A 57,671-nucleotide genomic window follows, 5' to 3' on the forward strand; every position below is an offset into this window, starting at 1 on the left:
CTCGCCTGCCGCTGTCGCCTCGTCGAGTAGCGAGCAGTTTGTCAAAGGTAATCCTGTCAATTCACTGATAACAGTCTGGAAGTTCAGCAACGCCTCCAAGCGTCCTTGGGATACTTCCGCCTGATACGGAGTATAGGAGGTGTACCAAACTGGGTTCTCGAATACGTTACGTTGGATCGGGGCCGGGCAAACCGTGTCGTACCAACCCATACCGATATAAGAGGTGAATACCTCGTTCTTGGAAGCCAGCTCGGCGATATGCTCGGCGAACTCACGTTCCGTCATGGCCTCCGGGAGGTTCAACGGCTCTTTCAAACGGATGTTGGCCGGAATGGTCTGATCGATCAACTCGTCCAAAGACTTCACGCCAATCGTCTCCAACATAGCGGGAATATCTTCCGCTGAGATGCCCACGTGGCGGTTTACAAACTTATTTGTGTCCATAATTCTAGTATTTTATAAATAAGGATTATTTAATTTCTCATCAATGATTCGTGTCTCGGGGCCATGGCCGGGGTATACCACGGTCTCGTCCGGCAACGACAGTAATTTGTCCTTGATAGCGGCAAGCAGTATATCTTGGTTGCCTCCCCATAAATCGGTACGGCCGATGCTTCCGGCGAACAAGGAATCCCCGACGATCACGAAACCGTTCTTCTTGTTATAGAAAGCCACGCCTCCGGGCGAATGACCGGGAACGCTCAATACCGCCAGCTCGGATTTCCCGAACTTTATGATTTCCCCGTTTACCAGATATTTCCCTACCGGGACGCTTTTCGCCTTCATCGGCAGGCCGAACGCCTTGGCTTGCTCCTCGGGGGAGGGAAGGCCCTCCACGTCCGCTTTATGGGCTTCCGGGCTCAACCCGTAGGTGTTATGGACGAATTCGTTGCCGAATATGTGATCCAGATGGAGGTGCGTACAAAGGTAACGTTTCAGCGTCAGCCCGTTCTGGGCGATAAAGTCGCTTACTTCTTTTTGTTCCTCTTTGCGCAGGCAGCCGCAATCGATAAGGACTGCCTCCTTGGTATCATCGTATAGCAAGTAAGTATTCTCGGAGAAATAGTTTACTTCGAAAGATTTTATCGTAATCATAAGGGTACGTACACTACTTTTTTAGTTTCAAAAAACTCTTCTTTAAAATGGTCTTTCAGATCCATGCTTATCGCTTGGTTCCGGAAAGGCAATATCTCGTGCGCCAGCTCTCCACCTTTCAGGCAAATCAATCCGTTGGGCAATGCGTTGATCTGTTCTTTCTTTATATTCTTGCGGACGATCTTTACCAGATCCGCCAGAGGCATCACGGCACGGCTTACCACGAAATCGAAAAGCTGCTTTTCCTCCTCGCCCCGGCAATGGCGGAAGGATACGTTCTCCAGCCCGATCGCCTCGGCCACGGCTTGTCCCACCTTGATTTTTTTCCCGATACTGTCTACCAGATGGAAATGGGTCTCCGGGAATAAGATCGCCAAGGGGATGCCGGGAAAACCGCCTCCCGTACCCAGATCCATCACCGAGGAACCCGGCTTGAAACGCAGCATATCGGTGATACCCAGCGAGTGAAGCACGTGATGCGGATATAGGTTCTCGATATCCTTCCGTGAGATCACGTTGATCTTGGCGTTCCAATCCGTATATAGGTCATATAGGGCGGCGTATTGCTCTTTTTGCCGGTCGGTGAGATCGGGGAAATAAGATGTGAGAATTGAAAATTGAGAATTGGGAATTGAGAATTTCTCTGTATTTTGTTCCATAGGACATCTGTTTATAGGTTTATCTATCATTAATTTTCAATTCTCAATTTTCAATTTTCAATTAACTGACTTATCGGGCTGTCATCCCGCAGCAAATAGCGGATTTCCTTGTAAGGGAGATGGACGTTCGTGACGCCTACCACGTATGCCGCTATCTCATATTCGTTGAAAGAATAGGTGATGCCCGTCTCGTCTACGAGGAAGTTGCCGTTCGGGAAGATCTCGTCCACGCTAAAGAAACCGATATTTTCCAGTTCCTTGGCGTCGGATACGTTGTTTTGCTTGGCGATCTGATCTACCAATATTCGCGCCAGATTGTCTTGATAGTTGTCCACGAATATCTCCTCCTCGGTGATCGGCTTACCGGTCTTGAGGTTCACTACATGGTTATTGTAGGAATGTGCGCCATGCGCTCCGCCCGTATAGTTCTCGAAGCTTACCGTATAGCTGATGATATCGTCTTGGTTGAAGGCGATATCATCCGACGACATCTCATAGTAAGAGAACCAAGAGCCCACCGGTGTCTCGTCGGATTTCGCCACCTCAGCCTTGTAATCCTCTTCCAGATCCTTATAAGCGGCCAGATAGTCGTCGGTATATTTCCGTACCGCCTCCTCGGGGGATAATTGCTCATAATTCTCGCCGAAATAAGAGGAGACGAACTGTCTCTGTAGATTCTTAAGAACCTCTTTATCCGAATATTTCCGGGGATAAACGAACTTGATCTCTAGATTGCAATTGGGATTATCCGGATTATCTAACAAATGGTAAGTCTTTTCCACGCTGATAGAATCAAACGTGATACTGTTTTCAGAAGCCTTCTTCGTTCCGGTATCGCAACCCGTGGCTAAGATACCTATCAAAAGAAGCGCCAGCATGCTTTCGCGTAAATGCGTTCTCATCGGACTACAGATTTAATTTATTTGTACGCGAATGTACGTTATTAAATTGTATAATCAAATTGCACGATGAAGTTTAATAAGAGGACAACCATACCTTAAATTCCGCCGCCTTATTTTTAGCCACGAAAATGGGTTCGTCGGTCGGGAGGCTCAGATTTATACGTAATCGGCTATCGAACCAGATGGTGAAGCTATCTATTACTTCCTTGGAAAGGATAAACTGTCGGTTTACCCGGAAGAAGCAAGTCGGGTTTAATTTTATCATTAAGGAGTCTAGAGATTTACCGATGGAATATGATTGTCTCTCGCGGGTCACCACGCTACTTTCGCCGTTCGTGTTATAGAAATAAGCGATCGCCTCGGTTTTGATCGGTATAATCCGATCCTTGAATGGGACGAGAATCCGCTTTAGATATTCCGAGCTACAAACCAATTGGTCGATCCGGCTGATATGCTGCCGTACGGTCACCGGATTAAGTCGGTTGTATTTATCTAGTGCCTTTCGCATGCTCTCTAACGTGATAGGCTTCAATAGATAATCGACGCTGTTTACCTCGAATGCCTTGATCGCATATTGGTCGTATGCGGTAGTGAATATGATGGGAACCTCTATGGTGACGCATTCGAAAATATTGAAAGAGTTTCCGTCCGCCAATTGGATATCCATGAAGATGAGGTCGGGCATGGGATGACTACGGAGCCATGTCACGCTATCTACTACCGTATCGAAATGATCCAAGATCTCGATATGCGGATCTATCTGTAGTAATAAGTTCTTGATGTTCTTGTAGGCTGCGGCCTCGTCTTCGATAATGATGATTTTCATGATTGTTTGGATTTAGATTAACTCTTTAAAGGTAGGGAAACACGGAAAAACTCATCCGTATCCTCTATCCTTATTCTTTTTTTTACGAGTAGGGCAAAGCGGTTATCTAGGTTTTTCAGCCCGATACCCACTTTCTCCACCTCGTCCAGCTTGGGCTGTTTCCGGTTTAGGATCACCAAAGAAGGTTCGTGGGTGCTGTAAATGGATAATCGCATTGGGTTGCGGGCGCTGATCTCATTATGCTTGATCACGTTTTCTATCAATGGTAGCAAGGAAAGAACCGGTAGCTGGCAGGACATATAGGCTGGGTTGATCTGTATGTCGAACGTCAGTTTCTCCTCATATTTGACGGATAGCATGAAGCGGTAGGTTTCCAAAAAAGATAGTTCGTCCTTTAACGCCACTAATTCTTTCTTCTCGCTTTGAAGTATATATCGGAATACATTGGATAGGTTGGAGAGATAAGCCAGTGATTTCTGATTCTGTCCTTCGACTATCAAGGCATGCAAAGAGTTCAACGCATTGAAGAAAAAATGAGGGTTGATCTGGTTGTACAAGGCATCTATCTGGCTTTGCAGGGATTCGTTTTTCAGTTTCTCGTAGTTTCGCTCCACTTCCTCTTTACGTGCGGCGAGGATATAAATCCGGCTGAACGTGTATATTCCAACGAATAGCGTGAAAAGGTTGTTGTACCATGCCTCCTCTGGCTCGTGGAACAAGTAGAAAAGCTTCTTCCCATGGAAACGGTGGTTTTCTTTCGGTTCGTTTCGCTCGTATTTCTCCCGGATATTTTGGTTTGTGCTTCGTATGACGGGTGAGACCCCGAGCCATACGATTAAGGAAAATAATACGGATACCAGCGACGAATAGGCGAATTGCTTGAGATGCCCTTTTTTCTCAGGCTGCCAACATACGTTAATTTGTAGTAGTATCCGAGTGAACAGGATGAAAAACAGGCATTGGAAGATCAACAATAATATACTGTCGATCTCGGGGTCAATCCCTCTGATCCGGGATAGCTCGATACAATCCATGATCTCTTCGGAGGTCACGAAGAAACCCGATAATACGGATACCCATATCAGTATGGATGGTTTCTGAAGGAGATAATGTCTTATTTTCATGGCTTCTCTTTTTATAGGCAAAAGTAAAGTTAAAGCTTGATATACCCTTTCTTTTCCTCCTGTTTTCGGATCATTTAATTTTCGCCCTCAATCCTTTTTCTTTCGCTTTGGACGGAAAAACAAAACTTTTGGCCTCTCCGGGAGTCATATTTGCGTAATAATAAATCACGATTGAATATGAAAACTGCATTGTTTTTTAAGCTTTTGTTCGTTTGTCTAGCGTGCGTTGCGATTCGTCCCGTATCGGCGCAAGTACTGGGAGCTGGTGTCTTTGAGTTGAAAGGACAGGTTGTGGACTCATTGACAAATGAGCCGGTCTCGTTCGCGACCTTGCGTGTGACGAGGGGTGAGGAGATTACGGAGCCTCTTGCTTTATTGGCTTGCGATATTGATGGGTATTTCTCTGTCTCCTTGCCCGAGGCCGGATCTTATTATTTCCATATGAGTTCTATCGGGAAAATACCTGCTCGGAGGAAAGTGAGCGTTTCGGCTCAATCGCCCGTATGGAACGTAGGTAAATTATGTATGAAAGATGATGCCCGGACGCTGGGAGAGGTGAGGGTCTCGGCGCAAAGACCTTTGGTCAAGGTGGATATTGATAAATTGGTCTATAACTTAGAGGAGGATCCCGAGGCGAAAGTCAGCAATACATTGGATATGTTGCGGAAGGTACCGATGGTAACCGTGGATGGCGATGATAATATCCAACTGAAAGGAAATAGTAATTTTAAGATCTACATGAATGGACGGCCCTCGGGATTGCTTAGCAGTAATCCTTCGACAGTATTGAAAAGTCTTCCGGCCTCCAACATCAAGGATATAGAGGTGATAACAGATCCCGGTGCCCGCTACGACGCTGAGGGAGTGAGTGGAATTATCAATATTATTATGGTGAGACGTGTCTTGGATGGATATACGGGGACGGTGAGTGCGGAGGTTACTACGAACGAGGCATACGGCGGCGGGACATTCGTCTCGCTGAAAGCAGGGAAACTGGGACTTACGGCGAATTACAATCTGGAGTATGAACGTGAGCCTATAGCGGATATCACTTCCTTTCGCAAGAACTTATCGGATGACGCTAACCGTTACCTCTCCCAGATCGGGGAGCATTGGGAAAGGGAGAAAATGCACCGGGGATATTTGGAGGGAACTTTCGAGATCGACTCGATGAACCTGATTAGCGTGGACGCCAATTTGTTCCGCAAGCGTCAGAAAGAGTTCTCGGATCTGAGCGTGGAGATGCGTGACATGAACCGAGACTTGATTTATGCTTACGATCGTTTTAGCCAGAATCAACCTGTCTTCGGCTCCGTGGAGGTGAATGCCAACTACCAGCATGAGACAAGGCGTAAGGGGGAGTTGCTGACTTTGTCTTATCGTTTCACCAATGATCCGAATGATGATGAGAACCGGATGCGGATAACGGGTACCTCGAATTACTCTGATTTCCTGCAATGGGACACGAACCGGGCGAAGACCAATGAGCATACGGGACAATTGGATTATATAAGACCCATTGCCGGGGGGCATGATCTGGAGACCGGAGTAAAATATATCTTGCGCCAGACCGACAGTGAGATCACGCAACGGCTTTATGATGAGACTTCCGGCAATTGGCATGAACCGTCGGGCAGCTTTGTGGATTTCAGCCATACGCAACATATTTACTCGGTGTATCTGGGTGGCACCTTTCGTTGGAATAAGCTGGGAATAAAGGCTGGAGTACGTGCGGAAGGAACGAGCTTGGACGTGAGCTATTCGAATGATCTGACGAAAGACTTTCATTCGAATTTTGTGGATATCGTACCGAACGTTACGTTGTCTTACTCGATCGGACAGTCGCAACAGATCCGTCTGGGATATAATATGCGTATCCAGCGTGCGGGTATTGATTATTTGAATCCTTATGTCGACGAGCGGGATCCGCTAAATGTTTCTTATGGCAATCCAGACTTGGATTCCGAGAAAAGCAATAGTGTGAACCTTAATTATACCTTATTCACCCAGAAGTTTAACATAAATGCCAGCGTAAGCCATGCATTTGTGAACAATTCTATCGAGCAATATACTTTTATGGATACGGAGCGTCCGAACGTATCGGTCTCTACCTATGGTAATATCGGCAAACGGCACCAGACAGGCTTTTCCCTTTATATGAATTGGAGCCCTCTCCCATTGTTCCGTTTTTTCATGAATGGTGGCGTGGATTATATCAGTATGGAAAACGAGGAAAGAAACTTGTCGAACAGCGGTTGGAGCGGACGTGCTTTCGCCGGTGTCCAATTTTCGTTTCCGAAAGATTTCTGGCTGAACATGAACGCCGGTTATATGTTACCCAAGATTCAATTGCAAGGGGAACGATCCGATTTCCTGTTTCACGGCATTACCTTGAATAAGGATTTTTTCCATAAGAAGCTCACGTTATCTGTCTATTGCAAGAGCCCTTTGACGAAGACTTGGAAGATGGAGAACAAGACTTATAACAATGCGTTCACCCTTTATGAGACGGAGAATAAGGTGATGCGTGAGTTCGGTATATCCGTATCTTATCGTTTCGGGAGCCTTACGGATACTTTCAGGAAAATCAAGCGGGGCATCGTGAACGATGACGTGAAGGATAGTGGGGGAAAGGACGTCGATTAGTAACGATAGTATTATGATTACGAATAGGTATTCGAGGACGATGTGGATTTTGATGCTGTTTCTCTCACGGCTTTTTCATTTAAGTTTTGAATTGGGCGTACAATGCCTCTACGCATGCCAGTGCGGCATGGGCGAGAATACTATTCTTATAGACATCAGTCGGGGTGGCGGTCTTTATGGAGTCTTCAAGCCCATAGCGCAAAGATCTTTGATTCTTGCCGAAGCGGATATTTCCCTACGGAAAACCTCTGCAAAAGCAGACATTCGATCAGCCATCTTTTCATTGTCTATGCTTTGAAACACACGGCAAAGCGTAGTTTCCAAGGGTAACCCATACGGAAATAACTCTTTCGCCTGCAGGCGTTTCAAGTGACGTTTGCCAAATTGAAGCATTTTAATTCTACCTACAAAGATAGGTGCGGAGGAAGGCAAGCTCACGCTCTTCCTTCTTGGCTTTCAGCCAGTGGGTGAAGGTGTGCGTATTGATCCCCCTTCTTTTCCGGGTATCCCTGAATAAGAAGAATTTTACAATAAGCAGAAAATCAGGTCGTGTTTTCAAGGGGTTGAAAATCAGAGTCGTAAAAACATCGTAATGTTTGCGTCGAAACACGTACATGTTTTTCCGAAAAGTCGTACATGTTTTTGGATATTCACGTACGTGTTTTTCCGGAAATGATATTGATGTAAAATAGGAACATTAAAAAAAGACAATAACCTTACCTTGTGAGATTCTGTCACAAGAGATATTCCGGGTATTTGATGGTTAGATCGATTTGGGTACGGTTCTCCTATTGGTATCCGAGGACGATGTGGATTTTGGATATTTTCTATTATCTTTGTCACTTGAAAGTGTATTATCAATTCAAAATGTAAATAATATCATGAGAAAATTATTGTTAGCCTTTTGTGCGTTCGCAACGATTTGTAGCGCCGGGGCGCAGTGGAAGCCCGCCGGAGACAAGATCAAGACGGACTGGGCTGAGAAAGTAGATCCCCGGAATGTATTGCCAGAATATCCACGCCCCGGGATGGAACGTGCGGATTGGCAGAATTTGAACGGCGAGTGGGAATACGCTATCCTTCCAAAAGGACAGGCAGAGCCGACGAGTTTCGATGGGAATATCTTGGTGCCGTTCGCCGTGGAATCCTCCTTGTCCGGCGTGCAAAAAGAAGTGGGGGAGAAGAATGAGTTGTGGTATAAACGAACCTTTACGGTGCCCTCCTCATGGAAAGGAAAAGATATCTTGTTGAACTTCGGCGCCGTGGATTGGAAAGCGGACGTATTCGTGAATGATATCTTGATCGGCTCCCACACGGGAGGCTTTACCCCGTTTTCCTTGAATATCACTCCCTATCTGAATGGCAAAAGTACGCATAAGCTGGTGGTGCGTGTATGGGACCCGAGCGATAAAGGCTACCAGCCCCGTGGAAAGCAAGTGGCCAACCCGGAGGGAATCTGGTATACGCCGGTCACCGGAATCTGGCAGACCGTATGGTTGGAGCCGGTCGCTTCCTCGCATATCACCTCTATCAAGGCGATCCCGAATATCGATAACGGCGTGATGAGCGTGACGGTCGGGACTTGCTCCGACTCCCCGGTGTCGGACATCGTGGAGGTAAGCTTGCTAGATAAGGGGCAGGTGGTTGCTACCGCCAAGGGCCTACGAGGGAAAGAATTACGCTTGGCCGTGAAAAATCCTACGTTGTGGGAACCTTCCAATCCTTATTTATATGATATGAAGGTGAGCTTGTCAAAGAATGGCAAGAAGGTGGACGAGGTGAAATCGTACACCGCCTTCCGTAAGATATCCGCCGAGCGTGACGCCAACGGCATCATGCGTATGCGCTTGAACAACAAGAACCTGTTCCAATACGGCCCGCTGGATCAAGGCTGGTGGCCCGACGGACTTTACACGGCTCCCACGGACGAGGCGTTGCTGTATGATATCGTGAAGACGAAAGCGTGGGGCTTCAACATGATCCGCAAGCACGTGAAGGTAGAGCCGGCCCGCTGGTATTATCATTGCGATAAGGAAGGTATGTTGGTTTGGCAGGATATGCCTAGCGGCGACATGGGTAACCAATGGGCGCCTCATACGTATAACGGTGGAACCGACAAGGAGCGTACCGAGGAGTCTATCCGTAATTATTACAAGGAGTGGAAGGAGATCATGGACCTGTGCGTCTCGAATCCTAGCGTAGTAGTATGGGTGCCCTTCAACGAGGCTTGGGGCCAGTTCGATACCGAGAAGGCTGCCGAGTGGACAAAAACATACGATCCTTCCCGTCTGGTGAATCCGGCCAGTGGCGGTAATTTCCGTGCGTGCGGCGATATCTTGGATTTGCATAATTACCCGGGTCCGGCGATGTACCTGTTCGATCCGGTGCGTGTGAACGTATTGGGCGAGTATGGTGGTATCGGCTTGGCCGTGGAGAACCATTTGTGGTGGAATAAACGCAACTGGGGCTATGTACAGTTTAAGAATAGCGATGAGGTGACCGCCGAGTACGTGAAGTACGCCAAGGAGTTGAAGGCGATGGTTCCGAAGGGCTTCTCCGCCGCTGTCTATACGCAAACCACGGACGTAGAAGGTGAGGTGAACGGCCTTATGACCTACGACCGCAAGGTGATCAAGATCAATGAGGCCGAGGTGCGCAAGGCGAACCAAGAGGTGATCAAGGCGTTGTCTGAGTAGAAAGCCGAAAAATTAGTAATTTGATTCGATGATAGATCCGGTCCGGGCAGAGAGAGATTCTTTCCCGGATCGGATTGTTTTAACGGAATGAATATGATTCGAAATGTGAGTTCGCGAGACGCCAAGGCGATCGTGGATATATACAATGAATATGTCGTGAATAGCGTGGCTACGTTCGAGACGGAACCTTTGCGGGTGGAGGAGATGGAGGGTCGCATAGCCGGGATCTCGGCGAGTTATCCTTATCTGGTATACGTAGATCATGATGAGGTCGTGGGATATTGCTATGCCCATGCGTGGAAAGAAAAGGCAGCTTATAAATATACGCTTGAGACCACCGTTTATTTATCCCCGAGATACAAGGGCAAGGGGATCGGCCGGCAGCTTATGGAAAGGCTGATCGAGGAATGTCGGGCAGGCGGCTACCACGCCTTGATTGCCTGCATTACCGAGGGGAATGAGGCTAGCTGCTCGCTGCATGAGAAGCTGGGGTTCAGAAAAGTATCCCACTTCGAGAAAGTAGGGCTGAAATTCGGGCAGTGGCTGGACGTGGTAGATTATGAATTGATAATTAAGCCTAACGAGAGGTAACTTTCGAATCTCAATTTTCAATTCTCAATTAATATACCTATCTTCGCGATAAACAAAATGTAAAGAATGAAATACAATACAGAAGGAAAAAGATTGACTTTGCCCGAATACGGTCGCAATATCCAAAATATGGTAGACTATTGCGTGACTATCCAAGACAGGGAAGAGCGTAAGCGTTGCGCCAACACGATTATCAACATCATGGGAAACATGTTCCCGCATTTGCGTGACGTAAACGACTTTAAGCATATCCTCTGGGATCATCTGGCGATCATGGCCGATTTTAAGCTCGATATAGACTATCCGTACGAGATCATCAAGAAGGAGAACCTGTATAGCCGTCCGCCTCGTATCCCGTACAACAATAACCGTATACGCTACCGCCATTACGGAAAGACCTTGGAGCTGATGATCCGCAAGGCCACGGAGCTGCAACCCGGTATGGAGAAAGACCAGCTCGTGCGGCTGCTGGCAAACCAGATGAAGAAATCGTTCCTTACTTGGAACAAGGAAAGCGTGGACGACCGTAAGATCTTCAAGGATCTGGACGAGCTGTCTAGCGGCAAGATCGTATTGAGCGAGGAGGAACACAAATTGGCCGAGAGCCGTGATATCTTGGCCCGTAATAACAGTGGCGGCAACAAAAGGAACTTTACGCGTAAAGGCAGATGAGCTCGTTCGTTATAGAAGGTGGTTATCGCTTGTCCGGCGAGATCGTTCCGCAAGGCGCCAAGAATGAGGCGTTGGAGGTGATCTGCGCGACATTGCTAACACCGGAGAAGGTGACCATACACAATGTGCCTGATATCTTGGACGTGAATAACTTAATCCAGCTCCTTAGGGATATGAGGGTCAAGGTGGAGCATCCGTCCGCCGATACCTATACCTTTCAGGCGGACGACGTGGACATGGAGTATTTGAGTACTGAGGAGTTCCTGCGCAAGAGTGGTAGCCTGCGGGGTTCCGTGATGATCGTAGGCCCGTTGGTAGCCCGCTTCGGCAGGGCGCTGATCCCGAAACCGGGTGGCGACAAGATCGGGCGACGCCGGCTGGACACGCACTTCGTGGGAATCCAGAAGTTGGGCGCTTGCTTTAGCTACGACGCCGGGCGGCAAGTATACGAGATAGAGGCACGCCAGTTGAAAGGCGCTTATATGCTGCTCGACGAGGCTTCCGTGACCGGAACGGCGAATATCTTGATGGCTGCCGTGCTGGCCGAGGGGGTGACGACGATCTATAACGCCGCCTGCGAGCCTTACCTGCAACAACTTTCCACGATGCTGAACCGCATGGGAGCGAGAATCTCAGGTGTCGGTTCTAACCTATTGACGATAGAAGGTGTACGGTCGCTTTCCGGCACGGAGCATACCATCCTCCCCGATATGATCGAGGTGGGTAGCTTTATCGGTATGGCCGCTATGACCGGATCGGAGATCACCATCAAGAATACAGGATATGATAAGCTGGGGATCATCCCGGACGCTTTTCGCCGCTTGGGTATTACCGTGGAGCAGCGAGGCGATGATATTTATATCCCTCGGCATGATTCCTACGAGATCGATACGTTTATCGATGGTTCTATCATGACCATCGCCGACGCTCCTTGGCCGGGGCTTACGCCGGACTTGCTGAGCGTATTTCTCGTAGTGGCTACGCAATCCGTGGGGAGCGTGCTGATCCACCAGAAAATGTTTGAGAGCCGTTTGTTCTTTGTGGACAAGCTAATCGATATGGGAGCCCAGATCATCCTTTGCGACCCGCACCGGGCTACGGTGATCGGGCTGGGTAACCGCTTCAAGTTACGGGGCTCTACGATGGTATCCCCGGATATTCGCGCGGGTATCGCCTTGCTGATCGCCGCTATGAGCGCCGAAGGTACCAGCACGATCCATAATATAGACCAGATCGACCGGGGATATCAAGGGATCGATAAGCGATTGAACCAGATCGGGGCACGTATCACGAGGATTTAAAGATTTTAGGCGATGATTAGAGAAGGAGAGGTTTTCAAGATCGGGCAGTTTGCCAAGCCCCATGGCATCAAGGGGGAGTTGTCGTTGGTGACGAACAGCGATGTGCTGGAAGATGCCGAGGACCCGTACATTGTTTGCGAGATGGATGGTATCTTGGTACCGTTCTTCGTGGAGGATTTCCGCTATAAGACCGATACGGTGGTCTTGGTGAAACTGGAGGACGTGAATTCCGAGGAGGATGCTCGCATGTTTGTGGGCAAGGAGGTGTTTTATCCTTTGGACGCCGTGGACGAGGAGGATCTCGTGGGGGATATGACGTGGGACAGTTTTATCGGTTATACCGTGACGGACGTACAGAAAGGTTATTTAGGAGAGATAACAGACGTGGATGAGACGACAATCAACGTCCTTCTGCGTGTCGATCATAAAGGCGAGGAGCTGTTGATCCCCGCCGTGGAGGAGTTGATCACCGAGGCCGACCATGAGGCCCGTAGCCTCACGGTGTCTTTGCCGGAGGGACTTATAGAATTGATAATTGATAATTGAAGATTAGGGGTTGAAAAAGAAGAATACGAAATCGTTTTGGCACCGGATCCGGTTTAAATATAAACTTTCCTTTATCAATGAGGGGACGTTGGAGGAGGTGTGGTCTTTCCGGCTTTCGCAGTTATCGGCGTTTGTCACTTTGGCGGTGTTCGCCTTTTTCTTGATCGCCGTTACCGCCTCTATCATCATCAAGACACCGATTCGCAACTACTTGCCGGGCTATCTCGACGTGGAGGTTCGCAAGGAGATTATGCAGAATGCCTTGCGGGCGGATTCGTTGGAGCGTATGATGGAGATCCAGTCCCTTTATCTGGATAACGTGGCCGGAATCCTTTCCGGTACGATGCCCTTGGACTCGATCCGTCAGATAGATTCTTTGGCTAGCAACGATATTAACTATGAGATTCCTCGTAGCAAGGAAGAGACTCGCTTCGTGAAAGATTACGAGGAAGAGGAGAAATATAATTTATCGGTATTGACCGACCCGGGCAAGGTACCGACCGAGGGGGTCTTTTTCTATAAGCCCGTGAATGGCGTGGTCACCTCTCATTATGAGACGGATGTCCATCATTATGGCGTGGATCTGGCCGCGGCCCCGAAGGAGAGTGTCTTGGCTACGTTGGATGGTACGGTGATCTATACCGGTTTCGATCCGAACCACGGAAACGTAATTCAAATACAACATAAGAACGGATTCATCTCGGTTTATAAGCACAACGAATTGTTGCTGAAAGAGGTGGGAGACCATGTGGTAGCCGGTGAGGCGATCGCTCTGGTCGGGAATACGGGAGAGTTGTCTACCGGGCCGCACCTGCATTTCGAGTTGTGGTATAAGGGCAATCCGGTGAATCCGGAAGAATATATAGCTTTTTGATAATCCATGAAAAAAAGACAGTTAGCGATATTAGGCTCGACCGGTTCCATCGGGACCCAAGCCTTGGAGGTAGTGAGCGAGCATTCCGATCTTTTCGAGGTGTATGCCTTGACCGCGAATAACCAAGTGGACTTATTGATCAATCAGGCCCGGAAATATATGCCGGAGGTGGTGGTGATCGCCAATGAGCGGAAATATCCCGAGCTGAAAGAGGCCTTGGAAGACCTGCCGATCAAGGTATGGGCGGGTGCCGACGCTATCGCCCAGATGGTGCAGTCGGAGCCGATCGATATGGTGCTGACGGCGATGGTGGGCTATTCCGGCTTGCGACCGACGATCTCGGCGATCAAGGCGGGAAAGGCGATCGCCTTGGCGAATAAGGAGACATTGGTCGTGGCCGGCGAGCTGATCATGAAGCTGGCCGCCGAGCATAAGGTGCCTATCTTGCCGGTGGACTCGGAACATTCGGCCATTTTTCAATGTTTAACAGGTGCGTATGATAATCCGATCGAGAAGATCTTGCTGACGGCTTCCGGTGGTCCGTTCCGGCGGAAGACGCTGGAGGAGCTGGCTACCGTGACGAAGGCGCAGGCCTTGAGGCATCCGAACTGGACGATGGGGGCGAAGATCACGATAGACTCGGCCTCGATGATGAACAAGGGCTTCGAGATGATCGAGGCGAAATGGTTGTTCGATGTCACGCCGGATCAGGTACAGGTGGTGGTGCACCCGCAGTCGGTGATCCACTCGATGGTGCAGTTTGAGGATGGCGCCGTGATCGCCCAGCTGGGAATTCCCGACATGAAATTGCCGATCGCCTACGCTTTCTCGTTCCCGACACGTATGAGGAGCATGGCGCCCCGTCTGGATTTCAACCAATATTCGACTTTGACGTTCGAGGAGCCGGATATGGAACGTTTCCGCAACTTGGCTTTCGCTTTCGAGGCGGCCCGCCAAGGAGGGAATATGCCCTGTATCTTGAATGCCGCCAATGAGGTGGTGGTGGCCGCTTTTCTGCAAGATCGTATCGGCTTCTTGCAAATGAGCGACGTGATCGAGCAGACTATGCGGAAAGCCTCGTTTATCGTCAATCCCTCGTATGAGGATTATGTGGCTACCGACACCGAGGCTAGGCGGTTGGCGGCCGAGTTATTTTGAAATAATTTAAAACAGAACAAACAATAGTAGATGGAAACTTTTTTGATTAAGGCGTTACAGCTTATCTTGAGCTTATCGATACTGGTGATTGTCCACGAGTTCGGGCATTTTATCTTCGCCCGGATTTTCAAGGTGCGGGTAGAGAAGTTCTACCTCTTCTTCGATCCGTGGTTCTCGCTATTCAAGTACAAGCCGAAAAACAGTGACACGGAATACGGCGTAGGCTGGCTTCCGTTGGGAGGATATTGTAAGATCTCCGGTATGATCGACGAGAGTATGGACAAGGAGGCGATGGCCCAGCCGCCCAAGCCTTACGAGTTCCGCTCCAAGCCGGCCGGACAGCGTTTGATGATTATGGTAGCGGGCGTGGTGTTCAACTTCTTGCTGGCTTTGTTTATTTATTCCATGATCTTGTTTACGTGGGGCGATACGTACTTGCCTTTGAAGAACATGAAGATGGGTATGAATTATAGCGAGACGTTCCAGAACGTCGGTTTTCAGGACGGTGATATCTTGCTGAGAGCGGACAATGAGGAGTTGGAGCGTTTCGGTAGCGACAGTTTCCGCAAGGTGGTGGAGGCGAAGACCGTGACGGTGCTCCGTGACGGGCGGGAGACCGTGATCTCCATACCGGAGGATATGATGCAACGTTGCATGCGTGACGGAAAAGGCTTCGCCGATCCTTTGCGTATCCCGATGGTCGTTCGTGAGCTTCCCGACAAGAATGCCCCGGCGGCTCTCGCTGGCATGCTGCCGAAGGATAGCGTGGTGGCTATTAACGGTGTGGCTACCCCGACGTTTTATGATGCCTCCGGGTTATTGTTAGAGAATAAGGGCGAAGAGGTGACAGTAGATTTCTACCGGAACGGCCAGTTGGAGTCGTTGACCATGAGGACGGACTCGGCCGGGAAAATTGGCGTAGCGGTGATGTTGCCTACGGATCTCTATCAGACCGTGACCCGCAAATACGGCTTTTTCGAGTCGTTCCCCGCCGGTATTAAATTAGGTATTAATACCTTGAAGGGATATGTGAACGACATGAAATATGTGTTTACGAAGGAAGGTGCCTCCAGTTTGGGCGGTTTCGGTACGATCGGCGGATTGTTTCCGTCTGTCTGGGATTGGCGGATTTTCTGGGAACGTACGGCTTTTCTATCTATCATCTTGGCGTTCATGAATATCTTGCCGATTCCGGCCTTGGATGGCGGACACGTGATGTTCTTGATCTATGAGGTAGTGGCCCGTCGCAAACCGAGCGATAAATTCCTAGAGTATGCCCAAATGGCAGGTATGTTTATCCTGTTCGCTTTATTGATCTATGCGAATGGAAATGACATCTTCCGCTTCTTCTTCAAGTAACGTACGTCTCTACAACTAGATACAAAAAACCTCCCGGATCACTTTTCTATGTGATCCGGGAGGTTTTTTTGTATGAATAAAGTCCTCTTTCTTATTTCAGGATGTCGTTGATAGAAGCAAGGATCTTTTTGGAGTTCTCGTCTTTCGGGTCGAGTTCGACAGCCTTTGTCAAATATTCTTTCGCTTGCTTGAAGTCTTTGTCGGCTTTCGCTTTCTCGGCGTTGTATTTATCCGGCTCGGAAGTAGCGATCGGGGTAGCGGCCTGTAATATCTTCGCTCCGTTGCCATACAGCATGGCGCCAAGGCTGTAGTAAGCGTTGCTCTGGTAATCCTTGTTCGATACGGCTAGGACCTCTTTGTACATTTTCTCGGCACCGGCCAGATCTCCCTTCTTTTGGGCGGCTTGTCCTTGTTTGATGCAGTAACCGTAAAGCAACTTTTCCAGATTGGTCTTATTCTTGTTTCCATCGGGAATCACTTTTAATCCCTCTTTTACCGTAGTCAGGAATTCTTCAGTTTTGTTTAAGTTACGGTAAGCCATAGCCTCGCCTACATAAGAGTCGTCTACGTTGTAGTTCATCTTAACGGCCATGTCGAAGTATTTGGCGGCCTCGGCGTAGTTCTTCGCTTGATTAGCGGCGTATCCGCAATTGAAGATACGGGCGGTGTCTTGGTAATTGTTTTGTTTCAAGTATTCGCCGTATTTTGTTACGACGGTAGCGTAATCTTTTGCTTTCAAAGCAGCGTCACCTTCATCTCTTAATTTGTCAGCGTCTTGTGCGAATAGGTTTCCGACACATAGGCATAAAGCCACTAATAAAACAATTTTCTTCATGGTAATTATTAAATTTAATTGATTTTGTGCTCTAAGTTAAGGTGTGCGGGAAAAGAAGCCAAGATATTTTACGTTTTTTAGAAAACAATAAAAATAGAAAACATAAAAAAGGGATTGCCGCAAGCAATCCCTAATAATGAAAGATTCTTTGGAACTTATGCTTTGAGTGAAGGAAAAGCCTCAGCCACGGCGGGGTAGACAATCTTTCCTTCCACGATGTTTAATCCCAGTTCTAGGCCCGGATCTTCCTCGCAGGCTTTTTCCCAACCTCTGTCGGCAAGCTTGATCACGTACGGCAGGGTAGCGTTGGTCAAGGCTAATGTGGAAGTCTGCGGGACCGCTCCCGGAATGTTGGCTACGCAGTAATGGAGGATATCGTCTATCTCATAAACCGGATTGGCGTGCGTAGTCGGGTGGGAGGTCTCGAAGCAACCGCCTTGATCGATGGCTACGTCTACCAATACGCTGCCCGGTTTTAATAACTTCAACATATCCCGGGTGATCAAGTGCGGGGCCTTGGCTCCGGGGATTAATACGGCGCCGATCACTAAATCGGTTGTGGGTAATTCCTGTTCGATCGTATGCGTGGAAGAGAACAACGTCTTCACGTTTTTCGGCATCGTCTCGGACAGATAGCGCAAGCGGGGAAGCGAGATGTCGGCAATCGTGACATCAGCACCTAGCCCGGCGGCCATCAAGGCGGCGTTGTGGCCTACCACACCACCGCCTAAAACCAATACCTTACCCGGTTTCACGCCCGGCACGCCACCTAGCAATACGCCTTTGCCACCTTGCGGTTTCTCAAGGAAACGAGCGCCTTCCTGTACGGACATGCGTCCGGCTACCTCACTCATAGGAATCAAAAGGGGTAACGTATGATCTGGGTTCTCCACGGTCTCGTAAGCCAGACAGATGGAGCCGCTCTTTATCATGGCAAGGGTGAGAGCCTCGTCGGATGCGAAATGGAAGTAGGTGAAGACAAGCTGTCCTTTGCGTACCAAGGGATATTCGCTGGCGATCGGTTCTTTTACTTTTACGATCATCTCGGCAATTCCATATACATCCTCAATGGCCGGGAGTATCCGGGCCCCTGCCGCCACATAGGCATCATCGGCGAAACCACTGTTTATACCAGCCGTGTGTTGCACATACACGGTATGACCTCTTTTCACCAACTCTTTGGCTCCGGCGGGAGTAAGAGCTACCCTGTTCTCGTTGTTCTTGATTTCTTTTGGAATTCCAATAATCATAATGGTAGCATTTAATGGGTTTATATGCCTGCAATATACAAAAAAGAGGAACAGATTGGTATTCTGTCCCTCTTTTTTTATCTTATTTCTTGTTCCTTATAAACCTTGTCCGTGGCAGTTCTTGTATTTCTTGCCACTTCCGCAAGGACATGGATCATTGCGTCCTACTCGTTTCTCGGCACGGACCGGAGCTTGCTTCGGTTGAGGTGCCTCAGCTTGGGTGTTGTTTCCGCTCAAGTCTGTTTTCTCCGTGCGGTAACGGCTCATATCCTCGTGCTTCTCCGGGGCGGCCTCTTGTACGGCGATACGTTGACGGGCTCTTTCCTCGGCGATCGCTTGGGCGGCTTGCTGGGCTACGGCCGCTTGACGGGCTTGCATGGCTTGGCGTTGCTCCTCGGTCGGCTCCTCACGTACCGGGATCTGTCCACGCATCAAGATGGCGGCTGTCTTACGGTTCATGTTGTCTACCATTGTCTTGAACAGGTTGTAAGATTCAAGTTTGTAGATCAACAATGGATCCTTGTTCTCGTAGCTAGCGTTTTGTACGGAGTGGCGCAGCTCGTCCATCTCACGTAGATGCTCTTTCCATCCCTCGTCGATCATATGCAATACGATTGATTTCTGGAAGGATTTAACGATTGCCTTACATTCCGTGTCGTAAGCCTCTTTCAGGTTGCAAGATACATTATACATGCGCTTGCCGTCCGTGATAGGGATCATGATGTTCTCGTACATCGCTCCTTGATTCTCGTACACTTGCTTGATGACCGGGTGAGCGACTTGCGTCATGCGTTCCATGCGACGTTTGTAAGTCTTCAATGCCTCCTCGAACAATTTCTCTACGAGTTGCTCCGGTTTCATGCTCTTGAATTCGTCTTCCGTGAACGGACTTTCCATGGCGAATGTCTTGAACAATTCTAACTTGAAGCCCTCGAAGTCCTCGGCGTGTTGATCGGCGATAGCCGTAGAAGTATCGTAAATCGTGTTCAATACGTCCAGACCGATACGCTCTCCCATCAAGGCGTGGCGACGGCGGGTGTAGATTACGTTACGTTGTGAGTTCATCACGTCGTCGTATTCCAACAGACGTTTACGGATACCGAAGTTGTTTTCCTCTACCTTCTTCTGGGCACGTTCTACGGACTTGCTCAACATATTGTGCTCCAGAACCTCGCCTTCCTTGAAACCAAGCTTATCCATCAAGCCGGCGATCTTCTCGGAAGCGAATAAACGCATCAAGTCGTCTTCCAGTGAAACGAAGAATACGGAAGAACCCGGGTCTCCCTGACGTCCGGCACGACCACGTAACTGACGGTCTACACGACGGCTCTCATGGCGTTCCGTACCGATGATCGCCAAACCGCCTGCGTCTTTCACGTCCTTGGACAGCTTGATATCGGTACCACGACCGGCCATGTTGGTAGCGATCGTAACCGTACTCTTTTGACCCGCCAAGGCCACGATCTCGGCCTCTTTCTGGTGCAACTTAGCGTTCAATACATTGTGCTGGATCTTACGCATCGTAAGCATACGGCTCAATAACTCGGAGATCTCTACGGATGTCGTACCCACCAATACCGGGCGGCCTGCCTCCGTCAGCTGAACGATTTCCTCGATAACAGCGTTATATTTCTCACGTTTTGTCTTGTAGATACGATCGTTCATATCGTTACGGGCGATCGGTCGGTTGGTCGGGATCACTACTACGTCCAATTTGTAGATATCCCAGAACTCGCCTGCTTCCGTCTCCGCCGTACCGGTCATACCGGATAATTTATGGTACATACGGAAGTAGTTCTGCAAGGTGATCGTGGCGAATGTTTGTGTAGCGGCCTCTACCTTTACACGTTCCTTAGCCTCGATCGCTTGGTGCAGGCCATCGGAATAACGACGTCCGTCCATGATACGACCCGTCTGCTCGTCAACGATCATGACCTTGTTGTCCATAACCACGTACTCATCATCCTTCTCGAATAAGGTGTAAGCTTTCAACAACTGGTTGATGGTATGTACACGCTCGCTCTTAACGGAATAGTTCGCCAAGATCTCGTCCTTTTGAGCTTGTTTCTCTTCCTCGGTTCCTGTCATGTTCTCCAATTGAGATAATTGGGAAGTGATATCGGGAAGTACGAAGAAGGTCGGGTCGTCCGTCTTACCGGTCAATAGGTCGATACCTTTATCCGTCAATTCGATACTGTTGTTCTTCTCGTCGATCACGAAATACAACTCATCGGTCGCCTCGTGCATATGGCGCATATTCTCGGACATGAAATATTCTTCCGTCTTCAACATTTGAGCTTTTACGCCTTGCTCGCTTAAGAACTTGATCAACGCCTTGTTGCGGGGATATCCCTTGAAGGAGCGGTACAGAAGGATAGAGCCTTCCTCAACGACCTTCTGGTCGTCGCTAGCCATTTTCTTCTTGGCCTCGATCAATAATTTGGAGCAAAGGTCTTTCTGCGCGTTCACGACAACCTCCACGTTCGGGCGGAATTGCTCGAATAATTGTTCCTCGCCACGAGGGATCGGTCCGGAGATGATCAGCGGCGTACGAGCGTCATCGATTAATACGGAGTCCACCTCATCGACGATGGAGTAGTTATGCTTGCGTTGTACCAAGTCTTTCGGGCTGATCGCCATATTGTCACGCAAGTAGTCGAAACCGAACTCGTTGTTCGTACCGAACGTAATATCCGCCTCGTAAGCCTTACGGCGAGCCTCGGAGTTCGGCTGGTGCTTATCGATACAGTCTACGGAAAGTCCGTGGAACATATAAAGCGGTCCCATCCACTCGGAGTCACGTTTTGACAAGTAATCATTCACGGTTACCACGTGTACACCGTTACGTGTCAAGGCGTTCAAAAATACCGGAAGGGTAGCCACCAAGGTCTTACCTTCACCGGTCGCCATCTCGGCGATCTTACCTTTATGAAGAACGACGCCACCAAATAGCTGAACGTCGTAATGGATCATATCCCATGTGATCTCGTTTCCACCGGCTTTCCAGTGATTGGCGTAAATCGCCTTATCGTCCTCGATGCGGACAAAGTCGAAACGAGCGGCCAGATCCCGGTCGAATTGGTTAGCGGTAACTACCACTTCCTCATTCTCGGCGAAACGGCGGGCCGTATCTTTCATGATAGCGAATACCTCGGGCAAGGATTGCTCCAGTACCACTTCCATCTTGTCCGTGATGGCTTTCTCGATTTTATCTACCTCGGCCCAGATCGCCTCACGTTCTTCCAGTTCCTTATCCTCGATGCCTTTGCGAAGCTCTTCCACTTGCGCTTTCTCCTCGGCTACGTAGTCCTGGATACGTTGTTTGATCTCATCTGTTTTCGCACGCAACTCGTCGTTCGAGAGTGCCTTGATTGACGGATATACGGCCTTTACCTTATCTACGTAAGGTGTGATTTCTTTAAGGTCACGCTGCGACTTATTGCCGAACAGCTTCGTCATAAACTCATTAAATCCCATGATTCTTATGTTAATGGATAGTTGAGCAACTATCGTCTGTTATTACTTTGTTGTTTGAATAATTAGATAATAATAAATAGAAAGAAGAGCCACACAACCCTTGATAATTATCAACTTTAATAATCAATTCTCTATTATTTGGTTGTCAGCTCCCAGAGCGGCAAGCTTTGAGTAGCGTTTGGTGGCCTGATTCTTAGCACATGGGTTACCGTGGGGGCTACCTCAGTGGCCTTGACTTCGCGGTAGATATGTTGGGGTTTCAACCCGTTGCCCATAAATACCAGCGGGGTGATAACAGCATTATTGCGTATAATCTTGACTTTTTCTTTCGGATTGTCGAGGTTCACTTTCCAACCGGGTTGCAACTCGATGATCAGATCGCCCCGTCTCAGATGGTGCGTACCTTGACGGAATTTGGCGGTTCCCTCGTTCCAGTCGCCCGTAAGCAAGCTTCTGCCCGTGGTGACGAGTTGTACGCCACTAAATTCCTGTATGAATTCGGCGGCCTTGTTCTGTAAAGTCGTCAAATCCAGCTTGGCGTCTTCTATCGCCTTGCGGTTCAAGTAGATCTGGTTGTTGTAGTATCCTTGTACCCAACTGGTATGTTGGCCGTAAATGGCCATCAAGTACATATTAAGCAGGGCCAGACAACGTTTCGGGTGGAACTCGCCACCGTTCACCATCAAGCCGTCCGGATAAGACTCCTCGCTTTTATAATAACCGGAACCGGTGAAGACTACCAATGTATTGGCCAAGCCCACTTTCTTGTCGATCGTATCCAATAGCTTCTCGATGTCTTGATCGAGTTGGTAATACGTATCTTGAATCTCCCGGGTGTATTCCTTGCTCATCGTACCCCGGTAATTGCCTGCGTAGTACGTGATAGACAACATATCCGGGCAACTGCGTGTACCAAACCCTCCGTACTCTAGGAACTGGAGGGCCAAACGATTGATCTCCTTATTGATGAACGGCGAGGTCTTCAGGTTCGGATAGCAGTTCGCAAACTTCTCGCTGAACGTATAGCGGAAAGGTAGATCGTCTAATACGTAAGGAAAGGCATCGTATTTCTCCATTGGAAGGGTAGGAGTCCATACCATGGTTTCCAAGCGTGACGCCAAGGATTCCGGGCCGTTATTATAGCGGTCTACGTACCAAGGGATTCCCTTATAATACGTCGTGGTAGCCCATTTCCCGTTGGTGTTATCCATCCAGAAAGCTCCGTTCGCCGCATGTCCGGCGGAAAGGATGGCGCTCTCGGCATCCGGGGCGATGGAATATACGTCGCTTCTTCCTTGAGAGGCGATTTTCAACTCGTCGCCGATCGTGGAACTGAATAAATTCTTGGGCGAATAATTCTCTTTCGTGTAATTACCCAGATATTCGGGATCATTTAAGATCGAGACCTCTTTCTCTTTCTCGAAATCAAACGTCTTATCTCCGGCGATACCGCTGAAGCAAGGGTTGCTTCCGGTAAAAAGAGTCGCGAACGCACTGGCTTGGTCTATGTCAGAGAACTCGAAGCGGATATTGTTATACACCAACCCTTCGTTCATCAAACGCTTGAAGCCTCGTTCGCCAAATGTATTATAAAAGTATTCTATATAGTCGCCCCTTAGCTGATCCACAGTAATACATACCACCAATTTGGGGGTACGCTGCTGCGCCTCAAGGTTTGTTACCACGAGGATAGCGATAAGTGACGTTATAATTTTTCTCATCCGATTCTCCATATCTTTCTGTAAACACCCCAACCCGAACGAACCCAAATCGAGGCTACAAGCGGAATAAAGGCACTGTTTAGATGTTGCGGAATGAAATGCCATCCCAGTAACATCAGCGTAAGCGCCGCAAAGTTAATAAAATGATAGTAATATGCAGCCTTCTTCAGCTTTTTTACGCAAAACAAAATAACAGCGATCAAATCGAGCGGCTGTAACCATACCAAAGACCAGTTCGGCCACGTGCAGGGATGGACGGATATGAAGCTAAGAAAGAAGAGGATGACACCTCCGGCTCCGGCTACCGAGAAAAGGACACAATCCACCCACAAGAAGTATTTTTTTTTGCGCCATTCGATCCAAGTAAGCCCTAAAACGATTCCGAACAGAAGCCAAGCGCAGACTAAAGGGGTGAATAAATCCCAGATATCTTTTTCCAGCTCGTCGGCTTCCCCGGCTCCGATCACGTGGGTCTCGCTCACCAATGGGCGGATTGTCCCGTCCGGGCCCGTGATGGTGGCTTTAGCGAACGCTTCTTTTAGATAAGGGGGGAGGAAGAGCATCTCGTGCTGGGTGGCCTCCCGGTCGGTGGGGCTGCCTAGCGCTAGGTCGCATCCGAATGTGAGCCACGGATGGTTTCGGGTACAATAATTAATAAGATCCCGGAAGGTCTGGGATTGATAGGGATACTGATAATCGACGCTCCCGTTGATCTCCTTTTCCAAGATCGCAGCAGGGCGGGTAGCGCAATTATCGAAGAAGAAGTTATAACGATATACCCTGTTCTCCGGCCTGTAATTAATAAGCAGGGCATCCCATATATGTTCTTTCTCTTCTTGGGTGAGGTTCAATACTTGTTCCGTGATATCGCTGCCCCGCATTTGGTACTCGATCACGTAGTCTTGGAAATCGGCTACTCCCAGTTTATAATCCGTCTCTCCTTTAGCGAATCGGTAGATAAAATTAGGTTTGGAGAAATCAAATATACCGTAATTGAATATATAATCTATATTTTGCTTGGGATCGTATATGCGTAGAGCGGCATGCCCGTACACGGTGAATACCTCTTCATCGTATGGTGCGCTGGTCATCAGACTGATACGGGCTTCCTCGCTCAGTTTGGGTTGCGCTATCGCCGATAGGGAAAGAATCCCCAGCAGGAATAGAAATATGCTTTTTGTCATTCTCTTCTTGATTATTTGACGCAAAGGTAGATTATTTTTCTTAAACAGTATAGATCGTTTAAGCATAACATATGGCTTTATGTCGAGAAAAGAGATAGCTTTGTTTTTATTATAAAGGGAAAAGGAAACTTGGTTACGTCTTTGATTATAAGAGTGTTGCAGTTTTTGCGGATTTTTTTTAAGAAACTTTAGTTTCTTCTAGGGAAAACAAAAGTTTTCCTATGAGGAAACAGAAGTTTCCCTTGCACAAAACTCTAGTTTCTAGCTAGAGAAACAGACGTTGCTTTTAGAAGGAGCATTGAGGAGATAAAACAAAATTAGGCGACCATCCTTATTTGGATAATCGCCTAATGCCTGATAGAGCGGTAGGCGAGGCTCGAACTCGTGACCCTCAGCTTGGGAAGCTGATGCTCTACCAACTGAGCTACTACCGCATTGCGAGTGCAAATGTATACAAATCTTTCTTTTTTTAGTAACTTTGGCGAGAAAATTTTATAAAAAAGAATTAAGTATGGAAAAACTAGTCTTGATAAAGGTAGGAGGGAAGATCGTTGAGGAAGAAGAAACGCTTCGTCAATTATTGAACGATTTCGCTGCTATCGAGGGATATAAGGTCTTGGTGCATGGGGGAGGACGCTCGGCTACCAAGCTTGCCGCCCAACTAGGGATCGAGAGCAAGATGGTGAACGGTCGCCGTATTACAGATGCCGAGACCTTGAAGGTCGTGACAATGGTCTATGGCGGGTTGGTGAATAAAAACATCGTAGCGGGCTTGCAGGCGTTGGGCGTAAACGCTTTAGGATTGACTGGTGCGGACATGAATTTGATGCGCTCCGACAAACGTCCCGTGGCAGAGGTGGATTATGGTTTCGTAGGCGACGTGAAAGAGGTGAATGCCGATTTGCTAGCCTCTCTTATCCATCAAGGTATCGTGCCGGTACTGGCTCCTCTTACACATGATAAGCAAGGCCATATGTTGAATACGAACGCTGATACGATAGCGGGAGAAGCCGCTAAAGCGTTGGCAAAACATTTTGAGGTGACATTGATGTTCTGTTTCGAGAAAAAAGGCGTTTTGTTGGACGAGAACGATGATGAGAGCGTGATACCGGAAATCGATCGTATAGCGTTTAAGGGATATGTAGAACAAGGAATTATCCAAGGGGGCATGATCCCGAAGCTGGAAAACGCTTACCAAGCGATAGACGCCGGGGTGAAGCAAGTGATTATTACGCAAGCCTCGGAGATTCACCAAGGAAAAGGGACGAGAGTCTTTTAAATAGATGAGGGGCTGTTTATGGCCCCTCACGTACATTATATAATAGGTCTATCAAAGACTCCGAATCTTGATATTACGGAACCAGATTAATGAATCCCCATGTTTTCCTTGTAATCCGATAAATCCTTTTGTCGGTAATTCGGCGAAAGGTTTGGGCAGCCAGCTTGGGATATCGCTTCCATCCGGGTTCTTGGTGCCGGAAGTCCATTTGCTCATATCCATTTCGGTAACTTTCTTTCCGTTGAGGATAACCATGATATGTTGTCCGGCGCATTTGATACGCATATGATTCCACTCCCCGGGTTTTTTGACAACCTTGTCTTGCACGGCGCCTAGATGTCCGTAAATGGCTCCGCATTTCTCATACGGCTTGCCGTTTCCCCATTTTTCACAATGGTCGTCCGCTATCTGTATTTCTACCGAGTTGGGTATCCAATCCTTCGTGTCCGTACAGTAAACGACTACTCCGCTGTTCGTGCCCACGTCGGTCTTAAAATCAAGATCCAGCTCGAAGTTCTCATATTCATCCTTTGTCCAGATAGACTCGTCCTTCACGGCACCTAACACGCCATCAGTCTCGCTCCAAACTTCCGGATTGTAGTTGGCGTTTTCCAGATTCTTACCGAAGAGAGGCTTCCATTTGTTGTTATCCGCCGCGAATAAGGAGAATGTACCTGCCACACACCATAAAGTAGCCATGGCTAAAAGAAAATGTTTCATGCTATTAGTTTTAAAGATTTACGTGAGGCAAATGTATTCATTTATTTTGGAAGGAACATAGTCTACGAAGAACGATTTTATTTACAAGTGAAAGCGAAATAGGTTGAAATGCTATGATTCTTAAGGAAATCTTCTTTTTTTTATCAAAGATCAAATAGTTTGTTAAAATGATATTAAAATCTTGTATAATCTTTATTGTTGTAAAATAGATTAACTGAAAAACACCTATTGCTTGATTGGTTTTGTGTTATTATGATATTGCTTATGTGTCAAAATATGCATTTAATAGGTTTAAAAATGACGTTGTGAAATATATTTGACTGTTTTAATGACACAAAATCATGGTATTATTTGTTTTTAACAGAAAATATTCTTTATATTTGCAGTGTGAAGATTAGGTGTATGTGTGATTGTATGTAAAAGTAAAGTAAATATTTTAATGTAATTTTATATATATGCATGTATAATCCTGCTGTTTTAAACTAAGTTCTTCGTAAACTATGGTAAGTTATGTGTGAAATTTGATTTAAATAATTAATTGTTAAATAAAAAAGTGTGTTTATGAGAAGGTTGACTTTTTTGTTATTATGCTTGTTTATAGGCATAGGAGTCGCAACGGCACAGACGATGAAGATAACAGGTAATGTTATATCATCGGAAGATCAGCAACCCGTGATCGGTGCGGCTGTCGTTGTGAAAGGCACTACGATTGGTACGGTTACGGACTTTGAGGGAAACTTTAGTTTAGATGTACCGAGAGACGCTAAGATGATCTTTATTTCTTATGTAGGATTGAAAACGAAGGAAGTACCTGTGGCATCCGTGATCAACGTTGTTTTGGACTCGGATTCAAAAGCGTTGGATGAGGTGGTTGTAACCGCTATGGGTTTGACTCGTGAGAAGAAAGCCTTGGGTTATGCCCTGCAAGAGGTGAAATCTGATGAGTTGACAAAAGCTGGCCAACAGAGCTTGGCGACCTCACTTTCCGGTAAGATCGCCGGTGTGCAGATTACTTCTCAAGGTGGACAGGTTGGTGCGTCGCAGAATATCGTGGTTCGCGGTAATTCCTCTTTTGGTAATAACCAACCGTTGATCGTTGTGGATGGTGTACCTATCGCTAATGATAACGCGAAAGGTGCCACTGTAAACTTGGGTTCCGGCTTGAATGATATTAATCCGGAGGATATAGAGTCTATCTCTGTGTTAAAGGGTGGATCTGCCGCTTTGTATGGTATGCGTGCCGGTAATGGCGTTATCTTGGTTACTACTAAATCCGGTAAGAAAGACAAGGGTGTATCTATCTCTTATGAGGGTGATATCACGATTGACCGGGTTTATAATTTGCCTAGATTGCAGAATAAGTACGGACAAGGCTATTACGCTTCCGAGTATGATTGGAAGGAAGCGCAAGCGGGGGGATATTCTGGCGATTATCAAACTTTTGCCTTGGAGAATGGTTACAATTATGTAGATGGTATGGGTAGTGGTATCAACGATAACGCGGATGAGTCTTGGGGACCTCGCTTGGATATCGGATTGAATTTGCCGCAATACAATAGCCCGGTGATCGATGGCGTGCGTCAGGCTACTCCTTGGGTTTCCTGCCCGGACAATATCAAGAATTTCTTCCAAACGGGTTATTCAATGAATCATACGGTGGCTTTGTCTGCCTCTACGGATAAAACGTCTACACGCGCATCTTTATCTTTCCGTGATCAAAGCGGTACGACCCCGAACACTGATCAGAAGCGCTATGCTATGGCGGTGAACACGAAAATGACGTTTAATAAGTATATTGATTTCGACTTGTCTGCGAATTATATTCGCACGAAAAGCGCGAACTTGCCGGGTACGGGATATAACAGTACGAATGCTTTGCAGTCTATCATGCAGTGGTTTGGTCGTCAAGTTGATTTGAAGGATTTGAAGAATAATTGGGATCAAGTGGATGAGTATGGAAAATATACGCATTATAACTGGATACAGTCTTTCCATGCGAATCCGTATTGGACATTGAATAAGAATACCAATAGTTATGATCGTAATCGTTTCTATGGCAAGACCTCTTTGTATATCAAACCGACCGATTGGTTAAAGTTTGAAGGTCGTATGGGCTTGGATCATTACGATTCTAATCAGTTCTCTCGTATTTTATGGAATATCGACTATCCGAATGGATATTTCCGTAGCTTCGACCGTTCGATGACTGAGTTTAACGCGGACTTTATCGCCTACGTGAACAAGAACTTCGGTGATTGGGCCTTGAATGGTTTGGCTGGAGCCAACTATCGTGATTATCAAACAGCTATCATGGGGACAGGTGCGGACGAATTGACCGCAGAGGGGTTGTTTACCGTAGCGAACGCTCATGGAACCCCGTACACCTTGAACGACCATGAGAAACGTCGTTCAAACTCTGTATACGCTAATGCCTCTATCGGCTACAAGAATATGGCTTATGCCGAGGTAAGTGTCCGTAATGACTGGGACTCTACGATCAAGGACGCTTTCTTCTATCCTTCTTTCAGTGGTAGCTGGATCTTGACCGAGACATTCCCCGGATTGCAAAATGGCGATTATTTGAATTTCTTGAAATTGCGTGGTGGTTGGGCAAAGATCGGTTCCGCAACGGACCCGTATCGTTCGAACGCTTATTATTCATTGATCAGTTCTTCGTTCAATGGTACTACATTGTTCTATAATCCGACAATCCTTCCTCCTACAAATCTTCGTCCGGAGAGCGTAAAGACTTGGGAAGTTGGTGTTGAGGCTAATTTGTTCAACAATCGTTTGCATATTGATGCCGCATATTATAATAAGGTGACGAGCGATCAGATCATGAATGCGAATGTGGCTACCTCTACCGGTTATACCTCTATGTATATCAACGCTGGAAAGATCAGCAACAAGGGTGTCGAGTTGCAGGTATCCGGTGATATCATCAAGAATCCGAAGGGATTCAACTGGACGGCTACGTTGAACTGGGCGAAGGATAAGAGCCGAATCGATGAGCTTTATACAGATCCCGTTACCGGACAGTCCTTGGACGCTTACCAAATCGGTAGTAGCTGGAGCGTGAAGAACTATGCTATGGTCGGTAAGAGCTGGGGTACTTTGGTAGGTACTGGTTACGTATATAATGAGGATGGCTCGATCTTGGTAGAGGATGGTATTCCTGTGTACGAGGCCGGAAAAGAGATCGGTGATGTTACGCCGAAGTGGTTGGCTGGTTTCAGCAATGAGTTCTCTTATAAGGATTGGAGCTTCGGTTTCTTATTGGATTTCCGTTTGGGTGGTGACATATATTCTGTTACACAAGCATTCGGTTCTCAGACGGGTATCTTGAAACACACGGCAGAAGGCGATTTGCGTGAGAATGGCGTCGTACTTGGCCAGAATTATATGACGGACAAGGTCTTCAAGACCGCAGATGGTAAGATTAATGATGTCGCTGTCAACGCGGAGGACTTCTTCTATAATTATTATACGATTTGTGAGATGTCTGTATTCGATGGTTCTTACTTGAAATTGCGTGAGGCTCACCTGACATATAATTTCCCGAAATCAATTCTAGAGAAGACTAAATGTATCAAGGCCGCTCATGTATCATTGGTTGGTACGAACTTGGCGTTGCTTTGGGTGCATAAGTCAAATATCGCTCATATTGATCCGGAGTCTACAAGTACCGGTGGTGATGATCCCGAGACTGCGGCTACAAGCAGAGGATTCAACTCTGGTGTAGGTTTTGAGTCCAACTCTTATCCTCCTTCTCGTAGTTTTGGTCTTAAGTTAGGTGTAACATTTTAATCAACATTAATCTGAGGAATTTAATATGAAAAGATATATCAAGAATTTCATGATGGCTATGATGGTCGGCGCTACTGTATTCGGTAGCTCGTGTACCGATTCGTTTGAGGAGGTCAATACAGACCCAGATAGCCCTACGGATGTGCCTACGACGAATCTTCTGGCGTATTCTTTATATTACACATCCTATCGTCTGTATGATCGGTGGTTCGCAATGGATGAGCCGATGACTTTCTGCGGATATGCTTCGAAGATGACTTATATCGACGAGTCCCGCTATAATTTCCGTACGGGTGTACAGGATACGAACTGGGAGTATTTGTATCGTATATTGAATAACCTGAAAGATATCGAGAAGCGTGCCACGTTTAATGAGACTCCTAATATGCTGAACGTATCGAAGGTTATGCAGGTTCATTTGATGCAGGTGGCCACGGATCGTTGGCGTGATGTCCCTTATACGGATGCCGCTAAGATGACGGATGGAATCTTGCAGCCGAAATACGATAAGCAAGAGGATATTTATCCGGGCTTATTGGCTACGTTGAAGGAAGCAGCGGATGGCTTTGCCGATGGTGGTAGTGATGACTTAGGCGAGGGAGACCTGTTATTCGGTGGTGATATCGAGAAGTGGCAGAGATATTGTAATTCTATGCGTCTTCGTTTAGCGATGCGTATCTCAGAGGTTTCCCCGGCGTTGGCTAAGGAGACCGTAGAGGAAGTTATGGGTAATCCCACTAAGTATCCGATCATGGAAAGCAACGATGATAATGCTTTCTTCTGGTGGATCGGAACAGACCCCAACTATTACGAACCGATGGCAGACGGTTATCGTACACGTAAGACGGAGTATTGTGCCGCAGACGTGATCGTGGATCATATGAATACACGTGAGGACCCTCGTCGCTCATCTTATTTCCAACCCACAAAAGAAAGTGTGGAGGCCGGTGAGCCTAAGTATGTAGGTTATACGATCGGGGCGAAAGCGAATGCGGTAGCTTCTAAATATTCCATTTGGGGAGCACGTTTCTTTACGGACTTGGCTGGTTTTTCTCCTTATATGCGTGTCGCTGAGCCTTGGTTCTGTGTCGCTGAGGCATCTATGTTGGGATGGAATACCGGAATCTCCGCAGAGGACGCATACAATAAGGCTGTTACCTATTCCATGGAAGAGAATAGCGTATCTGCCGAAGATATAGCGGATTACCTTGCGAACGCGGGTAAGTTCACGAATGATAAGAAACAGATTTATTATGAGGAATGGGTTGCCATGTTCAAGCAAGGAATGGAAGGTTGGTCATTGTATCGCCGTACAGGCGTGCCAGACAACTTGTATCCGGCTCCGGGCCGTCCGGCAAACTATTCTAATCATAACGTACCTCCATTCCGCTCTCCGTATCCTGATAAGGAACGTAATTTGAACAATGCGAATTGTGCTCCCTTCGATGCGGAAGTCGTGGATAATTTGTGGGGTAAACAAATGTGGTGGGATACACGTACAGGCGTTCATTAACTACTAGTTAACATAGACATACCAAGTGCCTGTATACTATAGAGGGGCTGCTCGTGATGAGTGGCCCCTTTTTTTGTCATTATGCTGTCATTTTTAAATAAACTATGTACCTTTGTCCGGCTTATTTAGAAAAAAGATGGAAAAAGAAGGAATGATGGTGGTCGATATTAAGAATATCGTTACTCGTTTGCCGGAATTGCGGTTTACGGCACCCGTGAATTGGAGAATTGATGAAGGGCAGCAATGGGCTGTGGTCGGTCCGAATGGCGCTGGTAAAACCTTGATAGCGGATATTATGCAGCGTAAATTCGCTTTTAAGGAAGGTGAGGTCGTGTTCTCCGGGGATGGTAAGGTGAGTGACTTTATCAAGAGTATAGCGTTTAAGGATATTTATTCGTTGGCGGATTGCCGGAATTCTTATTACCAACAGCGTTGGCATTCAACAGAGACGGAGGAGATGCCTATTGTCGAGGAATTGTTGAAGGAATATGCCGGCTCTGATAATTTAGCGAAGATATTGACTCTTTTCGGTATAGAGGATTTATTGCCTAAGCGGTTGATCTTCTTATCAAGTGGTGAATTACGAAAATTCTTGATTGTCCGGACGTTGCTTAGCCGTCCTCGTGTCTTGATCTTGGATAATCCTTTTATCGGCTTAGACGCTCCATCCCGGGATTTATTGGTAGAGATGCTGGGGCAAATGACAAAATTGAATGGCGTTCAAGTTGTCTTGTTATTATCTAACCCCAATGACATACCGGCAATGATCACGCATGTATTGCCTATCCATGATCGTACTTGCCTGCCTCCGCTGACTCGAGAGGAGTTTATGTCGGATACGGAATTAATCGCCCGTCTTTTTCCAACGGAAGGCATTCATGCATGCGAGGAAGTTGGTAAGGTTCGTTTACCTGTGGATATGAACAAGATAGCCTCTTTACATGAGGTGACTTTACGCATGGAGCATGTGAAAATACGCTATGGTAGCCGTACGATCTTGAAAGATTTGGATTGGGAAATCAAGAACGGGGAGAAGTGGGCGTTATTCGGTCCGAATGGCGCTGGTAAATCTACCTTGCTGAGTTTGGTTTACGCGGATAATCCCCAGTCGTATGCGAATACGTTGTATTTGTTTGATAGAAAGAGAGGTTCCGGGGAAAGTATTTGGGATATCAAGAAGCGTATCGGATATGTATCGCCGGAGATGCACTTATATTATAAGGAGAATGTCCCTACCTTGAATATTGTCGGTTCCGGCTTTTTCGATTCGATCGGCTTGTTTCGTAAGTGTAATGCGGAGCAAGAAACGGTAGCCTTGGAGTGGATGAAAGTTTTTGGCATCGAACATTTGAAAGACCGTTTATTCTTGACCTTATCATCGGGAGAACAACGTTTGGCTTTATTAGCGAGAGCTTTCGTGAAAGATCCCGATTTAATTATATTAGATGAGCCTCTCCACGGTCTGGATGTGAGCAATAAGAAAAAGGCGGCTGCTATTATCGAGCAATTCTGCGATCGCCCGGGAAAAACCTTGATTTACGTAACCCATTACCCGCATGAATTACCTGCTTGTGTAGACAAGCGGTTCGAGCTAGTGAAGCACTCGTGAGCGTACAAAGAAAAAGAGGATGTGCCGTGGTGAAGTGGCACATCCTCTAAAATCAATAAATACTTATGGATAAAGGATTAATATCCTGGGTTCTGTATCAACTGACCTCTTGATACGGTGATTTCTCCGATAGGAATTGCCATGATCGTACGGTAATCGCCCGGCTTAACCTCACCTACGAATTTATTGTTGACAGACTTGCCGTTACGCCAAGCGTCCCAAGCGGTATGTCCTTCCGTGAATAATTCTAGGCGTCTTTCCAGTAAGATATCATCCAACGTGATAGAAGCGACATCGGTATAATTCTCAATACGATTCTTGCGTAACGTATTCATATATCCGGCGGCCGCGGAGGTATCCCCTGCTTTTAGTGCGGCCTCGGCCGCTATTAGGTAAACTTCGGAAAGGCGCACGACCTTTGGATTGTTTACATAGATTTGCCCGTCACGTCCCTTATACTTTTGCGGATAGGTCCCGTCATAGCCATTATCGGTCTCTTTTGCGAATAATTCCGTACGGATATCTCCCGGATGCTTAGCCAGCTCTTCCAGGAAAGATTCAGTAGCGGCACATTCACCGTAGCCGGAGGCATGTGTAAAATAACCGATAGAGTTACGTTGCGCGTTATAATTCGGGGTAACTAAGATCTCGAATATAGCCTCGTTCGTTCCTTCCTTATCCCATGCGCCTATATATTCATCCCGTGTGTATAACTTATAAGGAGAGGAAGCGATAATCTCCTTACAGTCAGCCAGTGCCTCTTTATTCTTTTCTAAGTAAAGGTAAGCGCGTGCGCGGATCGCTAAAGCCCCCCAATAATTGATGTGTCCGGTTTGTTTATCTTTACTCAAAAGAGGCAATGCGGTCTCGATATCTTTCAATATCTGGTCGTATGTCTGCTGTAAGGTCGCCCGGGTCCCGATATAATCCGTGGGATAAACCTCTGTGGAGAGTACGATGCCCAGATCGTTCATATCTGTTGTTGATGGTAATTTAGCGAATACTCTGGCTAAATCGAAATGATACAAGGCGCGCATAGCGTATAGTTCTCCTTTCAATATGTCTACATCCGCACCTTCAAGATTCTCGGCGGCGGCTAATACATTATTAAGGCGAGCTAGACTATTGTAGAATAATTTATAGAAACTATAAACCATCTCATCGTTTTTACCTGTTTGGTAACGATACATGGGGCCGGCATGATTCACCGTGGAGATAGATTGGAAATCCCCACTTCGTAAATCGGCCAGCAATGTGAATTCCGCTCCATACGAGCCTACCTCTGTAGCCTGTTGCTCGTATACGCCATTCACGGCATTTGTCAAATCGGCTACGGAAGAGATTGCGTCTATCGTAGGTAATTGGGTAGATGATGTCTTTTCTAGGACATCATCGCAGGAGGCCGTTAATAAGGCGAACGCTAGACCTACTAAATATATCTTTTTCATATAGATTCTATTTTAATAAATTATAATGTGATGTTTACACCAAAGACAAAGCTTTTAGAGACCGGGGTATCTACCTGGCGATAACCATTCAAGGGAACATCCGGGTCGATGCCTTTTGTCTTTGCCCAGATCATGAACGGATTATTCGCACGGAAGTACACACGCAGATTACTGAATATGTTTTTCAATACCGGTACATTGTATCCCAAGGTGATTTCACGCATACGGATATTGTCAGAAGATACGATGGTACGACTGGAGAAGCGATCCGAGCGATATGGATTCTGGTAGATAGGCTTCGGGTATAAGGCGTTGTCGCCCGGGTTCATCCAATAATTACCCGCTACGCTCTTTTCTAGGTTGAATGAACCTAAACGGAATCCGTCATGATGGAAGAAGTAGTTCGGATAATCGAATATATCGCCACCAAATTGATAGGTAATCAAGAATGAAAGATCGAAATCATATAACCGGAACGTGTTTGTCAAACCTCCCGTTACGTCGGGAATGGCTTTGCCTACGATTCCTTTTTCAGCCTCATCGTACTTGTTCACTACTCCTTTGCTATGATCGTTTGGATCTTTCCAGAATTCTCCTAGTCCTGTATCCGGATTCACGCCTTTCCATTCCGGCAGATAGAAAGTATACATGGATTCTCCCTCTCGGTGCAGATACATATCGCCGTCTCCATATTCGATGTCGTTATGGTTCGGCAATTCCTTGATCGTCGCCTTCTGGAATGTAAGGTTGAAATTCGTGTCCCATGAGAAGTGCTGATTCTTGATGTTTTGGGAATTTACCTCTATCTCGATACCGCTATTGCGTAGCTTACCAAGGTTTTGCCAGTTTTTCTCAAAACCTGTGACGATAGAAGTCGGGATCTCGAATAACAGGTCGGTCGTTGTTTTGTTGTAATATTCTACTGTCAGATTTACTCGGTTGAATAAGTTCCAGTCAAAACCCACATTCATGTTTTTGGACTTCTCCCAACCTAATTCCTCATTTCCTGCTTGATTCCAATAGATGGCGGAAGAGGGGCCATAACCACCAGAGAACGCATATAACGCTTGGTTCGCGTAATATGAGCCCGGCAAGTTTCCATTTGTACCGTAAGAGAAGCGGACTTTTAGATCAGAGAACAATTCATTGTCTTTAAGGAAATTCTCGCCACTGATGCGCCATGCGCCAGATACGGACCAGAAATTCGCCCAGCGATTATCGGTTCCCAAGCGGGAAGAACCATCCCGACGGAAACTGGCAGACAGATAGTATTTATTGTCGTAATTATAGTTGCCGGTAGCCAAGTAGGATACGATTCCGGAGCCAAATACTTCGCTGGATGCGCCATCTGGTTGTCCGTTTCCTAATTCCGGTAACTTGTCGGTTGAGTATTGTTTTGCCGTAGTATAGATGGCTGTCAGTTCGTCTTCTGTTACCTCGAAACCACCTAGGATGTCAAAATTATGAACATCGTTCCATGTATTAGCGTAGCGTAACGTGGAAGAACTTGTTAAATTGCGGTTCTCGTAAGTATAGCGAGATCCCAAGCCGCCTACGGCCTTACCGTCCACGCTGTTGGGAGACCAATACTCAAAGTGTTTCGTATCGATATAGTCGTAACCAAAAATCGTCTTGAACGATAATTGCTTGGAGAATTTTACGCCTAAATCAATGTTAGACATACTACGCATTACACGGGATTTAATCCATTGTTCCTTGCCCAACATTAGATGCGGATTGGAAGCGGCACCCCAGTTTGAGTCGGCGTTGTATGTACCGTCCGGATTCTTTACGGGAGCCGTCGGGTCTGAGGAGTACACCAAGCTCAGTGGAGAAGCAGTACCGATACCTTGATCTTGATTTTGCTGATCACGGAAACCATTTTGGGTAGTGAATGCGATCATTTGCTTAACACCGATAGTCAACCAATTATTTACTTGATGATCTAAATTGATACGACCGGAGAAACGTTCGAAATCGCTACCGATTACGATACCTTCCGCATTATTATAACCAAGACCTACATAGAATTGTGTACGGTCGTTACCTCCGTTTACGGATAATTGATGGTTATGCGTCAAGGCTGTACGGTAAACCTCATCACGCCAATTGGTATCCGTGTTACCCGATGGGTCGTTGAAGAATGCTTCCATGTCGCCTTCCTTGTCAATCAAGGCGTATGCTTGATCACGGTTGCCAGCGAGTCCGTTTAGGATATAATAATTGGAAATCGCTTCTTTTCCGTACAGGAGCAATTCGGAGGCATTCATTGTCTCGTACTGTTTTACAGCCATATTGCTCCAGCCGACCTCGCCATTGTAACTTACTTTCGTCTTGCCTCTTTTTCCGGCTTTGGTCGTAATGATGATAACGCCATTCGCTGCACGAGAGCCGTACAAGGAAGCTGCTGCGGCATCTTTCAACACCGTCATGCTCTCAATATCATCAGGGTTCAAGGAGCTTAGCAAACTGGACTGTTTCCCGTAGTATGCCATATCCGAGTCTGATTTTACAGGCACGCCATCCACGACATATAGAGGAGACTTGGCTGCGCTGATAGAGCCGACACCACGGATATTGATATCACCGGGAGCTCCTGGATCACCAGTGTTGGAGGTTACGCGAACACCGGACATCTTTCCAGAAAGAGCCTTATCCAAGGACTCTTTGGAGCCAGCTACGATATCTTCTGCGTTTACCGCTTTAGCGGATCCCGTGAAAGATGATTTTTTCGCCGTACCATAAGCGACAACCATAACTTCATCCAGCTCTGTCGCCGCCGTATTCAAAACAACTTTCATTACATCTTGGATTGGAGCTTCTTTCGCAACCATTCCGACGTATGAAAATACCAGAGTCTTCGCGGAACTTGGTACATCCAAACTGAACACACCATCAAAATCCGTTACTGTACCTGTAGTAGTACCCTTGACTATTACAGACGCACCAATAATCGGTTCACTGTCTTCGGCGGAAATAACAGTACCTGTTACTTTCCTCGTCTGAGCTGTGGCCAATCCAATGCCTAAAACTAGGCAAAGTAAAAGATAAGTCAACTTGTTCATAGACACACTCTTTTTTTGTTTAACTTATATAATATATTCGCAATAGATATTCAAAGACTTATATTTTAAGGGTCGTATGAATGCAAATGTAACAATAAATTTATTATAACAAATAAATAATTAAAAAATTTCAATAAAACAACAAGAAAAGGCTAATGGGTAGAAAATATGGAGACTTTTTCAACCACAATTTAAATGCCGTAATATGTACACCAAATATTACAGCTTAGATCATCAACAAAGAACCATGTTTTTAACATTTTGAAAAATAGGAATATATATTAGGTATGCATTAAAAAATAACTTAGGACGGCTCCGATATAAGTCATAAGTTCTACAACACCCAAAGACCTAGGAAAGGCTTTTCAAGTGATTAGTTATTCACTTCCCAAGCCGTTAGTTAGCGGCTAGGTATAGCCGTTAGTTATTCACTTGACAAGCCGATAGTTATTCACTTGAGTAGCCGATAGTCGTTTTTTTTTTTTCACTTGAGTAGCCGATAGTCGTTATTATTATTCGCTTATTTTCAATTATTTACGCATAAGTAGCCAATGCCTTCTCGCAATCCGATCCGCAAAGAAATGATCGCATGAAAATTGTAACAAGTTATTTCTTGAGCGTTACTGAATAATCACAAGCAATGACAAGGTTCCGCGAAAACTAAGTAATAATAAAAAATAACCTATTATTCATAGGTTCCGCGAAGACTCTGGTAATTTCTTATGTGGGTATGATTGCTCGTGAGGTTCCGGTACAAGATGTGTTGAGGGTAGTCCTTCAGTCTGGTACCCAGAATCTTGAGGAGGTTGTCGTAACTGCGATTGGTATGAAAAAGCAGGAAAAGGCGTTGGGCTATGCAGCCTCTACTGTGAAGAGTGAAGATTTGAATGCCGCTAAGTCTGGATCAGTGATGTCAGGTTTGACTGGTAAGGTTGCGGGTTTGAATATTACTAGCGGTGGTGCTACAGGCTCTTCTCAGAAAGTAATCGTGCGTGGTATCAGTTCTTTCAGTGCTAATCAACCTTTGTATGTGGTGGATGGTGTGCCTATTATGAATGATTTCCAAGGTGAGGATTCTTTCTCTAACTCCGTGGATTTTGGTAACCAAGCTAATGACATTAACCCAGAGGATGTTGAGTCTGTAACAGTCTTGAAGGGTGCTTCCGCTACTGCCCTTTATGGTAGCCGGGCTGCTAATGGTGTTATCATGGTGACAACAAAACGGGCTGGGGCTGAGAGGCTTTCTGTTACGTACGATGGCTCATTTATGGGATCTAGCGTATTGCGTGTTCCTCAAACACAAGATCGTTTCGGACAAGGATGGGGATCTTTCGGACCTATGGAGAATGGTTCTTGGGGACCGGTTTTGGATGGTCGTGATCATATCTGGGGACCTTACTCAGACGGCTCAGAAGGTTTATTAACTCCGCTTTCTAAGCCTTTCTCGTATGTAAAGAACAATCTTCGTGATTTTTATGAAACTGGTTTTGAGACGAATAATAACGTCTCGATTCGTATGGGTAATGATAAACTTGGTTTTGTTGCCTCCTATGGTAATGTGAAGTCTGACGGTGTATTACCGGGTGACGCTGATTCATATGCTCGTAATACAATCTCGTTAAGAGGTAATATGAAATATAAACGTTTTTCTGCGGAATTAAACTTGAACTATGTCCGTAAAGATATCACACAAGCTGCTGCTGGCCAAGGAGATGATGGTGCAACGATGTTTTCTGAGATTTTGCAACATGCCGTGGATGTAGATATTAGCTCAATGAAAGATTATACGAATCCTTATTTTAATACGGATAACTTCTATACAGCTTATGCGGAGAATCCATATTGGGTGTTAGATCATAATCGTAATAAGTATCAAGATGACCGTGTCTATGGTAAGATCGAGCTTGCTTTTGAGATTATGAAAGGTTTGAAGGCGGTTGGACGTTTAGGTGGTGACTTTACGAACGCTACTCAAAAGAGATGGAATGAAAAAGTGACTTTCGCTTCAGGGTCTTGGAGTGAATTAGGTGGTAAGAAGCAGCAGCCCGGTACTTATACGGAACGTCGTGACAAGGTGGAGCAAATTGATGCGACCGCTTTCTTAAACGCGGATTATAAAATCGGTGAGGATATCGCTTTGAATGGTATGATTGGATGGAACTTGAATCAACAAACGAGTTCTTATTTGAAATCTTATCTGTATGGTTTGGAGCAACCGGGATGGTTTAACTTAGCGAATGGTGTTGATAAGCCCATGACTACGACTTACTCTGATAGACGCCGTTTGGTTGGTTTGTTCGCTCAAGGTGAGTTTGGTTACAAGAATTTCTGGTTTGTGAATGCTTCTATTCGTAACGACTGGTCATCTACTTTACCTCAAGGAAATAATAGCTTTTTCTATGGTGGCGTGAATACTTCATTGATCATCACGGATATGTTTGAGGATTTGAAATCTGATTATCTGAATTTCTTGAAGGTTCGTGCAGCTTGGGGACAGACTGGTAACGATGCTCCGATTTACCGTACTAGCAGTTATTTTACACCGACTCAAATCAGTTTAGGTTTTGGAGATTTATATTTACCTATTAATAATACATTAGGCTTGACAGAGTATAATCGTTTGCCGAGTATGGATCTTCGTCCGGAGATCACGACAGAATGGGAGTTCGGTTTAACAACGCATCTGTTTAACAATCGCTTGGATATTGATGCTGCTTATTATAATAAGAGTACGAAAGATCAGATAATATCTGCTAGTCTGGCTCCGGAGTCTCGCTATACGTCTATGACCCGCAACGTAGGTAAGATTGCGAATCAAGGTGTCGAGTTGGCAGTGAATGGCATTCCTGTTCGTACGAAAGATTTCGAGTGGGGATTAGGTTTTACTTTCAGTAAGAACTGGAGTGAGGTGAAAGAGTTATGGGATGATGTAACTGAGTATAAATTGACAAGTTCCTATCAAGTGGATTTCGTTGCGGAAGTAGGTCAGCCTTTGGGCGTTTTCAAGGTTCCGGCTTTGGCCACGACTGATGATGGTAAGGTGATCGTTGATAATAACGGTATGCCGACAATTGATGCTAGCAAGAAAGAGATCGTAGGAACGTCTACACCTAATTTCTTGATGGGCTTTAATACGCATTTCACATGGAAAGGGATTACTTTATCAGCGGTATTAGATTGGCGTAATGGCGGTGAGTTCTATTCATATACCTCTCAATTGCTTACATTTGCCGGAAACTCTACTTATACGGTGTTTAATAATCGTGAACCATTTGTGGTTCCTAATTCCGTGAAAGTCGTAAATGGTCAATACGTAGAGAATGATATACCTATCGTACATTGGGGAGGTGCTTCTAGCGCTGTTAATACCTACTATAATAACGCCTCCAACTACGCTCAGTATAGAAATTGGATTTTACCTAAAGATTACTTGAAATTAAGAGAGATTACACTTTCTTACTCTTTACCGAAAGCATGGTTGAAACAAACCCCATTCTCTATGGTTCAAGTTAGTTTGATCGGACGTAATTTATTTATGTGGACCCCGAAAAAGAACAACTACGTAGATCCGGAAGGTACGAATTATGGTAATGACATCTTGTCTGAAATTGGTGAATTTGGTGCGGCTCCGACAAACCGTACGTTTGGTGGTGGTATTAAAGTTGTATTATAATAAGTAACTTTAAAAAGTAAAGATAGTATGAAAAGAAACAATTTAATATATACAGGACTGGTTAGCTGCTTGTTGATGGCTACTACAGCTTGTTCCGATTATTTGGATATTAACCAGAATCCGGAATATCCAACGGAAGCCTCTTCTTCTACTTTGCTTCCTTCTGGTATCGCAGGAGTAGCAAGTATTGTAGGTGGTACTTACGAATTATATGGTAGCATGTGGTCTCAGCAATGTACGCAGGGACATACATCCAACCAGTATAATACATTGGTTAACTATACGATAACTAACGCATCCGATTCTCGTTTGTGGTCTATACCTTATTCAATAGCACTGCCAGACTTGGATTTGGTTATCAAAAGCTCTGAATCGGCTCAAGAATGGAATTATTGGGTAATGGGTAAGACTATGACTGCCTTTATGTATCATATCCTAGTGGACTCTTATGGCTCTATTCCTTTTACAGAAGCTATTCTTGGGAATGAGAATACTACACCGAAATATGATGACAGTAAGACTGTGGTTTATCCGGGATTATTAGCGATGTTGGACGAGATTATCGCTAAAAAAGCGGAAGCTACCGCAGGTGGTTTGCCTTCGGTTACAAAACAAGACTTGGTGTTCGCTGGTGACGTGAATAAGTGGATTCAATTTGCGAAGAGTTTAAAGCTAAAATTGTTGATGCGTGATTTCGATACGAATAAAGCTGCTATCAAGGCATTGCTCGACGAAGGAGATTTGCTGAGTGTAGACGCTAAGATGGACTGTTTTCAAGATTTGGAAAATAAATCAAATCCATTGTATGAGAATGACCGTCGTAAATTGAATTCAACTGTAAATATTCGTGCGTGCGCTACGGTTTGCGATTATTTGAAAAAATATGAGGATCCTCGTTTAAATGATTTTTATTCACCTAATACGGATGGCTCCGGCGAGACAACAGCTTTGAAGTATGGTGACCGCCCAAACTCGGTAGCGGTAACAACTCGTATGATCTCTGTGGCTAAGCTAGGTCCTACAGATCCTGTTTATTTTATGTCTGCTGCTGAGGTAGCGTTCCTGCAAGCGGAAGCTTACGCTCGTTTGAATGATGTGGCTAAAGCGAAAGTGGCTTATGAGCAAGGTGTGAATTATGCGTTTGAACGTTGGGGGTATTCTGCTGCCGAGTTTGTTTCGGAAGGTGCTCCTTATGCTTTCGATAGTACGGACCAAAATTCAATGCTTACCTCTATTTTGACCCAGAAGTGGATCGCTTCCACTCGTTGTCAAGCATGGGACGCATGGTTTGATATCAATCGTACCGGTATTCCTGTTTTAGGGACAAAGCATGTGGATGAGGAAGGATATATTTGGGGGCAGTTGACTCCTTGCATTGGTTCTGCGTTGGCTCCGGGTGAATATCCTCGTCGTTTATTGTATCCGAAGTCATCTTCAGACTATAACCCTAATACTCCGGCGGTAGTTCCGTTAGCGGAAAAACAATGGTGGCATAAATAAATGGGTGTTATAAATGTATATTAATCAGAAAAGCTTTTTGAATATGAAACAGATAAATAAATTACTGGTTATCTTATTGGCGTTGCTCACCTTTTCTTCTTGTGAGACTTATGGTGATTACGAGATAGAATACACGGCTATTTACCCTTTATGTGGCGAATGGGTAGTTAATGTTACAGGTGAGGATGGTGGTGTCTTGGCGGAAGGTGTGACCTGCAATACTTACAATACGACTGATGATGCCACGGATAAGATGTGGATAAAAATGAGTGTTGCCACAAACGACTGGGGAGTACGTGGCAAGATTCATTGCGATGTCGCTTCTAAATCTTTTGATGGGGATGGTATCGCTAATCTGCTCCATGCGGATGATGGTATAAATTCTACTGTAACCTTCAATATCTCTGGTAAAGTAATTGTGGATGGTTATACTACTCAAGCCAATACAAAAGTGGATGCCATTGAATTTACCTTGACTCAAAATGGAAAGTCGATGACGGTTAAGGGATTCCGTAAAACAGGTTGGGAAGGTGAAGATTATTGATATGATTTAATATCTCGAAAAGTAGGAGAGGCCTGCCATGTATTTGGTAGGCCCTTTTTATTTACTTGGATATATGGTTTTTTATTAGTAGGTAATCCGTGATAACAAACTTTTAGTTTGTAGATTGTGCTACAAAGAACTTATTATTGTTCCTTCGTGTTTACAATCAGATAATATATAAATGTATCATGGAAAAAGTAATTTACAACTTAGTGTTTAATCGAAAAAAGCAATTGAATGCGGAAGGAAAAGCTTTGATTCAAGTAGAGGCCTATTTGAATAGGCAAAAGAGGTATTTTTCAACGAAGGTTTATGTGAAACCTTGTCAATGGGACAACAAGAGACGTTCCATAAAGAATCATCCGAATATGGATGCGTTAAACCTGTATCTTCAGAACTATGTTATGGAGTTGGAGAGAGATGAGCTGGAGAAGAGACAAGCGAATAACGGTTTTTCGTTGAAGGATCTGCGTGAGGAGGCTTCTTCGACATCTACGTCTTCCTCTTTTCTTGTTTTCATGCGTGAGGAGATTTTACATAGTAATTTGAAAGAATCGACATTAAAAAACCATTTGTCCACTTTGCATGTTCTATCCTTATATAAAAAGGACGTTCTGTTTAAGGATATTAATTTCAATTTCTTATGCGATTTTGAATATTTCTTATTGAAGCAGGAGTATCATCGAAATACGATCGCTAAACATATGAAGCATTTGAAACGATATATCAACTTGGCGATTAATAAGGAGTTGTTCGAGTTGCACAAATATCCATTTCGGAAATATAAGATTAAATATCAAGAGAGTAAGCGTACTCATTTAACGCCTGAGGAGTTAGGTCGTTTGGAAAACTTAAAGCTGGATGGGCAGCGTACATTGCGCCGGTGTCTGGATATGTTTTTATTTAGTTGCTACACGGGATTACGTTTCTCAGACATAGTAAGTATAACGAAAGAGAACTTTTTGATTATTGATGATAAGGTTTGGCTGGTTTATTCATCGGTGAAGACAGATGTGAGTGTCCGTTTGCCGCTATTCCTCTTGTTCGAGGGTAAATCTTTACCTATCTATGAGCGATATAAGAATGCGCCGAGAACCCTGTTTGGTGTTCCCTTATCCTCTAATTCAAACGTGAATAAGCAATTACGCCGAATCAGCCAATTGGCAAGTATTGATAAGAAGGTATCTTTTCATACGGCTCGGCATACAAATGCTACCTTATTATTATATAATGGAGCGAATATAACTACGGTACAAAAGTTGTTAGGGCATAAAAGTGTTCGTACTACCGAAATCTATAGCAATATCATGGATATGACGATTGTCCGCGATCTTGAGAAGATTGAGACACGATTGAAGTTCGGCTAGAATGTGGATTTATAAGAAAGGAGAAAAATATCATTAAGATATTCTTCCCCTTTTTTGAATGTTGTCACTCGTTATGCTTTTATATATTGATTAGCGAGTTCCGCCAGCCCACCATACGTTTTCGGTAAACACATACTGACCATCACCATAAGCAGCTTGTATATTAGGATTAGTCGTAGTATCATCATTACCATACGGACATCTTAACGGGAACTTACCCGGATTTTGCAAGCCATAAATATCCTCACCCAAGCTCTTCAAACGACGTACGTCATTATAGCACTCGGTAGACTCTCCATCTGCGTTCCAGAAAGAAATATATTTCTGAATCATCGTCTCTTTCAAAGGATTAGCATCGAATAAGGGAACGACATTCTCATCAAAGTAAGAAGCGGCCTCCTCCGGTGTCACCTCGTTTGTTACATTCAAGAAACCTCCCCAATAATCAGAAGCGAGGGCAGACTTGATATTAACCTCCATATTAGCCATACCTGCGACAACAGCCTCTTTCAACACTGCTTTTGCCTCATCCTTACGATTTAAACGACACAAAGCCTCTGCCTTCAAGAACAATACCTCATGATAACTTAAGATGTGAGTCGGAGCGGTTTGAGCTGCACAGAACATGGAAACAGTATATTCTAACTGACTTTGCACTAAATCACCATTATGAGCAAGATTCAATAATGGATCATCCTTAGAAGCAATCATCGTTTGGCTGTTAGCCTCCACATAGCAACGTCTGATACGCGGATCATTACGCTCATTCAATTTATCAAACATACTTCGGCTGGCTACTTCACCTAAACGAGAATAGAATACTCCGAAAAATGGGTTGATATTAACACCCACACCATACATAGCATAGCTACATTGCTCGGCTGCCGAGGTGTACGACTTGGAAATATAATCCAACACCTTTTCCATATCGCCCTTAACATCAGCGCTACGTCCCATCAAGCGCATCGTATAACGAGCCTTCAAGCCATAAGCTGTCTTTAGCCAAGCCGAAGCGTCACCTTTATAAATCAAATCTTGATTAGACAGGCTCGTCAGATCTGATTTCTGAAGATCTTCAATTGCGGCATCCACATAGGCCATGATATCCTTATAAATCTCCTCTTGTTTATCGATAGCGGGAGTCATAGATACTGTATAGTCACAAGCCTCTTTCCAAGGTGTATCACCATACATATCTGTCAAGATCGCCAAATTGTAAGCCACGAAAAGTTCCGCAATGCCTTTTGTTATGAAGTTCTGCTCTTCTTCTGCGACTTTGACAGAGATCAAAGCATCTTTCAGTGTCGAATAGGTTCCCCCCCATGAGTTATTAAAGGTAGAAGCCGATGTACAAGAAGAACGGGTTTCCGCATAGTAGAATTGATTATGCGAACCTGTCTCATGTTCCACATACATACCACCATATAAATTGAAATCGCCGCTAACCACGCTAAACGCAGTCGAAGTCATGACATCCGTAAGGATCATCTTTGCGGGAACTGCTGTGGTATGATTATGATCTTTGTTGATCTCATCCATCTTATCCTCAGAGCAAGAGACCAAGGCTGCGGTGAAAACAACTCCCGTCAATAATTTTTTTGAGATATTTTGAAGTTTCATCTTTTGTTTCCTTTATTAGAATTTCACATTTAAACCGAAGCCATAGCTCGAAGCACCCGGCATAGAAAAGCGCTCGAAGCCACCGCCCATATTATTATTACCTTGAGAAGCCTCAGGATCCAAACCTTTCAACTCAGACCAAAGAATGATATTTCTGGCAAAAACATTTAAGTTCACGTTGATTCCATTCTTATCCCATATCGGATAACTAACGGACAACTCACGTAGTTTCAAGAAACCACTGTCATAGATACCAGCTTCGGAAATAAGCGTCATGCGGTCATAATATGATAAAGCGTCTTCGCCTTTGATATCTATGTCATTAGCTACATAGGAACCATCTTCCAACTGCTTTACAGCCGGATGACTAAAACGGAAAGTCTCGGCCGTACGACTTTCAACAGACTCCATACTTGTACCATAATAGTTCAACGTGTTCAATGTACCGCTATACATCTGTCCACCACATTTCCAATCGAACGTAGCGCCGATACGGAATTTGTAGATCTCAAAATTAGTATTGAAACCCAAGAGGAAATCCGGGGAAACCTTACCGATCACACCCTCACTACCGATCTGAGGCAAGCCATCTTCGTCTACGACAATGTCACCGTTGTCATTACGCAAGAAAGTCGTACCATAGATTACAGGGAATTTATCGCCAATATTCGCACGTACCTGCGGATCAACGAAACCTCCCAAGAAAATACTCTCTACACCCGGAGCCAGCTCATCCACGTAGTTATCGATCTTAGAGAAGTTAAATGCCATATCCCATTTAAAATTCTTCGTATTGATCGGATTGATTCCCAACGTAATCTCATGAGCGTTCGTATGGATAGCGCCACCATTGGTTACTAATTCTGCAGAGCCTGTAGAACCAGCCAAAGGAACCTCAAATATCTGATCTTTCACATTCTGCCGAGAGAAGGTATAGTTCAATGAGAACAGACCATTCAAGAAGATCAAATCCACACCTAACTCATAAGACTTCGTGTTCTGAGGTTTCAGATTCGGATCATACACACGAGCATATGGAGTGAACGCCGTAATTCCACTCATAGGATATTGTATAGGCGTAGAACCATAAAAACCACCACCGTAAACAGGTGTAGTATAATAAGAATCATAATAATCTCCAGCCTGTCCTACTTCGGCGTAAGAAGCACGTAATTTACCATAAGTCAAGACATTATTCTTCAATGGTTCTAATTCTGTGAAAATCCAGCCCAAGGAAACAGATGGATAAGTGAATGAGCGGTTGTTACGAGGCATATTAGATACGATATCGTTACGAACAGTTGCGTTGAAGTAAACCATGTTAGCGTAAGACAATGAAATGCTAGCAAAGTTACCAACTGTGCGTTTCCGGCGTAATGACTCGGATGCTACCATAGTTGTAGCATTATCTATATGATTCCAACCCGGGAAGTTATAGTTCGCTCCATAAGACTCGTAAAATTTCCGCTGATTCTCTACCAATTCATTACCAACAAGGGCATCGAACAACCAATCTTCATTGATATTCCAAGTATATGCAGCGGTCAACAAAGAGTTCAACTCCGTGATTGAATATCCATAGTGATCAATCTCTCCATAACCATTTGCATGTCCATAACCCCAAGAATCCGTATAATTAGTCGTATAAGAGTCCACACCCAATTGATACTTGACATCCAATTTGTGATTATCGGTATTGAACTTCGTAGAATATTTCAAATAAGTATTTCCAAAGAAACGTTGTGAACGTTCCAAGAACTCGTTGTTATCTACCGCCCAATAAGCTCCGTCAAAACCTGATGTGCTACGGAATGTATTTTGTGTATACGGGTCACCCTCAACATGACTTGGGATACCGGCTAAATCGTAGCTAGAAGGAGCTCCGTAAACAGTAGCTAAGATTCCATTATTGGCACTAGACTGCTTGCTGATCTTCGAATTTACATAGGTACCGGTAAATCCAGTAGACCAGTTCTTGTGTAATTGAGCTTCGGCACTCATTTTTGCGTTGTATCGGTCCATGCCTGTATTTGGAATAATACCATCTTGCGTAGTATTACCGATCGAGAAGGAATAGTTACCTTTATCAAAAGCTTGAGCTACATTCACGGAGTTACTCCATGTCGTACCCACGTTGAAGAAATCCTTGATATTGTCGTAAGCTTGTGGTTGAGCCCAAGGGTCTAATCCCGCAGCGGCCCGCTGAGGTACATAATACATACCTTCATGCTTACCATATTGCTTGGTAAACTCATTATCCGTATTTCCTCCATAAGTCGGATCGTTAGGCAATTCGCTGATTAGTGGTCCCCAAGAAGTTGAAGCATACGGGCTATACTTGCCATTTGTACCCTGCGCATACACTTTTTGGTATTCAGGCATCGTTGAAACCTTATCAAAAGATAAGCTGGTATTAAAAGCGACCTGAGGTTTACCTTTACGGGCTCCCTTTCCACTTTTGGTCGTAATGACAATTACTCCATTTGTTGCACGCATACCATACAAGGCAGATGCGGCCTGTCCCTTTAATATATTAATGCTTTCAATATCGTTTGGGTCGATATCCACCGCACGAGATGCAAAGTCCGTGCCGGAAACAGAACTACCGGTGTCCACATCAGCCGTTGAAGCGACAGGCATACCGTCAATCACATACAAAGGAGTATTATCCCCTGTAAAAGATCTGGAACCACGAATCGTGATCTTAGAAGAGGCACCCGGCATACCGGAAGAAGGAGAGATCTCCACTCCAGAAACCTTACCTTGTAATGCGCCAGACAAACTAGTATTAGCTCCTTTCGTCAACTCATCCGCTTTCACATCTTGAACCGCATAACCTAAAGCTTTCTTTTCCTTTGAGATACCCATAGCCGTAACCACGACCTCATCCAAGTTCTGGGTATCGGCTAATAGTTTTACATTTACATTAGAAGTGGCCGCAACTTCTTGAGATTTCATACCGATGTATGAAATAACCAATTGTTTACCATTCGCAGGTACTTCTAGTTCAAAGTTTCCATCAAAATCCGTGACTGTTCCCACGGTTGTCCCTTTTACGATAATAGAGGCACCGATCACCGGCTCTCCATCTTCCCCAATTACCTTACCGGTAACCTTCGAGGTCTGTGCTGAAACCACACCTGCACTCAATGCAAGAAATAGTAGCACAGAAGTCAACTTTTTCTTCATAAACACACTTATTTATTAACTATATACTTAAAAATGTTTTCTCTGCATTTTAATGGTTGATTAACTAAGTTCATACAGAACTACTCCATTTTATGTTTTACGACATACCTATTAAATGAAAAACGGTTGCAAAACTATAAATTATACCTGAAAAAAACAACAAATTATTATTATTGTGATATATTTCCTTTGTTTTCTTAATTGTTAAATCTGTCAATTTGCAATATAACCACTGTCTAAATCGACTCAGGTGACATGATCGTATCACAAATCAATGAGTTATCGCTGCCGATAGTTTCTTTTTGACAAATAAAAAAATTATTTTTATCTTAATTTTATCGTAACAAATAGTGAGCTTACTCTTTATAGGCATGATATTGGACTTGATATCAACTTATTCTGGATATTTTATAGCATATAGCTTATCACTAAAAATATTTACAACTTTATTTTATGTAGATATTTGTGAAAAACGGCTGGCTTTTCTTATCCTCCCAATATGGCTGATAAACAATATCTCTCAAATCCAATATATTTATTACAGAATTTTAATAGATCTAAACTTATATGATAATTTTTTTTCATATGACTACACTAAATAAAATATTGAAAATTGGTAGTTCTGTATGAACTATAGTCCACGAAAGCTTAATTGAATTTCTAGTTTAGTTTAAATAAAAAGAATGTGTCTATGAAGAAAAAGTTGACTTCTGTGCTACTATTTCTTGCGATGAGCGTAGGAGTAGTTTCGGCACAGACCTCGAAGGTTACCGGTAAGGTAGTCGGAGAAGATGGTGAGCCGGTGATCGGTGCGTCCATTATCGTAAAAGGAACGACTGTGGGAACAGTTACGGATTTTGACGGTAATTTTACTTTGGATGTTCCTAGTGATGGTAAGCAATTAGTTATTTCATACATCGGTATGAAATCCAAGGAGGTAGTTGTGTCTCCCAATGTAAATGTAACATTGATGTCTGATACCCAAAACTTGGATGAGGTCGTGGTTACAGCGATGGGTATCTCAAAGGAAAAGAAAGCTTTAGGTTATGCCGTGCAAGATGTAAAATCGGATGAGTTAACACAAGGTGCTAACACTAGTTTGTCTGGGGCTTTGCAAGGTAAAGTATCCGGTATCGATATCGCTTCCTCATCGGGTATGCCAGGCGCATCTTCCAAGATCATGATCCGTGGAGCCCGTTCATTTACAGGGGATAACTCTCCTTTGTATGTGATCGATGGTATGCCGATCGCTTCTACGGCGGATGTTAATACGGATACTATGAATAATGGTAGTGTTAGTGGAGCTGACTATGCGAACCGTGCCGTAGACTTAGATCCGAACGATATCGAGAGTATCAACATCTTGAAAGGACAAGCCGCTTCTGCGTTGTATGGTATGCGTGCTTCTAATGGTGTGATCGTTATTACTACAAAGAGCGGAAAAGGTGCTCGTAAAGGAAAACCTCAGATCTCATTCAACACGAATCTTGCGTTTGATAAGGTTTCTACATTACCTGAGTTACAAACTGAATATGGACAAGGTAATGAAGGTGCTTATAACCCATATTCGGGATTTAGCTGGGGACCGTCTATCTCTGACTTGGCGAATGATCCTGTATATGGCGGTAATGTACAAAATGAATATACGGAAGGTGGATTGCATAATGGACAATACTATGTGCCTCAGCGTGCTGCGGCAGGATTGGATCCATGGGCTACTCCCCAAGCTTATAATAATGCGAAAGATTTCTTCCAGACTGGCGTTACTTGGAGTAACTCTGTAAATGTAGCTCAATCTTTCGATAAAGGAAACTATTCATTTTCTTTGGGTAATACGACTTCTGATGGTATCGTTCGTTCTACGGGAATGGATCGTTATAACGTGAAGCTGTCGGGTGAGGCGCAATTGCATGATAACTGGACGACTGGTTTTAACGGAAACTTCGTGACATCAAAGATCAAGAAGCAAGGAACCGCTAATGACGGTGTTACCGCTACGGTTTATACGGCTCCTATCAGTTATACTATGGCGGGCATACCTTCCCATATCGAAGGTGATCCTTATACTCAGAATACGTTCCGTGAGAACTGGATCGATGATGGAAACTGGGCGTGCGACAATAATAGCTTTACGGAGAGATCTCAACGTTTCTTCGGGAATGCGTTCTTGAAGTATTCTACTAAATTTGGTACGGACAATCATAAATTGGATGTGAAATACCAAATTGGTGATGACGCTTATACGACCAATTACTCTGATATTTACGGCTACGGTACAACTGGTTATGCGAATGGTTATGCTAGCGAATACGGTTTTACGGTAAATGAGATGAACTCATTGTTGACGTTTACGTATAACTGGAATATCAATGAGGACTTCGTATTCGATGCTTTGTTGGGTAATGAGCTTGTAGATAAGCGAATCAGTAATACTCAAGCCGTGGGATATAGCTTCAACTTCCCGGGCTGGAACCATTTGAACAACGCTTCTGTATTCAACAGCTCTCATGAGTATAAGAGAAAACGTACGGTAGGTAACTTCGCTAGCTTATCTTTGGCTTGGAAGAATATGCTTTATTTGAATGTTACGGGACGTAACGATATCGTGTCTTCTATGCCGAGAGATAACCGTTCGTTCTTTTATCCTTCCGTATCCCTTGGATGGGTATTCACGGAAGTGGAAGCCTTGAAGAATGATATCTTGACATTTGGTAAGATCCGTGGCTCTTACGCAGAGGTAGGTATGGCAGGAGAATATGTGCCGTCTTATTATTATACGCCAAGTTATGGTGGTGGTTTCTTCCAGGGAACACCTATTATGTATCCGATTAATGGAAATATGGCGTATATTCCTTATTTCGTGGTTTATGATCCGAACTTGAAGCCTCAGAACACGAAGTCTTATGAGCTTGGTGCTGACTTGACTTTCTTGAATGGTTTAGTTTCATTGAATTATACGTATTCTCGTCAGAACGTGAAAGACCAAATCTTCGAGGTGCCTTTGGCTGGCTCCACAGGTGCTTCCAGTATGATGATGAATGGTGGAAAGATGCACTCAAACGTACATGAGATTACATTAGGTATCTCTCCGGTTGATACGAAGAATTTCAAGCTGGACTTCGCTTTTAACTTCTCAAAGATCGACAATTATGTAGACGAGTTGGCTCCGGGCGTAGAGAGCATTATGTTGGGTGGTTTCGTGACTCCTCAAGTACGTGCAGGTATCGGCGATAAATTCCCGGTAATCTATGGTGTTGGTTACAAACGTGATGGCGAAGGACGAATTGTAGTAAACGAAAAAGGTATACCAGAGGCTGGTGAGACCCAAGTAATCGGTAAGGTTTCTCCTGATTTCCGTTTGGGTTTCAATACGAATATCGAGTTGTATAAATTCCGTTTGGCTGCTGTATTTGACTGGAAGCAAGGTGGACAAATGTATAGTGGTACGGCTGGTGAGACGAACTTCTATGGTACAAGTAAGTTATCTGGAGAGGTTCGTAAGAGTGATAAATATCATTTTGACTATGCTGCTGTTGAACAGAAGGGCGTAGATGCGGATGGTAAACCTATCTATGTTCCCTATACGGGTGGAGTGAAAGGATCAGATGCAGAGGAGTATTTCAAAAGCGTGAGGGGCATTGACGAAGCCTATGTTTATGACAACTCGTTCTTGAAATTGCGTGAACTTTCATTGTCATATCCTGTATATAAGAAAGATAACTTGAATGTAAACGTGAATGTTTTCGCCCGTAATATCATTGTATGGTCTGAGATAAAAGGCTTCGATCCAGAGGCTACTCAAGGAAATAACAATATGGCTGGCGCTTTCGAGCGTTTCTCCTTACCGGGTACATCTAGCTACGGTTTTGGTGTCAACGTAAATTTCTAATTTATAAAGAAGACAGATATATATGAATACAATAATAAAATCATTTAAAGGGTTGGCTGTTATGTCGGCCGTATCCTTGGCATTGGCTGGATGTTCCGAGGATGTAATGGATCGGATTAACCAAGATACGAGCCATACAAATAGCGTGGATGGCAAATTTATCTTGGCCGACTTGATTACTTCTACTGCATTTTCCAACGTTAGCGGAGACTTCAATACCTATTCATCTTCCTACGTGGAATATGAAGTGGGTATCGAAAACCAGTTATATAACGCGGAAATTCGTTTGAATGAGCCTTCTGCCTCTTCTACGTTTGAGAATACGTGGGGAAATGTTTATACAAGCTTGAAGAACGCTCGTGTTATTATCGGTCAATGTCAAGAAGGTAAGCGTGATGAGGGAAATTTAGTGACGAGAGGTATCGCTGAGGTCATGGAAGCTTACAATGGCGCTCTATTGGCGGATATATTTGGAGATACACCTTATAGTGAAGCTTCTTTATTGGATGAGAATGGCTCACCGGTGAATATGAATCCTAAAATAGATAAGCAAGAGGAGATTTATGTCTCTATAATGGCCTCCTTGGACAAGGCGATCGAGGATTTGAATCAGTCTGATCGTTCACCGGTTGGTACGTATGATTATTTGTATAATGGAGATGCCGAGAAATGGATTAAATTCGCTTATGGTTTGAAGGCTCGTTATACGATGCGTCTGATCAATCGTTCCACGGATAAGCAAGCTGACTTGAATAAGGTTTTGGACTATGTATCAAAATCTTTTACTTCTGCGGATGACGAGGCTGCATACGCTGTCTATGATGCGAATAATATCAACCCATTCTTTGGTTACTTCGATTCTCGCGCTGGTTTTGCCAATAGCCAGAGCTTGACGGACAAGTTGATTGAGCGTAAAGATCCTCGATTGGAAAGAGTGATGCTTTCTCCTACTACGGCTGACAAGAAACGCGTACAGGTTACAGGCTCTGCTGATAAGAACTTAGTTCCGGCCCCGAATGGTACTCCTGAGCAGAATATGCAGAAATATGGTGTTTCCGCCTTTGTATATTCAAACACGGCTCCTACGATGTTGATGAGTTATCATGAGTTGAAATTCTTGCAAGCTGAGGCGTTATGTCGCTTAAACCGTACGTCTGACGCCGAGAAAGCGTTGAAAGAGGCGGTAGCTGCCGGAATCGCAAATGCTGAGAGAAGTGTCTCTTCTGCTATCACTTATATGGGTAGCAAAATGGTCGTGAATTCAGAAAAAATGACAGAGGAGACGGCCAATACATATTTCGATAACCAAGTTAAACCGTTGTTTGCTGTAAATCCTTTGAAAGAGACCATGATCCAGAAATATCTGGCTTTGTGGGGGGCATCGGGAGAGGCTACCGAGACTTTTAATGATATCCGTAGAATGAAAGGATTAGGAGAGAATTTCGTGACATTGGCGAATACGAAAAAATTCCCTCTTCGTATGCCTTATGGTAATAGTGACGTGGTATCAAATCCGGAAGTAAAAGCCGCTTATGGCGACGGTCAATACGTATATTCAGAGCCTGTATGGTGGGCTGGCGGAACTCGCTAATCTAACATATATAATATAAGGTATAGGGTGCCTCTCCGATTATGGAGGGGCATCTTTTTTTGTTATATATCTTACATGTTTTGATAGCTTCCCTTATCCCATTTCCTTGGAAGGCTTATTGGTTTTATATGGAAATATAGATCATCTAACAATTGGTGCATGATCATCTAACAGACGTTGCATGATCATGCACCAACTGTTGGACGATCATGCACCAGTTGATAGATATTTAATGCTTCAAGAAAGAAGGTATAATGTGTTAAGAAGATATCGCTAAAAGTATGGGATAGAAAGGATAGGGAATTAAGGGAATGTTAAATTTTCATTGTCATAATGTTAGTATATTATATGGGTAAAAGTGTATTTGTAGTGATTGTTCTTTCATTATGTCACTATTTCCTGTTGTTTAACATTCTTTTTATACGATAAATTTCTTGACTTATCCTTTGAAAAGTAAATAAAATATCCGACTTTTGCTTCCATGATGAGTCAACCATTAGCAGAGAGATTACGTCCGAAGACGTTGGATGATTATATTGGACAGAAGCACCTGGTAGGCCAGGGAGCCGTGTTGAGGAAGATGATTGATGCGGGACGGGTTCCCTCTTTTATATTGTGGGGGCCGCCGGGAGTCGGGAAGACTACCTTAGCGCAGATCATAGCGAATAAGTTGGATGCGCCTTTTTATACGTTAAGCGCGATCAGTTCGGGAGTGAAGGACGTGCGGGAGGTGATAGAGAAGGCCAAGAGCAACCGCTTCTTCAATACGGTATCGCCGATATTGTTTATTGATGAGATACACCGGTTCAGTAAGTCGCAGCAAGACTCATTGCTGAACGCCGTGGAGACGGGCGTGGTGACGCTGATTGGGGCAACCACGGAGAATCCCTCGTTCGAGGTAATCCGTCCTTTGTTATCCCGTTGTCAGGTGTACGTGTTGAAATCGCTGGACAAGAATGACTTGCTTACGCTATTGCATAAGGCGATCGCCGAGGATGTCGTTCTGAAGGATAAAAACATAAGGCTGACGGAAACGGATGCCATGTTACGTTACTCGGGAGGAGATGCCCGGAAGTTGCTGAATATTCTGGAACTGGTGGTGTCTGCCGAGGAGAGTGACAATATTGAGATTCTGGATGAGAAGGTAGTGGAGAGGTTGCAGGAGAACCCTGCGGCGTATGATAAGGGAGGGGAGATGCATTACGATATAATCTCCGCTTTTATCAAGTCGATCCGGGGTAGCGATCCCGATGGCGCCATTTACTGGCTCGCCCGTATGGTGGCCGGGGGAGAAGACCCTGAGTTTATCGCACGGCGGTTGGTGATCTCCGCTTCTGAGGATATCGGATTGGCGAATCCGAATGCGCTTTTGCTGGCGAACGCATGTTTCGATGCCTTGAAGAAGATCGGCTGGCCGGAGGGCCGGATCATTCTGGCCGAGACGACCGTTTATCTGGCTTGCAGCCCGAAAAGTAATTCGGCCTATATGGCGATCAACGACGCTTTGGCACTTGTTAACCGGACTGGGAATTTACCCGTACCGCTTCATCTACGCAACGCGCCTACCAAATTAATGGCTGAATTGGAGTATGGCAAGGAATATAAATATGCGCACGACTACGAAAATCATTTTGTAAAGCAGGAGTATCTTCCGAAGGAAATTTTGGGCGAACGTTTGTGGAAAGGACAGGAAAATCCGGCCGAGCACAAACTAATTGAGCAAATGAGGCGCCTTTGGGGAGATCGTTTTTAATTGACATATTCTGATTGTAAATTAAAAAATGCTCGAAAAGTGTCGGCAAATGAGAAAAAATAGTTACATTAGCCGCCTGTTTTTGAAAAAATAGTTACTTTATTTATAATAACATTCTAAAAAGACATTGGTATGAAGAAGCACAATTTTTATGCAGGTCCTTCTATCTTGAGCGAGTATACAATTAA

37 protein-coding genes and 1 tRNA gene (2 of these 38 only partly in view) are annotated in these 57,671 nt (G+C 45.0%); 21 read left to right on the forward strand and 17 right to left on the reverse strand.

The window, feature by feature from the left end:
• From gcvP to QVP94_RS17675, 6 genes are all read right to left on the reverse strand, one after another.
• Window positions 1–444 carry the beginning of an aminomethyl-transferring glycine dehydrogenase gene (gene gcvP / locus QVP94_RS17650; RefSeq protein WP_022193131.1) on the reverse strand. It extends 2,439 nt beyond the left edge of the window, so 444 of the gene's 2,883 nt are visible here — the first part of the coding sequence; its start codon is at window positions 442–444; its stop codon lies beyond the left edge, outside the window.
• 12 nt (window positions 445–456) lie between these two features.
• Window positions 457–1,095, reverse strand: coding sequence for an MBL fold metallo-hydrolase (locus QVP94_RS17655; protein ID WP_005855561.1), 639 nt, complete (start codon window positions 1,093–1,095; stop codon window positions 457–459).
• Entirely contained in the window at window positions 1,092–1,784 is a 693-nt protein-coding gene (gene rsmG, locus QVP94_RS17660; protein WP_011966023.1) for a 16S rRNA (guanine(527)-N(7))-methyltransferase RsmG, read from the reverse strand. Before rsmG ends, QVP94_RS17655 begins: the two co-directional genes overlap by 4 nt.
• Before the next feature lie 20 nt (window positions 1,785–1,804).
• Window positions 1,805–2,656 (reverse strand): DUF3298 and DUF4163 domain-containing protein, encoded by an 852-nt coding sequence (locus tag QVP94_RS17665; protein ID WP_005855566.1) that lies wholly within the window; start codon window positions 2,654–2,656, stop codon window positions 1,805–1,807.
• Window positions 2,657–2,729: 73 nt separating this feature from the next.
• Window positions 2,730–3,482, reverse strand: a complete 753-nt coding sequence (locus tag QVP94_RS17670; protein ID WP_005855569.1) for a LytR/AlgR family response regulator transcription factor — start codon at window positions 3,480–3,482, stop codon at window positions 2,730–2,732.
• Between the two features lie 17 nt (window positions 3,483–3,499).
• Entirely contained in the window at window positions 3,500–4,606 is a 1,107-nt protein-coding gene (locus QVP94_RS17675; protein WP_005855572.1) for a sensor histidine kinase, read from the reverse strand.
• A gap of 177 nt (window positions 4,607–4,783) precedes the next feature.
• On the opposite strand from QVP94_RS17675, the gene QVP94_RS17680 reads away from it, so the two are divergent.
• From QVP94_RS17680 to rseP, 9 genes are all read left to right on the forward strand, one after another.
• Complete coding sequence (locus QVP94_RS17680; RefSeq protein ID WP_005855575.1) at window positions 4,784–7,252, forward strand: TonB-dependent receptor; 2,469 nt, start codon at window positions 4,784–4,786, stop codon at window positions 7,250–7,252.
• A gap of 881 nt (window positions 7,253–8,133) precedes the next feature.
• Complete coding sequence (locus QVP94_RS17685; RefSeq protein WP_022193132.1) at window positions 8,134–9,948, forward strand: glycoside hydrolase family 2 protein; 1,815 nt, start codon at window positions 8,134–8,136, stop codon at window positions 9,946–9,948.
• A gap of 93 nt (window positions 9,949–10,041) precedes the next feature.
• Window positions 10,042–10,539, forward strand: coding sequence for a GNAT family N-acetyltransferase (locus tag QVP94_RS17690; RefSeq protein ID WP_022193133.1), 498 nt, complete (start codon window positions 10,042–10,044; stop codon window positions 10,537–10,539).
• 66 nt (window positions 10,540–10,605) lie between these two features.
• On the forward strand, window positions 10,606–11,211 hold the full coding sequence (locus QVP94_RS17695) for a DUF4290 domain-containing protein (RefSeq protein WP_005855584.1): 606 nt from the start codon (window positions 10,606–10,608) through the stop codon (window positions 11,209–11,211).
• Complete coding sequence (gene murA / locus QVP94_RS17700) at window positions 11,208–12,512, forward strand: UDP-N-acetylglucosamine 1-carboxyvinyltransferase (RefSeq protein WP_005855586.1); 1,305 nt, start codon at window positions 11,208–11,210, stop codon at window positions 12,510–12,512. Before QVP94_RS17695 ends, murA begins: the two co-directional genes overlap by 4 nt.
• A gap of 12 nt (window positions 12,513–12,524) precedes the next feature.
• Window positions 12,525–13,058: a ribosome maturation factor RimM gene (rimM, locus tag QVP94_RS17705; protein WP_022193134.1), complete on the forward strand. Its 534-nt coding sequence runs from the start codon at window positions 12,525–12,527 to the stop codon at window positions 13,056–13,058.
• Between the two features lie 10 nt (window positions 13,059–13,068).
• Window positions 13,069–13,932 carry a M23 family metallopeptidase gene (locus tag QVP94_RS17710; protein ID WP_022193135.1) on the forward strand — a complete coding sequence of 288 codons (864 nt, stop codon included), beginning with the start codon at window positions 13,069–13,071 and terminating at the stop codon, window positions 13,930–13,932.
• Between the two features lie 6 nt (window positions 13,933–13,938).
• Window positions 13,939–15,090, forward strand: coding sequence for a 1-deoxy-D-xylulose-5-phosphate reductoisomerase (locus QVP94_RS17715; RefSeq protein WP_022193136.1), 1,152 nt, complete (start codon window positions 13,939–13,941; stop codon window positions 15,088–15,090).
• A 30-nt stretch (window positions 15,091–15,120) separates the two neighbouring features.
• Window positions 15,121–16,449, forward strand: a complete 1,329-nt coding sequence (rseP, locus tag QVP94_RS17720) for an RIP metalloprotease RseP (RefSeq protein ID WP_022193137.1) — start codon at window positions 15,121–15,123, stop codon at window positions 16,447–16,449.
• A 91-nt stretch (window positions 16,450–16,540) separates the two neighbouring features.
• On the opposite strand, the gene QVP94_RS17725 is transcribed toward rseP, so the two are convergent.
• From QVP94_RS17725 to QVP94_RS17750, 6 genes are all read right to left on the reverse strand, one after another.
• Window positions 16,541–17,284, reverse strand: a complete 744-nt coding sequence (locus tag QVP94_RS17725; protein ID WP_005855602.1) for a tetratricopeptide repeat protein — start codon at window positions 17,282–17,284, stop codon at window positions 16,541–16,543.
• 155 nt (window positions 17,285–17,439) lie between these two features.
• Window positions 17,440–18,534 carry an alanine dehydrogenase gene (gene ald, locus QVP94_RS17730; RefSeq protein ID WP_005855604.1) on the reverse strand — a complete coding sequence of 365 codons (1,095 nt, stop codon included), beginning with the start codon at window positions 18,532–18,534 and terminating at the stop codon, window positions 17,440–17,442.
• Window positions 18,535–18,630: 96 nt separating this feature from the next.
• On the reverse strand, window positions 18,631–22,011 hold the full coding sequence (secA, locus tag QVP94_RS17735) for a preprotein translocase subunit SecA (RefSeq protein WP_005855607.1): 3,381 nt from the start codon (window positions 22,009–22,011) through the stop codon (window positions 18,631–18,633).
• Between the two features lie 134 nt (window positions 22,012–22,145).
• Window positions 22,146–23,732, reverse strand: a complete 1,587-nt coding sequence (locus QVP94_RS17740) for an alkaline phosphatase family protein (RefSeq protein ID WP_022193138.1) — start codon at window positions 23,730–23,732, stop codon at window positions 22,146–22,148.
• A complete protein-coding gene (locus QVP94_RS17745; RefSeq protein ID WP_288213310.1) occupies window positions 23,729–24,916 on the reverse strand; it encodes a lipoprotein N-acyltransferase Lnb domain-containing protein in 1,188 nt (395 codons plus the stop codon). Before QVP94_RS17745 ends, QVP94_RS17740 begins: the two co-directional genes overlap by 4 nt.
• A gap of 361 nt (window positions 24,917–25,277) precedes the next feature.
• Window positions 25,278–25,350 (reverse strand) — tRNA-Gly (locus tag QVP94_RS17750).
• Between the two features lie 77 nt (window positions 25,351–25,427).
• On the opposite strand from QVP94_RS17750, the gene argB reads away from it, so the two are divergent.
• Window positions 25,428–26,195, forward strand: a complete 768-nt coding sequence (gene argB / locus QVP94_RS17755) for an acetylglutamate kinase (RefSeq protein ID WP_005855613.1) — start codon at window positions 25,428–25,430, stop codon at window positions 26,193–26,195.
• Window positions 26,196–26,246: 51 nt separating this feature from the next.
• Here the strand turns inward: argB and QVP94_RS17760 are convergent, their stop codons facing one another.
• Window positions 26,247–26,915 carry a 3-keto-disaccharide hydrolase gene (locus tag QVP94_RS17760; RefSeq protein ID WP_008771694.1) on the reverse strand — a complete coding sequence of 223 codons (669 nt, stop codon included), beginning with the start codon at window positions 26,913–26,915 and terminating at the stop codon, window positions 26,247–26,249.
• A gap of 561 nt (window positions 26,916–27,476) precedes the next feature.
• Between QVP94_RS17760 and QVP94_RS17765 the strand changes: the two genes are divergently transcribed.
• The 3 genes from QVP94_RS17765 to QVP94_RS17775 all read left to right on the forward strand — a co-directional run bounded on the left by QVP94_RS17765 (window position 27,477) and on the right by QVP94_RS17775 (window position 33,844).
• Window positions 27,477–30,722: a SusC/RagA family TonB-linked outer membrane protein gene (locus QVP94_RS17765; RefSeq protein ID WP_005855618.1), complete on the forward strand. Its 3,246-nt coding sequence runs from the start codon at window positions 27,477–27,479 to the stop codon at window positions 30,720–30,722.
• A gap of 25 nt (window positions 30,723–30,747) precedes the next feature.
• On the forward strand, window positions 30,748–32,235 hold the full coding sequence (locus tag QVP94_RS17770) for a SusD/RagB family nutrient-binding outer membrane lipoprotein (RefSeq protein WP_005855620.1): 1,488 nt from the start codon (window positions 30,748–30,750) through the stop codon (window positions 32,233–32,235).
• A gap of 136 nt (window positions 32,236–32,371) precedes the next feature.
• Window positions 32,372–33,844 (forward strand): ATP-binding cassette domain-containing protein, encoded by a 1,473-nt coding sequence (locus QVP94_RS17775; protein WP_036628661.1) that lies wholly within the window; start codon window positions 32,372–32,374, stop codon window positions 33,842–33,844.
• A gap of 77 nt (window positions 33,845–33,921) precedes the next feature.
• On the opposite strand, the gene QVP94_RS17780 is transcribed toward QVP94_RS17775, so the two are convergent.
• Both QVP94_RS17780 and QVP94_RS17785 read right to left on the reverse strand, forming a co-directional pair.
• Entirely contained in the window at window positions 33,922–35,292 is a 1,371-nt protein-coding gene (locus QVP94_RS17780; protein ID WP_005855624.1) for a RagB/SusD family nutrient uptake outer membrane protein, read from the reverse strand.
• A 20-nt stretch (window positions 35,293–35,312) separates the two neighbouring features.
• Window positions 35,313–38,357 carry a SusC/RagA family TonB-linked outer membrane protein gene (locus QVP94_RS17785; RefSeq protein ID WP_008780936.1) on the reverse strand — a complete coding sequence of 1,015 codons (3,045 nt, stop codon included), beginning with the start codon at window positions 38,355–38,357 and terminating at the stop codon, window positions 35,313–35,315.
• 709 nt (window positions 38,358–39,066) lie between these two features.
• Here QVP94_RS17785 and QVP94_RS17790 point away from each other — a divergent pair.
• The 4 genes from QVP94_RS17790 (at window position 39,067) to QVP94_RS17805 (ending at window position 45,441) form a co-directional block, all read left to right on the forward strand.
• On the forward strand, window positions 39,067–42,030 hold the full coding sequence (locus QVP94_RS17790) for a SusC/RagA family TonB-linked outer membrane protein (RefSeq protein ID WP_080707121.1): 2,964 nt from the start codon (window positions 39,067–39,069) through the stop codon (window positions 42,028–42,030).
• Between the two features lie 27 nt (window positions 42,031–42,057).
• Window positions 42,058–43,530 carry a SusD/RagB family nutrient-binding outer membrane lipoprotein gene (locus QVP94_RS17795; RefSeq protein WP_005855630.1) on the forward strand — a complete coding sequence of 491 codons (1,473 nt, stop codon included), beginning with the start codon at window positions 42,058–42,060 and terminating at the stop codon, window positions 43,528–43,530.
• 43 nt (window positions 43,531–43,573) lie between these two features.
• Window positions 43,574–44,074, forward strand: coding sequence for a lipid-binding protein (locus QVP94_RS17800; RefSeq protein WP_036628884.1), 501 nt, complete (start codon window positions 43,574–43,576; stop codon window positions 44,072–44,074).
• A gap of 188 nt (window positions 44,075–44,262) precedes the next feature.
• A complete protein-coding gene (locus tag QVP94_RS17805) occupies window positions 44,263–45,441 on the forward strand; it encodes a site-specific integrase (protein ID WP_005855634.1) in 1,179 nt (392 codons plus the stop codon).
• Between the two features lie 90 nt (window positions 45,442–45,531).
• Here QVP94_RS17805 and QVP94_RS17810 read toward each other — a convergent pair whose 3' ends face one another.
• Entirely contained in the window at window positions 45,532–47,061 is a 1,530-nt protein-coding gene (locus QVP94_RS17810) for a SusD/RagB family nutrient-binding outer membrane lipoprotein (RefSeq protein WP_005855636.1), read from the reverse strand.
• Window positions 47,062–47,076: 15 nt separating this feature from the next.
• On the reverse strand, window positions 47,077–50,250 hold the full coding sequence (locus QVP94_RS17815; protein ID WP_022193140.1) for a SusC/RagA family TonB-linked outer membrane protein: 3,174 nt from the start codon (window positions 50,248–50,250) through the stop codon (window positions 47,077–47,079).
• A 691-nt stretch (window positions 50,251–50,941) separates the two neighbouring features.
• On the opposite strand from QVP94_RS17815, the gene QVP94_RS17820 reads away from it, so the two are divergent.
• From QVP94_RS17820 to serC, 4 genes are all read left to right on the forward strand, one after another.
• Window positions 50,942–54,139 carry a SusC/RagA family TonB-linked outer membrane protein gene (locus tag QVP94_RS17820; protein WP_005855640.1) on the forward strand — a complete coding sequence of 1,066 codons (3,198 nt, stop codon included), beginning with the start codon at window positions 50,942–50,944 and terminating at the stop codon, window positions 54,137–54,139.
• 22 nt (window positions 54,140–54,161) lie between these two features.
• The gene (locus QVP94_RS17825; RefSeq protein ID WP_008771706.1) at window positions 54,162–55,730 is read left to right on the forward strand and encodes a SusD/RagB family nutrient-binding outer membrane lipoprotein; all 1,569 of its coding nucleotides are present in this window, start codon (window positions 54,162–54,164) and stop codon (window positions 55,728–55,730) included.
• Between the two features lie 481 nt (window positions 55,731–56,211).
• Window positions 56,212–57,483 (forward strand): replication-associated recombination protein A, encoded by a 1,272-nt coding sequence (locus tag QVP94_RS17830; protein ID WP_005855645.1) that lies wholly within the window; start codon window positions 56,212–56,214, stop codon window positions 57,481–57,483.
• Between the two features lie 132 nt (window positions 57,484–57,615).
• Window positions 57,616–57,671, forward strand: partial view of a 3-phosphoserine/phosphohydroxythreonine transaminase gene (serC, locus tag QVP94_RS17835; protein WP_005855647.1) — the 5' portion only. The gene runs 1,012 nt beyond the window's last position; the window shows 56 of its 1,068 coding nt (coding positions 1–56); it begins with the start codon at window positions 57,616–57,618; the stop codon falls past the right edge of the window.

The sequence above is a fragment of the Parabacteroides sp. CAG:2 genome, assembly GCF_000436315.1.
GTDB classification, from domain to species: domain Bacteria; phylum Bacteroidota; class Bacteroidia; order Bacteroidales; family Tannerellaceae; genus Parabacteroides; species Parabacteroides distasonis.

Coding starts and splice junctions, on each gene's coding strand:
- QVP94_RS17775 (WP_036628661.1), top strand. CDS start 32,372: ATGGAAAAAGAAGGAATGATGGTGGTCGATATTAAGAATATCGTTACT.
- secA (WP_005855607.1), bottom strand. CDS start 22,011: ATGGGATTTAATGAGTTTATGACGAAGCTGTTCGGCAATAAGTCGCAG.
- QVP94_RS17745 (WP_288213310.1), bottom strand. CDS start 24,916: ATGACAAAAAGCATATTTCTATTCCTGCTGGGGATTCTTTCCCTATCG.
- QVP94_RS17740 (WP_022193138.1), bottom strand. CDS start 23,732: ATGAGAAAAATTATAACGTCACTTATCGCTATCCTCGTGGTAACAAAC.
- QVP94_RS17725 (WP_005855602.1), bottom strand. CDS start 17,284: ATGAAGAAAATTGTTTTATTAGTGGCTTTATGCCTATGTGTCGGAAAC.
- rsmG (WP_011966023.1), bottom strand. CDS start 1,784: ATGATAGATAAACCTATAAACAGATGTCCTATGGAACAAAATACAGAG.
- ald (WP_005855604.1), bottom strand. CDS start 18,534: ATGATTATTGGAATTCCAAAAGAAATCAAGAACAACGAGAACAGGGTA.
- QVP94_RS17715 (WP_022193136.1), top strand. CDS start 13,939: ATGAAAAAAAGACAGTTAGCGATATTAGGCTCGACCGGTTCCATCGGG.
- argB (WP_005855613.1), top strand. CDS start 25,428: ATGGAAAAACTAGTCTTGATAAAGGTAGGAGGGAAGATCGTTGAGGAA.
- rimM (WP_022193134.1), top strand. CDS start 12,525: ATGATTAGAGAAGGAGAGGTTTTCAAGATCGGGCAGTTTGCCAAGCCC.
- QVP94_RS17690 (WP_022193133.1), top strand. CDS start 10,042: ATGATTCGAAATGTGAGTTCGCGAGACGCCAAGGCGATCGTGGATATA.
- QVP94_RS17795 (WP_005855630.1), top strand. CDS start 42,058: ATGAAAAGAAACAATTTAATATATACAGGACTGGTTAGCTGCTTGTTG.
- QVP94_RS17830 (WP_005855645.1), top strand. CDS start 56,212: ATGATGAGTCAACCATTAGCAGAGAGATTACGTCCGAAGACGTTGGAT.
- QVP94_RS17780 (WP_005855624.1), bottom strand. CDS start 35,292: ATGAAAAAGATATATTTAGTAGGTCTAGCGTTCGCCTTATTAACGGCC.
- QVP94_RS17800 (WP_036628884.1), top strand. CDS start 43,574: ATGAAACAGATAAATAAATTACTGGTTATCTTATTGGCGTTGCTCACC.
- QVP94_RS17665 (WP_005855566.1), bottom strand. CDS start 2,656: ATGAGAACGCATTTACGCGAAAGCATGCTGGCGCTTCTTTTGATAGGT.
- QVP94_RS17695 (WP_005855584.1), top strand. CDS start 10,606: ATGAAATACAATACAGAAGGAAAAAGATTGACTTTGCCCGAATACGGT.
- QVP94_RS17815 (WP_022193140.1), bottom strand. CDS start 50,250: ATGAAGAAAAAGTTGACTTCTGTGCTACTATTTCTTGCATTGAGTGCA.
- QVP94_RS17810 (WP_005855636.1), bottom strand. CDS start 47,061: ATGAAACTTCAAAATATCTCAAAAAAATTATTGACGGGAGTTGTTTTC.
- QVP94_RS17685 (WP_022193132.1), top strand. CDS start 8,134: ATGAGAAAATTATTGTTAGCCTTTTGTGCGTTCGCAACGATTTGTAGC.
- murA (WP_005855586.1), top strand. CDS start 11,208: ATGAGCTCGTTCGTTATAGAAGGTGGTTATCGCTTGTCCGGCGAGATC.
- QVP94_RS17785 (WP_008780936.1), bottom strand. CDS start 38,357: ATGAACAAGTTGACTTATCTTTTACTTTGCCTAGTTTTAGGCATTGGA.
- QVP94_RS17760 (WP_008771694.1), bottom strand. CDS start 26,915: ATGAAACATTTTCTTTTAGCCATGGCTACTTTATGGTGTGTGGCAGGT.
- QVP94_RS17655 (WP_005855561.1), bottom strand. CDS start 1,095: ATGATTACGATAAAATCTTTCGAAGTAAACTATTTCTCCGAGAATACT.
- QVP94_RS17670 (WP_005855569.1), bottom strand. CDS start 3,482: ATGAAAATCATCATTATCGAAGACGAGGCCGCAGCCTACAAGAACATC.
- QVP94_RS17805 (WP_005855634.1), top strand. CDS start 44,263: ATGGAAAAAGTAATTTACAACTTAGTGTTTAATCGAAAAAAGCAATTG.
- QVP94_RS17765 (WP_005855618.1), top strand. CDS start 27,477: ATGAGAAGGTTGACTTTTTTGTTATTATGCTTGTTTATAGGCATAGGA.
- rseP (WP_022193137.1), top strand. CDS start 15,121: ATGGAAACTTTTTTGATTAAGGCGTTACAGCTTATCTTGAGCTTATCG.
- QVP94_RS17825 (WP_008771706.1), top strand. CDS start 54,162: ATGAATACAATAATAAAATCATTTAAAGGGTTGGCTGTTATGTCGGCC.
- QVP94_RS17820 (WP_005855640.1), top strand. CDS start 50,942: ATGAAGAAAAAGTTGACTTCTGTGCTACTATTTCTTGCGATGAGCGTA.
- QVP94_RS17770 (WP_005855620.1), top strand. CDS start 30,748: ATGAAAAGATATATCAAGAATTTCATGATGGCTATGATGGTCGGCGCT.
- QVP94_RS17675 (WP_005855572.1), bottom strand. CDS start 4,606: ATGAAAATAAGACATTATCTCCTTCAGAAACCATCCATACTGATATGG.
- QVP94_RS17680 (WP_005855575.1), top strand. CDS start 4,784: ATGAAAACTGCATTGTTTTTTAAGCTTTTGTTCGTTTGTCTAGCGTGC.